This window comes from Lachnoanaerobaculum sanguinis (genome assembly GCF_033242365.1).
GTDB lineage: Bacteria > Bacillota > Clostridia > Lachnospirales > Lachnospiraceae > Lachnoanaerobaculum > Lachnoanaerobaculum sanguinis.
Window position 1 is genome coordinate 115,343 of the sequence record NZ_BTHK01000007.1, and the last position, 46,755, is coordinate 162,097.

The 46,755-nt window shown below is 35.7% G+C and carries 41 protein-coding genes and 1 rRNA gene (1 of these 42 running past the window's edge); 39 read left to right on the forward strand and 3 right to left on the reverse strand.

Features of this window, described 5'->3' with window-relative positions; all coding sequences use genetic code 11:
- A protein-coding gene (locus SBH76_RS06345) for a hypothetical protein (RefSeq protein WP_317977205.1) crosses the window boundary here: on the reverse strand, positions 1-584 show its 5' portion. The gene continues 442 nt to the left of window position 1, outside the view; the window shows 584 of its 1,026 coding nt (coding positions 1-584); the start codon lies at positions 582-584; its stop codon lies off the left edge, out of view.
- A 93-nt stretch (positions 585-677) separates the two neighbouring features.
- Between SBH76_RS06345 and SBH76_RS06350 the strand changes: the two genes are divergently transcribed.
- The 6 genes from SBH76_RS06350 to SBH76_RS06375 all read left to right on the forward strand — a co-directional run bounded on the left by SBH76_RS06350 (position 678) and on the right by SBH76_RS06375 (position 6,286).
- Positions 678-1,061 carry a hypothetical protein gene (locus SBH76_RS06350; protein ID WP_317977206.1) on the forward strand — a complete coding sequence of 128 codons (384 nt, stop codon included), beginning with the start codon at positions 678-680 and terminating at the stop codon, positions 1,059-1,061.
- A 140-nt stretch (positions 1,062-1,201) separates the two neighbouring features.
- Complete coding sequence (locus SBH76_RS06355) at positions 1,202-3,490, forward strand: DEAD/DEAH box helicase family protein (protein ID WP_331678105.1); 2,289 nt, start codon at positions 1,202-1,204, stop codon at positions 3,488-3,490.
- On the forward strand, positions 3,490-4,023 hold the full coding sequence (locus SBH76_RS06360; RefSeq protein WP_317977207.1) for a hypothetical protein: 534 nt from the start codon (positions 3,490-3,492) through the stop codon (positions 4,021-4,023). Before SBH76_RS06355 ends, SBH76_RS06360 begins: the two co-directional genes overlap by 1 nt.
- Before the next feature lie 50 nt (positions 4,024-4,073).
- A complete protein-coding gene (locus tag SBH76_RS06365; protein WP_317977208.1) occupies positions 4,074-4,415 on the forward strand; it encodes a hypothetical protein in 342 nt (113 codons plus the stop codon).
- Between the two features lie 24 nt (positions 4,416-4,439).
- Positions 4,440-5,837 (forward strand): aldehyde dehydrogenase family protein, encoded by a 1,398-nt coding sequence (locus SBH76_RS06370; RefSeq protein ID WP_317977209.1) that lies wholly within the window; start codon positions 4,440-4,442, stop codon positions 5,835-5,837.
- A gap of 17 nt (positions 5,838-5,854) precedes the next feature.
- Complete coding sequence (locus SBH76_RS06375) at positions 5,855-6,286, forward strand: hypothetical protein (RefSeq protein ID WP_317977210.1); 432 nt, start codon at positions 5,855-5,857, stop codon at positions 6,284-6,286.
- Between the two features lie 85 nt (positions 6,287-6,371).
- Here the strand turns inward: SBH76_RS06375 and SBH76_RS06380 are convergent, their stop codons facing one another.
- A complete protein-coding gene (locus SBH76_RS06380) occupies positions 6,372-7,976 on the reverse strand; it encodes a hypothetical protein (RefSeq protein ID WP_317977211.1) in 1,605 nt (534 codons plus the stop codon).
- Positions 7,977-8,220: 244 nt separating this feature from the next.
- On the opposite strand from SBH76_RS06380, the gene SBH76_RS06385 reads away from it, so the two are divergent.
- Positions 8,221-8,655, forward strand: a complete 435-nt coding sequence (locus tag SBH76_RS06385) for a hypothetical protein (RefSeq protein ID WP_317977212.1) — start codon at positions 8,221-8,223, stop codon at positions 8,653-8,655.
- Between the two features lie 41 nt (positions 8,656-8,696).
- On the opposite strand, the gene SBH76_RS06390 is transcribed toward SBH76_RS06385, so the two are convergent.
- Positions 8,697-9,722: a hypothetical protein gene (locus SBH76_RS06390; RefSeq protein WP_317977213.1), complete on the reverse strand. Its 1,026-nt coding sequence runs from the start codon at positions 9,720-9,722 to the stop codon at positions 8,697-8,699.
- A gap of 142 nt (positions 9,723-9,864) precedes the next feature.
- Here SBH76_RS06390 and SBH76_RS06395 point away from each other — a divergent pair, with 142 nt between their 5' ends.
- From SBH76_RS06395 to SBH76_RS06550, 32 genes are all read left to right on the forward strand, one after another.
- On the forward strand, positions 9,865-10,698 hold the full coding sequence (locus tag SBH76_RS06395; protein ID WP_317977214.1) for a DUF364 domain-containing protein: 834 nt from the start codon (positions 9,865-9,867) through the stop codon (positions 10,696-10,698).
- Positions 10,699-10,885: 187 nt separating this feature from the next.
- The gene (locus SBH76_RS06400) at positions 10,886-12,193 is read left to right on the forward strand and encodes an ATP-binding protein (RefSeq protein ID WP_317977216.1); all 1,308 of its coding nucleotides are present in this window, start codon (positions 10,886-10,888) and stop codon (positions 12,191-12,193) included.
- A 19-nt stretch (positions 12,194-12,212) separates the two neighbouring features.
- Positions 12,213-12,635, forward strand: coding sequence for a hypothetical protein (locus tag SBH76_RS06405; protein ID WP_007594152.1), 423 nt, complete (start codon positions 12,213-12,215; stop codon positions 12,633-12,635).
- A 168-nt stretch (positions 12,636-12,803) separates the two neighbouring features.
- Positions 12,804-14,450, forward strand: a complete 1,647-nt coding sequence (locus SBH76_RS06410) for a SulP family inorganic anion transporter (RefSeq protein ID WP_317977217.1) — start codon at positions 12,804-12,806, stop codon at positions 14,448-14,450.
- A 51-nt stretch (positions 14,451-14,501) separates the two neighbouring features.
- Complete coding sequence (locus SBH76_RS06415) at positions 14,502-15,128, forward strand: lactate utilization protein (protein WP_290649925.1); 627 nt, start codon at positions 14,502-14,504, stop codon at positions 15,126-15,128.
- Positions 15,129-15,445: 317 nt separating this feature from the next.
- The gene (locus tag SBH76_RS06420) at positions 15,446-16,780 is read left to right on the forward strand and encodes an ABC transporter substrate-binding protein (protein ID WP_290649927.1); all 1,335 of its coding nucleotides are present in this window, start codon (positions 15,446-15,448) and stop codon (positions 16,778-16,780) included.
- A 66-nt stretch (positions 16,781-16,846) separates the two neighbouring features.
- Entirely contained in the window at positions 16,847-17,752 is a 906-nt protein-coding gene (locus SBH76_RS06425; protein WP_007594146.1) for a carbohydrate ABC transporter permease, read from the forward strand.
- Positions 17,753-17,760: 8 nt separating this feature from the next.
- Positions 17,761-18,606, forward strand: a complete 846-nt coding sequence (locus SBH76_RS06430) for a carbohydrate ABC transporter permease (RefSeq protein ID WP_290649931.1) — start codon at positions 17,761-17,763, stop codon at positions 18,604-18,606.
- 31 nt (positions 18,607-18,637) lie between these two features.
- Positions 18,638-19,621 (forward strand): LacI family DNA-binding transcriptional regulator, encoded by a 984-nt coding sequence (locus SBH76_RS06435; RefSeq protein ID WP_317977218.1) that lies wholly within the window; start codon positions 18,638-18,640, stop codon positions 19,619-19,621.
- A 19-nt stretch (positions 19,622-19,640) separates the two neighbouring features.
- A complete protein-coding gene (locus SBH76_RS06440) occupies positions 19,641-21,074 on the forward strand; it encodes a glycoside hydrolase family 32 protein (RefSeq protein ID WP_290649935.1) in 1,434 nt (477 codons plus the stop codon).
- A gap of 85 nt (positions 21,075-21,159) precedes the next feature.
- Entirely contained in the window at positions 21,160-22,476 is a 1,317-nt protein-coding gene (locus SBH76_RS06445; RefSeq protein ID WP_290649937.1) for a CAP domain-containing protein, read from the forward strand.
- 115 nt (positions 22,477-22,591) lie between these two features.
- Positions 22,592-23,413, forward strand: coding sequence for a pyridoxamine kinase (locus SBH76_RS06450; RefSeq protein WP_290649939.1), 822 nt, complete (start codon positions 22,592-22,594; stop codon positions 23,411-23,413).
- A gap of 1 nt (position 23,414) precedes the next feature.
- Positions 23,415-24,821, forward strand: coding sequence for a Wadjet anti-phage system protein JetA family protein (locus SBH76_RS06455; RefSeq protein ID WP_317977220.1), 1,407 nt, complete (start codon positions 23,415-23,417; stop codon positions 24,819-24,821).
- Positions 24,821-25,396 (forward strand): DUF4194 domain-containing protein, encoded by a 576-nt coding sequence (locus SBH76_RS06460; protein ID WP_317977221.1) that lies wholly within the window; start codon positions 24,821-24,823, stop codon positions 25,394-25,396. Before SBH76_RS06455 ends, SBH76_RS06460 begins: the two co-directional genes overlap by 1 nt.
- Complete coding sequence (locus SBH76_RS06465) at positions 25,393-28,722, forward strand: ATP-binding protein (RefSeq protein ID WP_317977222.1); 3,330 nt, start codon at positions 25,393-25,395, stop codon at positions 28,720-28,722. Before SBH76_RS06460 ends, SBH76_RS06465 begins: the two co-directional genes overlap by 4 nt.
- Before the next feature lie 268 nt (positions 28,723-28,990).
- Positions 28,991-30,202, forward strand: coding sequence for a Wadjet anti-phage system protein JetD domain-containing protein (locus SBH76_RS06470; protein WP_317977223.1), 1,212 nt, complete (start codon positions 28,991-28,993; stop codon positions 30,200-30,202).
- Positions 30,203-30,650: 448 nt separating this feature from the next.
- Positions 30,651-31,187, forward strand: coding sequence for a ribosome hibernation-promoting factor, HPF/YfiA family (gene hpf / locus SBH76_RS06475; protein WP_009662136.1), 537 nt, complete (start codon positions 30,651-30,653; stop codon positions 31,185-31,187).
- Between the two features lie 213 nt (positions 31,188-31,400).
- Positions 31,401-33,995: a beta-glucosidase gene (locus tag SBH76_RS06480; protein WP_317977224.1), complete on the forward strand. Its 2,595-nt coding sequence runs from the start codon at positions 31,401-31,403 to the stop codon at positions 33,993-33,995.
- Positions 33,996-33,997: 2 nt separating this feature from the next.
- Positions 33,998-34,507 carry a GtrA family protein gene (locus SBH76_RS06485; protein ID WP_317977226.1) on the forward strand — a complete coding sequence of 170 codons (510 nt, stop codon included), beginning with the start codon at positions 33,998-34,000 and terminating at the stop codon, positions 34,505-34,507.
- Positions 34,508-34,521: 14 nt separating this feature from the next.
- Positions 34,522-37,422, forward strand: coding sequence for a glycoside hydrolase family 3 N-terminal domain-containing protein (locus tag SBH76_RS06490; RefSeq protein ID WP_317977227.1), 2,901 nt, complete (start codon positions 34,522-34,524; stop codon positions 37,420-37,422).
- The gene (locus SBH76_RS06495) at positions 37,415-38,791 is read left to right on the forward strand and encodes an aminotransferase class I/II-fold pyridoxal phosphate-dependent enzyme (RefSeq protein WP_317977228.1); all 1,377 of its coding nucleotides are present in this window, start codon (positions 37,415-37,417) and stop codon (positions 38,789-38,791) included. The genes SBH76_RS06490 and SBH76_RS06495 overlap by 8 nt, the downstream gene beginning before the upstream one ends.
- A 5-nt stretch (positions 38,792-38,796) precedes the next feature.
- On the forward strand, positions 38,797-39,390 hold the full coding sequence (locus SBH76_RS06500; protein ID WP_007594131.1) for a nucleoside/nucleotide kinase family protein: 594 nt from the start codon (positions 38,797-38,799) through the stop codon (positions 39,388-39,390).
- Positions 39,383-40,354, forward strand: coding sequence for a DNA polymerase III subunit delta' (holB, locus tag SBH76_RS06505; protein WP_317977229.1), 972 nt, complete (start codon positions 39,383-39,385; stop codon positions 40,352-40,354). Before SBH76_RS06500 ends, holB begins: the two co-directional genes overlap by 8 nt.
- Positions 40,355-40,363: 9 nt before the next feature.
- On the forward strand, positions 40,364-41,173 hold the full coding sequence (locus tag SBH76_RS06510; RefSeq protein WP_034212135.1) for a PSP1 domain-containing protein: 810 nt from the start codon (positions 40,364-40,366) through the stop codon (positions 41,171-41,173).
- A 4-nt stretch (positions 41,174-41,177) separates the two neighbouring features.
- The gene (locus SBH76_RS06515; protein ID WP_317977230.1) at positions 41,178-41,924 is read left to right on the forward strand and encodes a tRNA1(Val) (adenine(37)-N6)-methyltransferase; all 747 of its coding nucleotides are present in this window, start codon (positions 41,178-41,180) and stop codon (positions 41,922-41,924) included.
- Complete coding sequence (gene rsmI, locus SBH76_RS06520; RefSeq protein ID WP_314099692.1) at positions 41,914-42,756, forward strand: 16S rRNA (cytidine(1402)-2'-O)-methyltransferase; 843 nt, start codon at positions 41,914-41,916, stop codon at positions 42,754-42,756. The genes SBH76_RS06515 and rsmI overlap by 11 nt, the downstream gene beginning before the upstream one ends.
- A 15-nt stretch (positions 42,757-42,771) precedes the next feature.
- Positions 42,772-43,221, forward strand: coding sequence for a ribose 5-phosphate isomerase B (gene rpiB / locus SBH76_RS06525; RefSeq protein ID WP_315086598.1), 450 nt, complete (start codon positions 42,772-42,774; stop codon positions 43,219-43,221).
- 4 nt (positions 43,222-43,225) lie between these two features.
- Positions 43,226-43,588, forward strand: coding sequence for a hypothetical protein (locus SBH76_RS06530; RefSeq protein WP_315086596.1), 363 nt, complete (start codon positions 43,226-43,228; stop codon positions 43,586-43,588).
- Positions 43,589-43,612: 24 nt separating this feature from the next.
- Positions 43,613-44,452 carry a pyridoxamine kinase gene (locus SBH76_RS06535; protein WP_315086595.1) on the forward strand — a complete coding sequence of 280 codons (840 nt, stop codon included), beginning with the start codon at positions 43,613-43,615 and terminating at the stop codon, positions 44,450-44,452.
- Positions 44,449-44,637, forward strand: coding sequence for a DUF951 domain-containing protein (locus tag SBH76_RS06540; RefSeq protein ID WP_009662120.1), 189 nt, complete (start codon positions 44,449-44,451; stop codon positions 44,635-44,637). Before SBH76_RS06535 ends, SBH76_RS06540 begins: the two co-directional genes overlap by 4 nt.
- Positions 44,634-46,187: an ABC-F family ATP-binding cassette domain-containing protein gene (locus tag SBH76_RS06545; protein ID WP_315086594.1), complete on the forward strand. Its 1,554-nt coding sequence runs from the start codon at positions 44,634-44,636 to the stop codon at positions 46,185-46,187. The genes SBH76_RS06540 and SBH76_RS06545 overlap by 4 nt, the downstream gene beginning before the upstream one ends.
- A gap of 491 nt (positions 46,188-46,678) precedes the next feature.
- Positions 46,679-46,755: ribosomal RNA gene (locus tag SBH76_RS06550) — 16S ribosomal RNA — on the forward strand; the annotation flags it as partial.

The following is a 46,755-nucleotide window of genomic DNA, read 5'->3' on the forward strand; positions in this document are numbered from 1 at the left end:
TAAAAGGTAAAGCCGTCTGCTAAAAGAGAGGAGGCTTTTGTTTCGCCTATTACCACAGTGCTGTTATCTATTTGTATATTTATAGGTTTTTCAGGAAATCCTACCCTGAGCATCCATAGAGTATAGACAAGCGCAGTTACAAATATTCCTGCCATTACAGCATTTGTTGGTGAGTAGAGTGGCCTGTAATTTCCCAATATATGAGATACAAAAAATAAAATCAGTTTTACTATAAAGTAGAATAACATTGCTATCAAAACAACTACGACCTGCAAGCCTATGCATATATAAAATGCTTTCTTGGAATTTTGTGTTTGATAATACATTACAAAATAGAAAAAAATATTGGCTAAAATAAAACAAAGGATAAAAAAATTGGTATCCCATAATGCCGCAGGTTCTGTAAAATCCTCGTAATTGATATTGATTTTACTTTTAAATGCCTGTCCAATCTTGTACATCCAATTTGGAACCTCAGTATAAGTACTTACAGCTATTACCAGTTTTATGTACATATAAACTGTGAATATAAGGAGTATCAATATAAGTATAGCAAGTGCTATGGAAATTATAAAAAAAGCCATTGTAGCTCCCCTTTTTAAATTAAAAGTTGTATACTCGTATTATATCATTTTGTTGTAAAATTTACGATATTTAATACTTTTATGGGGAGGAATATGGCTGTTTCATATTTTATTTATGTGACTGATAAAGAAAATACCGGTTTTAATTTAGAGAAGTTTAATAATGATATTAAACAAAGATTTCCTAAAGTCGGTATTTCGGTAAAGGATGATGAGAAATGTCGGTACAATATTTGTTGGGAAGACTACGAAGATGAGTATGAGTTTGAACTTTGGATGCTAAGGGATAGAAGTGTATTAATGATAAATTATTTCAACTCAAAGAACAGGATCTATGATTATGCGGAGTTTATAAAATGGCTCAGAAGCTACTTCCCTTATGAAAAGGAAGTTTTATTATGTGATGAGGGATATAGTAAAACTATTGTATTAAGTGAGGTAGTAGAGATAGAGGATATTTTGGAGATACTGGAGTAGGAGCATTATTGTTAAAACATACCGGATATATATCATATTACGTATAGGTTTACAGTTGAGAAATTCAGATATATGAAGTATGATAGGAATGCCAATTAATATATAAATAAGATTAAATTAATAAATTTATAATGGAGGAAATGGGAATGGAAACAGGCTCTGTAAACGATTTGAAAACTTATGTGGAAATGAAATCTTGTGGTAATATTTTACCAAAAAAGGGAACAAACATCAGAAGCCCTTATGAGCATCAGAAAAAGGCTATGGAAGCACTTGATAAGATAAATAAAGAAGAATCTTATAGCACTTTGGTAGTTCTGCCGACAGGAGGCGGAAAGACTTATACAGCTTCTATGTGGTTATTAAAAAATGCTATTGATAAGAAAAAGAAAATTCTTTGGATAGCACATCGTCAGATGCTGCTTGACCAGGCTGCAGAGTCCTTTCAAAATTTTGCTTATGCAGAAGTTGTACCGCATGTTTCTTCTTTCAGATTCAGGATTGTGTCAGGTGCATCAAGTCATGACAGAACAATAGATATCAAGGCGGATGATAATTTATTGATTATAAGTAAGGACAGCATAGGCAGAAATATTGAAAGACTTGATAAGTGGTTGGAAGGAGAAAAAGAGCTGTATCTGGTTGTAGATGAAGCACATCATTCAACTGCAAAAACCTATAGAAAAGTTATCAACTATGTAAAAGATAAGGTGCCAAATTTAAAGCTAATAGGTCTTACAGCAACACCATTCCGTACAGCAGAAGAAGAGCAGGGACTTTTGGGTAAAATCTACTCTGACGGTGTTAGTGACGGTCAGGTTGTACGTGGAGACATAGGAATAACATATCAAATAGGACTAAAAGAACTTATAAACAGGCAGATACTTTCAAAGCCTATTTTTGAAAGTTATTTTACAGAAGAAGATTATGGAGATTGTCTAGGTCTTGATTCATGGGAAAGGATTCAATATCTTGATAATTTGCCGGATGATATTGCTAATCAGATGGCGGAGAGTGCTGCACGTAATAAACTGATTGTTGAAACATATAAAGAAAAACAGGATGAATATGGTCAGACAATTGTATTTGCGGTCAATGTAATACATGCTATTCAGCTTAGTGCACTTTTTAATAAAGCGGGAATTAAGTCTGATTTTGTTGTATCTGATATAAGAGACGGTGTTACAGGAGTGACAGTAAGTAGAGAGGACAATGAGAGAAAACTTGAAGCCTACAGAAAAGGAGAATTACAGGTACTTGTTAATGTAAATATCTTGACTGAGGGTGTGGATTTACCAAAGACAAAAACAGTGTTTTTGGCAAGGCCTACAGTATCATCTATTTTGATGACACAGATGGTAGGTAGAGCATTGCGAGGAACTGCAGCGGGAGGTACATCAAGTGCATATATTGTTTCATTTATAGACCATTGGAATGAGCATATTGCATGGGTAAATCCGGAAAGCTTGTTTGCAGGGGAGAATGATTTTAAAGATAGTGATGATTCTGAGCGTGCTAAAAGAGATATCCAAATGATTGCGATTTCAAAGATTGAGGAGTTTGCAAGAATACTTGATAATTCGGTTGACACAACAAATTTGGAAAGAGTTCCTTTTGAAAAAAGAATTCCTATCGGAATGTACGCATTTAAATATCTGGAAGAAAACGGAATGGATCATTCATATCAGGTAATGGTTTATGACAGCACACAGGAAGCTTATAAGAATCTTATGGAGTCACTTCCTTCATTGTTCAAGTCATTTGATGTAACAGAGGAGTATCTGACAAAAGAACAGCTTGATGAAATGGAGGCACAGTGCAGGGATTCATTCTTCTGTGGTGAAATGATACCGCCATATGAGAGCAGAGATGTTATAAATATCATAAAATACTATGCACAATATGAGGAAGCACCAAGATTCTATACATTTGAAGAGGTGGATAGAAATAAGCTTGATATATCAAAGATTGCACAGCATATTTGGGATGAAGATATGGGGGTACGCAAAAAAGCTGAATACATTGATGAGCTCTGGAATTCAGGAGACGACAATATGCTTAGATTGTTCTTTGGCAGAAAGATATATTTTTCAAAGCAGCTTGATATTGAATTGATAAAATTATCAGGTTCTGACATATATGATAATGGACCGGAAGTAGACTATGGCCCTAAGAAGCTGGAAGATTTACCGCTCCATATAATTCGTAAGATTAACCCTGATTATGAAAAATATTTAAGAGATGAAACCTTTAAAAAGTATACTGATGAAGCCGGTAATTACCGCTGTGCATGCTGTGGATTTACAGACAAATCCAGAGTGCCTTTCCATGTAGACCATATTATTGCTATGAATAATGGCGGTAAATCTGTTGTGGAGAATTTACAGATTCTTTGCCGCAGTTGTAATGCAAGGAAGAGTGATAAATAATGTATGGATTGTTTTATTCGGCAATCGATATTGCATTTATCTTACAGGATTTAAAACTTGGTTGTAGAGAGGAAAGTAAAGTTCTTGATTCAATATGGGAAAATGAAAAGAACTTACTTTCCGAACAGTACAGAGATAATAAGAGAAAATTTTTGCTGGATATATATCAATGGAGTCATTATATATTGGATAAGGATGCAATTGATGAAGAACTTGTTGCTATACAGAGAGATTTGAAGCATTCGGATAGAACATTGCAATTAGATCAGTTAAGCGGTTACTTCTCTGATTTTGATATCTTCTTTAAAAGTTGTCGTATAAAAATATTATATGGCAGTAGAAATTATGTAAAAATAAAGCTTAGAACTTTATTAGAAAGATATGGCTATAAACGTAGATCATCATTGATCGTTCAGTATATAAAACATTGTTTAACATTTTATAATTTGCAAGTGGCTGTACGTGGTGGTGACATTTGCGATATAGAAACAGTAGGCCTTGATGAAATGTTGATGTTTAGAGTAATAAGTTAGTGTATTAAGATAATAAAACAGTCACAAGTTTAGAATAAGCAGGTGAAAAAATGATTACAGGTATTGACTACATCTTATATACTGATAAAGATAAGGATACTTTTATAGAAAAAATAGAAGAAAGTATTACATTTTGGGAAGATCCATATATTGTTATTGATGATGAAGATGAAACAACGGATATTTTTGTTTCTCGAGATGAGAAGATGTTTCAGTTGATGGACGAAAAGGGTTTTTATATAGATGAACTGTCCGGGGAAGGACCGTTTTTATTGATTTTTAACAGCGGATATTCACCAAAGGAAAATAGAGTTACACTGGTGCTTTCTGAAGAGATTTTCGAGTCAAAATTCTCCAAGCTGGTATTCAATTCGATTAAATCTATTTTATAATGTGGAAGGACGGTGAGTTACATTATGGAGAAAAAAGCAGAATTAAAAGAAATTATAAATAACCAAAGAGATTTCTTTAACACAAATGCAACTAAGTCGGTTAAATACAGGATAAAGATGTTGGAAAGGTTAAAGGAGGCAATCAGAAACAATGAGGTAGCAATCATTACCGCTCTATATAAGGATCTTTTAAAGTCTAAGGCTGAGGCATATATGAGTGAACTTGCAATAGTTTATGCGGAGATAAATGAGGCTTTAAAAAATGTAAGAAAGTGGAGCAGGCCGGAGAAGGTAAAAGGAACTATAGCTACATTTCCGGCAAAGAATTATGTATACTCTGAGCCTTATGGAGTAGTGCTTATTATATCACCTTGGAATTACCCCTTCAATTTGGCTATAGCACCGCTTGTAGCGGCAATAGCGGCAGGAAATACAGCCGTTATCAAATGCTCAAAAGAGAGTGTTTATACCTCAAAAGTTATTAAAAACATTATAAATAAAGCTTTCGGTTCAAATTATATTTTCTGTGTGGATGAAGATATAGATTATGATGAGCTTCTACAACAAAGATATGATTATATATTCTTTACAGGAAGTCAAAGAGTAGGAAAGATTGTAATGAATATAGCGAGCAATAACCTTATACCGGTTTCCTTGGAACTTGGTGGAAAGAGCCCTTGTATTATAGATGAGACAGCCGATATTAAACTTGCTGCAAGGCGAGTACTGTGGGGGAAACTGCTTAATGCCGGACAGACCTGTGTGTCTGTTGATTATGTGTTAATACATAGCAGTGTTAAGGACAGATTTATAAAGTATCTGCAAAAAGAAATAAAGAGAAGATATCCTAATGCATTAAATAATGACACTTATCCGAGAATAATAAATGAGCATCATTATAAAAGATTGATGAATTTAATAAAATCAGAGGACAGTATAATAGGTGGCAGAGGTGATGATGTAGTTCATAGATTAGAGCCTACTATTTTACCGGATGTGGATTTTGACCATGAAATCATGAAAGAAGAGATATTCGGACCGGTGCTTCCAATCATAGAATATGACGATATCAATAATATAATAAGGATAATAAAAGAACATGAGAAGCCTTTGGCATGCTATGTATTTACAAGGGATAAATATATTGCAAAGCATATTATAAAGAGTATTTCATACGGTGGCGGATGCATAAATGATGTTATACTGCAAGTATCAAATCATTATATGCCGTTTGGAGGAGTAGGAAGTAGCGGAACGGGTTCGTATCATGGGAAGTTCGGATTCGATACATTCAGCCATAAAAAGAGTATTGTTTGGAGTGAAACAATGATTGATTTACCCATTAGGTATGCACCGTTTAACCAACTAAAATTTAGAATATTGAAAAAAATATTGGAATCATTTAATGATTCAAAAAATTAGAAAGCCGGAGACAAAATATGGCGTATACCAAGGAAAACTTTGAAGAATGGATAATTCTTATAGACCCTAAAATGGAGTATTTTACAGATGTATTTGCAAAAGAAAACAATTTAAAACTTGACTACAGTATAGAGTCATTGGACGAGATTGAAAATTGGATCCTAAATAATTACAGAGAGATAAAGGATTTGATAAATGACACTAAGACTTTAGACTATTTGACGGTATATATTGGTGAGACTTTCAGGAAACATATAGGTGGAGAGTGGTTTATAGATTTAAAAAATAAAAAGAATGCATACTATTCCATGCCTGTTTTGACAAGTCCTGATTACATAGGAGAGAGTTATATAGCACCGATGACATTTGCAACTGCATGTATCAACAGAAAAAAGGGCAATTATATAAGTACGATACTGAAAAACTGTTTGGAAGATATGGGAAAGTAGGGTCTAATACTTTAAAAGATATATTACTGCCGGAGCCTTACGTGATCCACATGGGCCTAGTGCGGCGCCGGCAGTATTTATATCTTTAACGGTATTTATATAATATAGAGCCAAGTGAACCTGAGTTATTCCATATAAAGCCCTTTACATCACTATCTATATCTTTAAGTTTTCCGTTTAAATATTGTTTTAAAGTACCTGTTCCTTTGCTTTCGTCATAATCTGTTAAAAAATAAGTTTTTTCAAATTTTTCATACTTTGGAAGGAATCCGTCATAATCCTTTACATTTTCAGCAACTATAGTATCTTTGCCGTTTTCCCAAATATGATAGGTATCAGAACCGGTGGAAGTTCCCGGAAGAGAGACATTATATACGATATAGGTTTCGGTATCGTCAACTACTAAATTTGCATGTGGATAATATTCACCTAAGTTTTGAATGACAATATTTCCATCTATGAACAAGGAATAATAGTCGTTTCCTAATTTTTTTGCTGTGTACAACAAGCCGTCATTTTCTTTCTTGCCTTTTTTATCAGTATACATTTCATGAAAATTAGAGATATTATCATTCATAAGCTCAATTTCGCCTTTGGAATCTCCCTTTATAGTAACTCTCCAAAGCTTACTATTTTCCTTAGAGAAAAAATACCAATACTTTGAATTATAAGGAAGTACATCCTCTATTTTATCATCATCCGACCCTTTTATATCTTTATATTCACCTAATAGTTCACCATTTTGTCGTATTTTTAGAACGATCTCACCTTCGGAATTCTTTTCTATACATGCCAGTAAATCTTCTTTGTTCTTATATTCTACAAAGTCTACAAATGTATCACTGACTAATTCCTCATTGCCGTCAAGGTCAAACTTATAAAGGAATCCGGGTTCATCAACCTTTGATGTATAAATGGCCTTATCATAGGAAACAGAATGGTAATTATACGGTTGTTTAATACCTGTTACTATTTTTTTTGAGCTTCCATCTTTCAACTGATATAATGTATTGTCATTGAAGTAACATACTGTATCAAGGTCAAAAGAATGTGATATGATATTAGGATTAATATCTGAATATATAGTTTTTTTACCTGAGTAAATATCAATAAAATATGCATCTACTATAAATTCTTTTTCGGAATTGCGGTTATATGGAACAATAAAAAGTGTGTCCTCGTCATCGGAAATAGTGTATTTCATTTCTTCTTCACCTTCTTTAAAGAGGCTAACCGCTTTACCACCTTTATTTAAAAACAGCTCTTTATTTGAAATATAGAGTATGTCACCGTTTTTTAAGATATGATGTACTGTGACTTTTTCAGCCACCTTGGTTCGCTTGGTAGGTGATTTTGATGTAGATGTATAAAGTGTGTAGGTTTCTCCATCATAATCTGAAAATGAACAGAATAAATCGGTATCTTTACTGTGTGGTGCTATAGAAAACTTTTCCATAACACTTCCGTTTGTTGTACAAGGTCCCAAGTCTATAATTTCAGAGTTATTATAGCGAGCCATATAAAGATTATCTCCCTTTAAATAAAGAGAAAACTTATTGGAACTTGTACTTTTTTGAGATTCCGCCTTGGATTTTTTACCTGATGAGCAGGCTGATGCGAATACAACAAAAAGACATGTTACTAAAAAACAGAAAATAACGGGAAGTTTCGATGTGAGTTTTTTGAACATAAATTTCACCTCCATAAATTTTAATTTAATTTTACTATATATTTATACAAAAATCTATTTATAATTCTGCTAAATATACTTAAAAATTTTAGAATTATAAACTATATTTACTCTGATTTAATATATAAAAATATATTGTATTTAAATCTATGTACGATTATACTAAACAGAAATAAATATTTAATTGTAGAGCATTGATCAATCAGAGAGTATTTATATGAATTAGGAAAGTTGGATATAAAAAATGGCTTATACGAAAGAAAACTTTGAAGAGTGGATAATTCTCATAGACTCTAAAATGGAGTATTTTACAGATACATTTGCAAAAGAAAATAGTTTAAAACTGGACTACAGTATAGAGTCACTTGATGATGTTGAAAATTGGATTCTCACTAATTACAGTGAGATAAAGGACTTGATAGGTGATGCCAAAACCCTTGACTATTTGACTGTATATATCGGCGAGACTTTCAGGAAGTATATAGGTGGAGAATGGTTTATAGATTTGAAAAATAAAAAGAATGCATACTATTCCATGCCTGTTTTAACAAGTCCTGATTATATAGGAGAAGTATACAAAGCTCCAATGACATATGCGACTGCATGTATCAACAGGAAAAAGGGAGATTATATCAGCACTATACTGAAAAACTGTATGGAAAATATGAATATTAGATAATCTTATATAAAAATAGGAAAGCTGTTTAAGCTTTCCGTTTTTTATTCCCATACAGTATGTTGTACCATAACATTGTAGTATGAAAGCATGTTATCGGAGCTAAAATCGGCTTCTATACGATAACGCTTCCACATAGAATAGTCATGAGTTTGCAATGTGAGTACAAAATAATAAGGACCTTTCATCTCATCATAATCTGTCGGATGCAGTGAAAAAATATCTGTCAAATCTTTATTTTCAAAGTCGTTAAGATCTAAATTCGACAGCACTACATTGCCAATCTTTACAGCAGATAAATCCGTATCATCAGGTGTAGCCTTAAATAATGTTACAGTACAGTTTTTAAGTTCATCCGAATCCTTCCATGTAGGTGTGACACAGACATGACCGAAAGACTTGTCACCAAGATATAATTCCAAATATTCTCCATAGGAAAAGTGGTCGCTTCGAGTATTTATGATCTCACTGTCTGCATTTTTGTCTTTAAAGGTAAAGCCGTTTTCAAGAAGAACGGATGCCTTTGTTGTGCCGATAATCACATTAGTTCCTGCTATCTGCACATTTACCGGTTTAGCCGGAACACCTGCTATGGATATAAAAAAAGTAAATGCAAATGAGTAGAAAAACATAAGTACATCCAACGCATTGGTAGTTGAGTAAGAATATTTCGTACGGTATGAGGGTATCAAAAAACGTATAAGCGGTCTGATAATTCCGGAAAGTATTATTGCAGCTATAATTACAGCAAACTGCATTTTTAAACAGGAAAAAATTGCTTTTCCTATATTATGTAATTTGAAATAATTCACACCGGTAACTATTATATTAACTAAAATAATACACAGCATAAAAACGCTCGCTTCTATAAGTGCGGGCTTATCGGTGATATTATCATATTGAACAGCCCTCCTTGTAATCTGTATATATTGTCCTAAAGCATATATCCAATTAGGTAGCTTCTTAAAAGTACAAACAGCTATCAGCAGTCTAAAGTATATAAAAACAGCTAAAATAAAGCATAGCAGTGAAAATATACCAAAGGCTAATGTAGATATAAAAAATCCCATTACATTAATCTCCTGTGATTGTTTAAAAGTATTATAAACCTGTGTATCATTATATCACTTTATGTATTGATATTGTAGATGTAAAGGAATAGTATATAAAATTAGGTGTGCTGACATGTTTTAGACGGAAAGGAATTAAAGTATGAATATATTATTACAGGAAAGTGCCGATATTTTAAAAGAGTATTTTGGAGAGAGACTTGATAAAATGGTAGTTGAAAGAGCGGTGTTCGGACTGTTCTTTTCAGGAGTAAAATTAAGTACAGGTCATGGAGGGCTTTGTTTTACACCTGTTAAGGAGATTCCGGAGGCTGTATGCTGTCCAAGCTCTGCAAAGGCTATGCCTTTATCAGGTAAACTTGGCGGAAGAAGTGTAAAAAGTTATTTGGACGATCTTTCACATACAAATATTCTCAGAAAGACACTGGCTATTGCAACAATTAATGCACTTTCGGCTTGTTACTGGGAAGAAAATAAGAATTTGGAGTATAAAATAGAGATAGATGTAGACTCTTTTGATGTGATGGAGGTTCACCAAGGCAAAAAAAGTGTTGTAATAGGTGCTTTGGTACCGATGCTTAAAAAGTTACTTGCAGCAGATGCCGATTTTAAAGTTCTGGAGATGGACTCATGTACTCTAAAGGGAAAGGAGCTGGAACATTTTGCACCTGCAAAGGATGCTGATTTGTATCTGCCGGATTCCGACCTTGATGTTATTACAGGTGTTACTATACTTAATGATACATTACCGAATTTACTGGCTATGTGTAAACCAGGTGCCGATGTTTTGGTTACAGGTCCTACAGCAGGTATGATACCTGATGCATTCTTTAAAAGAGGAGTGACTGTAATGGGCGGTATCTTGGTGACAAAACCTGATGAGCTGCTTGATGTTATAAGTGAGGGAGGCTCAGGTTATCATTTCTTCGGCAAGAGCGCCGAAAGAATAGTAATTTACAATAAGCAGGGTATGTAAAAAATTTAGAATTATAAGTAGAACACGATTTTACGGCCTTAAAAATGTGCAGAATTGCATTTTTATGGCATTAAAAGTGTAGTAAATTACATTTTTATGGACTTAAAAATGTTGACGAAATGCTTTTAAACCTCTAATATATAAAAAAGAGTATTTTTTTATAGAAGTATTTTGGGAGGTAGACCTTATGAAGCGTTTTGCACTTGAAAAACTTATAGAATGGAAGGATAAACAAAATAGAAAGCCTTTGATTATCAGAGGGGCAAGACAGGTTGGAAAAACCTGGCTGATGAAGGAGTTCGGAAGAACATGCTTTGAAAAAGTTGCTTATGTAAATTTTGATAATAATAAAAGGTTGGAGCAGGTATTTGAGGGCGATATCAATATAGACAGGATTTTATTGGCAATCAGTATAGAAACAGGAGTTTCTATTGATGCAAAAAATACTTTATTGATATTTGATGAAGTACAAGAGGTACCAAAGGCTCTATCTTCATTGAAATACTTTTGTGAGAATGCACCGGAGTATGCAATAGTAGCAGCAGGTTCATTATTAGGTGTAGCTCTTCATAAAGGAACATCATTTCCTGTAGGCAAGGTTGACTTTATGGATCTTTACCCATTGACCTTTCTTGAGTTTTTATATGCTTTAGGTGAGGAACGTTTTGCAAATGTGCTTCAAAGTGATGATACAGATATGATAACAATGTTTAAGACTAAATATATAGAAAGACTTCGTGAATACTACTATGTAGGTGGAATGCCTGAGGTTGTAAAAACTTATGTTGACAGTAAAGATTTTAAACAAGTGAGAGAAATACAGAGAAACCTTTTGAATTATTATCAACAAGACTTTTCAAAGCATGCTGAAGTTTCACTTGTTCCAAGACTAAATCTTGTTTGGGATTCTATTCCAATGCAGTTGGCAAAAGAAAATAAAAAATACATCTACGGACAAGTTAGAAAGGGTTCAAGAGCAAAGGACTTTGAACTTGCATTACAGTGGCTTTTAGATTGTGGGTTGATCCATAAGGTACAAAGAGTAGGAAAAGTAGCGCTTCCATTGAAAGTTTATCTTGACCTTGATGCATTTAAAGTGTATCTGCTTGATATCGGTTTGTTGATAGCTATGACAGATTTGAATGCTCAAGTGATTATTGACGGCAACAGAATTTTTACCGAATTTAAGGGAGCATTGACAGAGCAGTATGTTTTGCAGCAACTTATTGCATCGGAAGGTATAGATCCTTATTATTATTCCACATCTAATTCAAGTGGAGAGATAGATTTTATGATTCAAGGCAAAACATCGATAATTCCACTGGAGGTGAAAGCGGAAGAGAATTTGAGAGCTAAGAGTCTTAAAGCCTTTTGTGAAAAGTATCATCCAAAGTATGCTGTTCGTACATCTATGTCAGATTATCGTGAGCAGGACCGGATGACAAATATTCCTTTGTATAATATTTATAAAATTAGAGAATACGCAGATAAATAGAAATGAGGAGAGTAAAAATATGGGCTATACTAGGGAAAACTTTGAAGAGTGGATAATTCTTATACCTTTTAAAATGGAATATTTTACAGACACATTTGCTAAAGAAAATAACTTGAAACTTGACTACAGTATGGGGTCATTGGATGAACTGGAAAAATGGATCTTAGCTAATTATAAAGATGCCGAAGGGCTGATAAAAGATAAGAAAACACTTGATTACTTGACAGTATATATTGGAGAGACTTTCAGAAAATATATAGGTGGTAAGTGGTTTATAGATTTGGAGAATAAAAAGAATGTATTCTATAGTATGCCTGTTTTAAAAAGTCCTGAATATAAGGGAGTTACATCCAAATCACCCTTGACATATGCGACAGCATGCATAAGCAGGAATAAGGGGGATTATATAAGTACAATCCTAAGGAATAATATGGAACATTAGATATATAATTTAAAACATATATGTATTTTTGACATAAGAATTTCAAGCTTATAATATATTTAATTTTTGTATACATAAGTATTGTACACCATATTTTGTCTGTGCTATCATAAAATCACATAGTTCTAAGAGTAAATACTCAATTTTTTAGGACTTAAGGGAGGAAATGTGGACTTAAGTTATATAAGACCCAAGATTTTTGAAGCATTAAAAGGATACAGCGGTGAGCAGTTTGTAAAGGACTTGATTTCAGGTATCATAGTTGCAATTATTGCAATGCCGCTGTCGATAGCACTGGCGATTGCATCAGGTGTAAATCCCGAGCAGGGACTTTATACGGCAGTGGTTGCAGGATTTTTTATCTCATTTTTAGGTGGAAGTATAGTACAAATAGGTGGACCGACTGCGGCATTCGTTATAATAATCTACAGTATAGTGGCGCAGTACGGAATGGCCGGACTTACAGTTGCCACCATAATGGCAGGATTTATGCTGATACTTATGGGAATCTTTAGACTTGGAGATTTGATAAAGTTTATACCGAAGACTATTACGGTAGGATTCACCTTCGGAATCGCTGTAAGCATAGTGGCAGGACAGATAAAAGACTTTTTCGGACTTGATATGGGAGCGGTGCCGGCAGAATTTGTGGAGAAGATGATTGCTCTTTTTAAGAACTTTCACACATTAAATATCGCAACCTTTTTAATAGGTCTTTTGGCACTTCTTATTCAGGTATTCTGGCCAAAGGTATCAAAAAAGATTCCCGGCTCTTTGATTGCAATTATAGTTTCAACTCTAATTGTAAAGTTCGGAAACCTTCCTGTAAAAACTATAGGGGATTTATATACTATAAAAGCCGGACTTCCAAAGTTCAGTGTGCCTCATATATCACCTGAGCTTATATCTTTGATGGTTTCACCGGCATTTACCATAGCAATATTGGCTGCCATAGAATCGCTTTTATCCTGTGTGGTTTCAGATACAATGACGGAGAGCCATCACAGTCCTAATGCAGAGCTTATAGGACAGGGAGTAGGCAATATAATGTCGGCGCTCTTTGGAGGTATACCTGCTACAGGAGCTATTGCAAGAACCGCCGCCAATGTTAAAAACGGCGGAAGAACACCGATTGCAGGTATGATTCATGCAATTACACTTATGCTGATATTGTTATTCTTGATGCCATATGCGTCGCTCATTCCTATGAGCTGTCTGGCTGCCATTCTTATTATAGTCGGCTACAATATGAGCGGATGGAGAAATGTGGTACATATAATAAAAACAGCACCTAAAAGTGATATTGCGGTTTTATTGATTACTTTATTTTTAACGGTACTTTTTGACCTTGTAATGGCTATAAAGTTCGGTATGATTCTTGCGGCATTTCTTTTCCTAAAGCGTATGTCCGATATTGCAAATGTACGCCAATGGGTGGATAAATCAGACTCGGATGAGTATGCACTGAATTCCGACCTTAAGGCTGTACCTGAAAATACAATAGTCTATGAGATTTTTGGAGCATTATTTTTTGGTGCTACAAAAGATTTACTTAATATATCAAATGAAGCCGAAAAAAATGTACTGGTTCTTCGTATGAGAAATGTACCGGCAATGGATATTTCAGGACTTGAAGCTTTGGAAGAATTACTTGGGATTTGCAAAAAAAGAAATATGACTTTGATATTATCCCATGTAAATGAGCAACCGATGAAAGTAATGGAAAAGGCAGGATTTATAGAAAAAGCGGGAAGAGAAAACTTCTGTGAGAATATAGATAAGGCACTTGAGAGAGCAAGGACCTTGGATAAGTAGAAAAAATCAATGCTCAAATATATTGATTGAAATTAAGTAAGAGGAGAATATATGAACGAGAACTTAAAAAAGAGAAATGAAGTGTTGGCAGATACTGTAATCAAAGGTTTGAAATCCAGAAATATGACAGGGTATTATGCAAAGGATAAGGAAGAAGCGCTTAAGATTGCTCTTGAGCTTATCCCTGAAAAAAGTAAGATTGCAATGGGAGGTTGCATGAGTGCGCATGAAATCGGTTTGATTTGTGCACTTGAGCAGGGCAACTATAATTATATGGACAGAGCCAAAATGGAACCTAGAGAAGCTCTTTTGGCGGCTTATGATGCGGATATATTTATTTCAAGTGCCAATGCTATGACAGATGACGGAGTGCTTGTAAATATTGACGGGAACTCAAACCGTGTATCATGTATTGCACAGGGACCGAAAAAGGTTGTGTTTATAGTCGGAATCAATAAGATATGTTCAGACATCGACAGTGCTATGAAGCGTGCCAGAAATGTTGCGGCTACAGCAAATACACAGAGATTTGATATAAAGACTCCTTGCAAGATTACGGGAAAATGCTCAGACTGTAAATCACCTGATACTATCTGCTGCCAGTTTTTGGTAACAAGATACTCTCGTCACGAGGGAAGAATACATGTTATTTTGGTAAATGATAATCTGGGATTCTAAAAAAGAAAATCGGTATTAAAAAATCAATGCCGTAATTACAATAGATATATACGACTGATGACTTATGGCGACAGGTTATCAGTCTTTTTATTTTAGTGCAAAATAGACAAAGATAACTGTGAAATATTATATTGACATTTTTAATGTATATGATAAAATACATTTAAATATATGGAACGCGTTCCACAAATGAGTTTCAGGAAAATAATACAGTTTAAAATGTAAGAACAGTATATTTTATGAGACTTCGTGGAAAAACTTATAAACCAAACTACTTGTAAGTAGTATTTTATGTAAATATTTCAGGAGGTATATTCATGAAAAAAGTTTTGAGAACTTTAGGTGTTTTGGCACTTGGAGGTATGTTGGCGGCTTGCGGAAACAGTGCCGGTACAACAAAGCAGGCAGACTCAAGCAGTGCAGGTGATGGAAGCTCACAGGCTGCAGAAAGTAAGAGTGCAGACGGCGTTACCAATGTAACAATTTGGAGCCCTACAGATACGGCGGCTATCGAGGCATGGTGGGTAGAGAAGATCGATCAGTGGAACAAAGAAAATCCTGATATTCAGGTTAAGAGAGAAGCTATCGACAGAGCCGATTCATATGCATATGAGAACAAGATTACTACAGCTACCACATCCGGAAATCTTCCTGATATTTTGTATGTAGACGGACCTATGGTTTCATATTATGCAGCAAACGGAATCACAGTTCCTCTTGACAGTTATTTCCCGGCAGATGATTTAAAGGACTTTATGCCAAGTACTGTTCAGGCTGATACATATGACGGAAAGCTTTATGCAATAGCTCCTACAGAGTCTTCAGTTGCACTGTTCTACAATAAGGATTATCTTGATAAGGCCGGAATAGAATACCCTTCAGACACAGATATAAAGAAAGCATGGACATGGAGTCAGTTCCTTGACAATGCAAAGAAGCTTACAACAGATGATTATGTAGGAACAAATATAATCATGGATAAGGGCGAGGGAATTATCTATGCTCTCGGACAGTTCTTTACAGAGGGCGGAGCCGAGTTTGTAAATGAAGACGGTTCAAAAGCTGACGGATATGTAAACTCTGATGCAAGTATAAAGACAGCAGAGTATTTAAATGAGTTTATTAAGAACGGTTATGCAAATCTTGATCCTGTAAAGGATGAGTTCCTTAACGGAAAAGCTGCTACATTACTTGGCGGTTCATGGAATATTGCAGACCTTGAGAAGTCAAACCTTAACTGGGGCGTATCATATTTCCCTGTAGCAGATGACGGCAAGGCCGCATCACCGACAGGTGACTGGGCTGCAGCTATTACAAGAGATTCAAAGAATCCTGATGCTGCAGGAAAGTTCTTACAGTGGGCAATGAACAGTGACAATATTGCATCTTATGCAAGTGCGGTTGCCAAGCCTGCATCAAGAACATCATCTTATGAGAAGATGGAAGGCTGGGACAGCGGTGCAAGAGCTCTTATGAAGTGGCAGTTACAAAACACAGGTGTTTCAAGACCTAGAACACCTTCATACTCAGTACTTTCAACTGATTTCTCAACAGCTATGTTAAATATCTTTGCCGGAGCGGATGCAAAGGAAGAGCTTGATAATGTAGCTAAGAACTTTGATGAAAATTACGAGATGTATTATAAGAAATAGTTTTTAATAGCGGTATGGTTTGAAAGGCTTGGCAAATTGCCAGGCCTTTTGTAGAAAGGATGTAATATGGCTACATTACAAAGAGTAAATAAGAAAGGCAAAAAAGAATACAGTGACAATCTTGCGGGATTTATAATGTCGTCACCGGCTATTATTCTTTTGGTTGCCTTTTTGATAATCCCTATAATATATACTATATACTACTCATTTTTCACATATCAGGTTGTACGTCCGGACAATATAAAATTCAATGCAATAGGCAACTATGTAAAACTGTTTCATGATGAGAATTTCTATGTGGCATTGAAAAACACAGTGTATTTTACGGTGATAGTTGTGCCGGTACAGTGTACATTGGCATTGGTACTTGCACTGATGGTATCAAGTAAGAAAAAAGGTGTAGCTATATTTAGAACACTTTATTACAGTCCTCAGATAACTTCAATGGTAATTATCGCTGTACTCTGGACAATTCTTTATAATTCCAATGCCAATACAGGACTTATAAATGCCTTTTTAAAGAGTATAGGTATGCAGCCTATTGATTTTTTAAATAATCCGAAGACTGCCATGAATTCAATAATATTTATGTCGGCATGGCAGGGTGCAGGTTATCAGATGATGATTTTTATTGCAGGATTAAATGCAATACCTACAGAGCAGTATGAAGCCGCAAGTGTGGACGGAGCAGACTGGTTTGCAAAACTTATATATGTGACTATACCGGGACTTATAAATACAATTAAGTATGTACTTATGATAACACTGATACAGGCTATGAAGCTCTTTACCCAGCCGTATATTATGACAAAGGGTGGACCGAGAAATGCAACAAAAACACTGGTTTTCTATATCTATGAACAGGGCTTTCAGAAAGGAAACTTCGGTTATGCCTGCAGTATAGCCACAGTATTCTTCATTATAGTTGTTGCATTGTCAATTATAGTTAAAAAGATAAGCAAGACAAATTAGGAGGGATTATGAATAATAAGAAGATAAATAAAGTGCTTGGTAATGTTATTTTTTATCTTGGAAATATTATAGTAGGTCTTATATTTGTATCTCCACTTCTGTGGATGCTTGCTTCATCGTTTAAGCCTGAACTTGAGATATTTTCAAATTTGAACTCATTGTCTACATTTATTCCGAAGAACTTTACTTTGGCGAATTATGCAGAAGTATTTCAAAGAATAAAAGTATTTACCATATTAAAAAATACATTGATCTATATAGGCATTGTACTTATAGGTGATTTGCTTTTAGGATCCATGTTCGGTTACGCACTTGCTAAGATGAAATACAGATTCAGAGGAATAAGTCTTACCATTGTAATAGCACTCATGTCAATGCCTGTAGAGGCAATAATTTTACCATTATACATAGAAATGGCTCAGTTAAACTGGGTGAACACAATGCTCGGACTTACAATTCCTTTTATGATGAATTGTTTTTCAATTTACATGTTCTATTCATACTTTATAGGAATTCCCGATGAGCTTATAGAAGCCGCCAAGGTAGACGGTTGCGGGCCTATAAGAACATATTTTAAAATAATTATGCCGATTTCAAAGACTGTTTTTGCCACGGTACTTATACTTGATTTCGTATCAAGATGGAATGACTTTATGTGGCCTTTCCTTATAACTACAGGAGAAGAAAAGAGAACGGTACAGCTTGCGGTACAGATATTTGTAGGAGTAAGCCCTATACATTACGGTGTTATTATGGCGGTTCTTACTTTGGCATCCATACCTATGATTCTTATGTATATATTTATGCAAAAATTCTACGTAGAAGGTATTGCATCTACAGGAATAAAAGGTTAGATTAACTGTAGTAATTTAGGCGGAGGGGTATATGTCGAGTATACAAGAGGTTGCTAAAAAAGCCGGAGTAGGAGTGGGTACTGTTTCCAGAGTAATAAACGACAGTGGATATGTTTCCGAAAAAACCAGAAAAAAAGTTGAAGAAGTAATTGAAGAGTTAAATTATAAGCCGAATGAGCTTGCCAGAAATTTGTTCAGAAACAGGACAAATATAGTTGCGGTAATCACACCGGCTATAGGTAACCCATATTATGCGACACTTTACAGTGAAGTGGAAAAAAGGCTTCGAAAATACGGCTATAAAACAATGCTTTGCAATACTATAGGTGAAGCGACAAATGAAGAGGCTTATCTTGAGATGCTTGAGAGAAATATGGTGGACGGAATAATAACCGGTACACATACTTTGGATTACAGCAGTTATAAAAAGATAAAAGGACCGATTGTAGGATTTGATACTCCGAAACTCAATGATGATATTTTGATTGTAACTGTAGATCATGAGAAGGGTGGAATTCTTGCGGCAAAAGCGTTGATAGAGAGCGGATGCAAGGAAGTTTTGCAATTTACCGACGCAACTACAAAAAATTATCCTTTTATAAAGAGGCATAAGGCATTTGCAAAAGAAATAAAAAAAGCGGGACTTATATGCCGTGAGTATAAACCTAAGATGGATAATTTTGAAGAAAAATTCATTCAGGAAAATATAGAGGAAGCTTTCAGCATGTATCCTAATGTGGACGGTGTTTTTGCAACGGATACCCATGCCTTATTATATATGAAAAAGGCTTTGAGTATGGGAATGAGAGTGCCGCAGGATTTAAAAGTGGTTGCATACGACGGAACCTTCATATTAAATACGGCATATCCGAGCCCAAGTGCTATAGTGCAGCCTATCGATAAATTGGCAAAGGTTGCTGTTGACAGTCTGCATGCCATTATAAACGGTGAGAAGGTGGACAGAAAGACAAAGGTACTCGATATAGAATTCAGACAGGGCATGACTACAAATTAGAAAGACAAGTGGTAATAATATGAACAACAAAGAAAAAGCAAATGAATATTTCAGAGAGAACAAATCAACAATAAAAGATAGTGAAAGACCGGTCTATCATTTTACTCCGGATATGGGATGGATGAACGATCCGAACGGTTTTTCGTTCTTTGACGGTGAATATCATTTGTTTTATCAATATAACCCATATGATATAAAATGGGGTCCGATGCACTGGGGACATGCAAAGAGCAAAGATTTTGTAAACTGGGACAGATTACCTGTAGCATTGGCACCGGATGATGAAATAAACGGACAGTGCTTCTCCGGTACGGCACTTTGTGAAGGAGATAAACATATACTTATTTATACCGTACATAATGACGGAAAAGAGGAGCAGGCCGTAGAAATCGGTGACGGTGTGGATTACAAGAGTATATCTAAAGAGTCTGTTATTAAAGTGGAACATTTGCCGAAGGGATTTAGCGGTATAGACTTTAGGGATCCTAAAATTTGGAAGGAAGACGGAATATATTATTGTATAGTAAGTGCAAAGAATGAAAGAGGATTTGGCAGTATATTGCTCTTTGCTTCAAATAATCTGATTGACTGGGAGTATAAGAATATTCTTTTTGAAAACAACGGAGATTACGGCAAGATGTGGGAATGTCCGGATTTCTTTAAACTTAATGATAAGTATATATTGGTAGTCTCGGTAATGGAAATGCAGGCAAAGGGCAGAGAATACTTTAACGGACATCAGGTATTGTATTTTACAGGTGATTATGACAAGAAAAATTATAGATTTGAACCGACTGATAATGCAAGAACTTTGGATTTCGGGTTTGACTATTACGCACCTCAAAGTCTGAGTATTAATGAGAGAACACTTTCGATTGCATGGCTGCATGATTGGGGAAATGATTTAACTCGTGACGGAGCAAAATGGTGTGGGCAGATGACCTACCCAAGGGAGATTGAACTAAAGAAAAATATTATTTATCAAATACCTGCAAAAGAGCTTGAAAAACATTATACAAACGAGTATAAAACAAGCTTTTGTTTGGAGAAGGATTATAAATTTCAAGATACAGAGTTAAATTCAAGAGTTGCAAGACTTGATTTGGATATTGAAAAGATTGATGCAAAGGAATGTATTATATATTTGGCGTCAAATCATAGATACAATTCTTTTATAAAGATAAATTTTAAAAAGAAAACATTGAAGTTCTCAAGAAGATTTTCAGGGCTGATTAAGGATGCCGTTGATGAGAGAAAGATAGATGTGGATATCAAGTCCGGAAAGTTAAGTCTAAGTATATTACTTGACAGATTCAGCGTAGAGATATTTGTAAACGGTGGAAAAGAGGTATTAAGTTCAAGAATCTATACTCCTGCCGAGGCAAATGAAATCAGTTTTATTGCCGACGGTGAGGTAAGGGTAGATGCCTGCAAAAGAGATATAGTGGAATAATTTATTATACTTGAATATATAGAAACAAAAATGTTAATATATAACATAATAGTATTAAAGCCACTTTATAATGTTGGAGGTGTTTATGAATTTATTCAAAAGGTTAATGTGTTCCGTATCGGCAGTGGCGGTTTCAGCTTTTTTAGTGATACCTGTTATGGCTGCAAATGAAGCACAGTGGAAGAGGAATGATAAGGGATGGTGGTATGAAGAGGCGGACGGTTCATACCCTACAAATGCATGGAAGCTTATTAAGGATAAATGGTATTATTTTGACGGAGTAGGCTATATGGTTGAAAACCGTTGGATAGGAAATTATTATCTCGGTGCTGACGGAGCTATGCTTGTAAATACTTCTACACCGGACGGCTATTATGTGGATGCCACAGGCAAATGGGTGGAAGGAGTAAGAAATACAGTTAATATAAGTAAAACAAGTGGATCAGGCACAAAGAGAAGCTCTTTGGGTGGCGGAAGCTCAAGGAGCGGCGGCTCAGGCGGTTCGGGTGGAAGCAGAAGAAGCAGCGGCGGTTCAGGTGGAAGCGGAAGAAGCGGCGGAGGCTCAGGCGGCTCCGGTAGAAGCGGAAGAACCGGCGGAGGCGGAAGTGGAAGCGGTTCAGGTTCTTCATCGGGTAGCGGTGTAGGAACTGCAGGTACAACGGGAAATACAACAGCTTCAAATAATACAGCTTCAAACAATACTGCGGTAAACAACAATAATACAACACCTTCAGTAAATAATAATGTTACCGTTCCTTCAGGAAACAACACTGTGGTGATACCTTCAGGAAATACCGGAAATAATACGGTAACGACTCCAAATACAACAACTCCTGCAGTTTCTACTCAGGAGACTCAGGTAATAGAAGCATTAAAGGCAATGGGACTGACTGAGAAAGAGGCAAAGCTTTACTATATGATCAATGCATATAGAGAAAGCCTTGGATTACCGAAGCTGTCATTCTCAAAATCTCTTACAGAAGTTGCAAGAGCACATGTACGTGATTCAAATACATATACACCTGAGAATCAGGTAGATTCCAGAGGTATTAAGGGAAATCTTCACAGCTGGTCAGGAAACGGCATCTGGACTCCGGTAGTGTATACATCCGATCATGAATATCAGGATAAAATGTGGAGTAAGCCGAGAGAAATTACAAATTATACAGGAAACGGATATGAGATTTCAGCATCAGGAAGAAGGATAAGTCCCGAAACAGCACTTGATCTTTGGAAGGATTCTCCGGGACATAATCAGGTAATGTCTACGCAGGGAATGTGGTCTGATTTAAAAACCATGGGTGTTTCAATAGACGGACATTATGCACATGTGTGGTTCGGCAGTGATGCGGATCCTGACGGATACTATGATGTAGCTAACTATGATGTAATTCATCCATAATTAAAATTTAAATACCTTTATGATTGTAGACAGGCCTTTCGCTGATGTGGAAGGTCTGTTTTTAAATATTAAAAGTATGATATAATCAGCATAGTTATAAAAAGGAGAGACAGATATGAACAAAAATAAACAGATACTTCTTATTAATGATTTGGCGGGATATGGTAAAGTGGCACTTTCAGCTATGATGCCTATATTTTCAAATATGGGATTTGAGATATTTACGCTTCCTACAGCATTGGTATCTAATACTCTTGATTACGGTAAGTTTGAAATTCTTGATACCAAAGATTATATTCTAAATACTGTAAATGTATGGGAGCAGCTTGGATTTACATTTGAATCAATAGCACTTGGATTTATAGCTTCTGATGAAGAGGCAGGTATTTTGGCGGATTTTTGTGCCAAGCAAAAAGAAAAAGGAAGTTTTATATTTGTGGATCCTATAATGGGAGATGACGGAAGCCTTTATAACGGTATATCAAAAGATGCTATAGAAAGTCGTAGAAAATTACTGAAATTTGCAGATCTTATAAAGCCCAATTATACAGAAGCCTGCCTTCTTACGGAAATGGAGTATAAAGACAGAGGGATTACAAATGAAGAAGAAGAACAATTACTTAGGAAATTGAGCGAAGAAAATAATGCTTCTGTGATTATTACCTCCGTACCTTTTAATGATAAGAAATGCTGTGTCGGATTTGACAGTAAAAATGGGACGAGCTTCAGAATTGAATATGATGAGATAGTTGTGCGCTTTCCTGGAACCGGAGATATATTCTCGGCTATTTTGGTAGGAGATATATTGAACGGAAAATCACTTCCGGATGCAACATCACATTCAATGGAAGTTGTAAAGAAAATGATTGAATTAAATATAGATAAGGCAGATAAGTATCGTGGTATACCGGTGGAACAGTATTTGGAATTAATATAGTATGAATATATTTGATGAAGTAGATGAAAATCTGTTCAGACCTCTGACAGGTACAAATAAAAGAAAATATGTAGATATTCTTGCTCTTATTTGGGAAAAGTGCAAGCGAATGCCTATGTATGCTATAGAAAAAAGTACAATATTTGATATGGCGGAGGAATATCTCCTGGGACTTGATGAGAAGGTTGAACCGGATATGGAAGAGCAGGAATATACAAGCGGAAATATAGCAGATATGAGGACTATTTCCGGAAGCTTCATAAGAAGACTTAGAGATACAGGCTGGCTTTTGGAAAAGCCGGGTGAATATGAGGATGAGGATAATCTGGCAATTCATTATAAGGTAGTGCCTATATTGAAATCCTTTCAGGAAATTATCAGTCCCACTATCATCACTTATAAGGGAAAGCTTTTTAAAATATATTCCATGTTTGAACATATATCGGAACAAGGCAGCCCTTATGAAGGAGTCTTAAAAGAAGCTTCTGAGGATTTTGACAATCTGAATCAAGCCCTCAGGACATTGGCGGCATCTATTGAAGACCATATAAATGATCTGACATTGGGAAAAAGTCCTGAAGAAATATTGGATTTTTTTGAAAAATATGAGGAAAAGATAGTTGTGGGATCATATCACAGATTTAAGACAAATGATAATTTGTTTTATTATAGAAGCAGTTTGTATGAGAGTCTTGACAGATGTGAAGATAATCTTTTTGATGCTTTGGTACTTGATTATATGGATACCGAGCGTGTTGAAAGAGATGAGGCAGGTGTAAAAATAAAAGAGCTTATACAAAAGCTTCGTATGGATATCGAGGAAATGGAAGCGATAATGCGAACCATTGATGACAGGCATATTTTATATAGAACCAGGGCAGTGCAAAGAGCACAGTTTTTGCTTCTGTCTGACGGAAGCAGTAAGAGTAAAATCAATAATATACTTAAGTTTTACGCAAGTCAGATAAACACTAAAGAGGATGTGTATGATGAAGATGACAGCATTGCATCCTATATTTTTCAGATATTCGTACAAAACTTCTTTGACTGTAACTCTCTTTCCACGCCTGTTAAAAAGCGAAAGCCTACTGCTATTGAATTTATGGATATTATTGAGGAACTGGACCAAGAGCTTATAGATGAGAAAAATCGAAAGATGATGGAATACATAAAAAATGCATTGACATCTGAAAATGTTAACAGATTTGCAAGAGATATACTAAACGGAAATCATGCGGTGCAAATAAGCTCGATATTTGAAAATGACCTGGATACTTTAATAAAAATTATAGGTCTGTATACATATTCCAAGACTTCAGAAAGAGAGTATGATATAAGGCTTAGAGATAATGTGGTGGAGTCAAACGGTGTGAGGTTCAAAGATTTTATTGTTGAGGAAAGAAGGTAATGGCAACAGATATAAAAGAAGAGATAGCTAATTATTTATTGAATAATTGTTTTCTGATGGGAACAGTGGATACTACAAGAGAGAAGTATTACTATGTTATAAATCATGAAGAAAGTTTCAGACAGATTTTCTTGCCTATCGGATATACTTTGGTCATTCATAGAAATTTGAGAGTTGTTCAGCTTATAAATAATCATGGCAGCGGAAGAATTGCATTAAGAAAATATGAGAGTATTATCTTGCTTATTTTCAGGCTCTTATATGTGGAAAAGAGAGAAAGTTTATCCACAAATGAAGACAGAATTTATGCTACAGTTGAGGAAATTAAAAATGAATATGAGAAGCTGAATTTGCCAAGAAAATTTGACAGAGTTTTTTTAGAGGATTCCATCAGAAATATAAAAAGATATAATCTGGTACAGGTAGCAGATAAATTAGTTGATATGGATGCCAAAATACAGATCTATCCTTCTGTTATGCTTGCAATGCCTGATACCGATATTTCAAAAGCATATGATGAAACTGTTAAGTTGCTTTCTCAATACGAAAACTCTGAAGAGGAGGATGAAGAATGATAAGAATGACAAGACTTCATCTGATAAATTGGCATAATTTTCAAGATGATATTATAGATTTTAAAAATATCACATATCTTTTGGGCGTAAATGCAGTAGGAAAGACAACTATAATGGATGCAGTCAGGTACTGCCTCACCACTAATAAGGACTTTAATACTGCCGGAAATAAAAAGAGCGGCAGAACTCTTTTAGGCTCGGTTCACCAAAAACAGAGAGCGGAGGACAGCTATCTTCGTCCGGGGCATACAGTTTCCTATATAGGCATTGAATTTTTGGACGAGGCTATTAAAAAGACATTTGTAATAATTGCACGTGTGGAATCGGAAACTCCAAAGCAGGATTTGAGGGGAGTGTATCAGGATTGGTATATTACAAAACCGGGATACAGCCTTTTGGATATTCCTTTTTTTGTAAAGAGCAAAGAAGGAAAAAGTCCTGCTTCAAGAGAAGCTTTTAAGCTTGATAATAAGGGGATTGACAGGGCTTCAAATCAGGCTGATGCCAGAAGAAGGATCTGTCGTATGCTCGGTATCGGTGAGGCGGATTCTCCTATCGGAAAGAAATTTAATGAAGTATTTCATATGGGTACAAGCCTGGAGGATATAAAGGATATAAGAGAGTTCATTTATACTTATATTCTGCCGGAGCCTGAGGTAAATATTGATTTTTTGCAAAAGGATATGATTGAGCTGGAAAGGTTGCAGGAGATACTCCAGGAGGCATCTGACAGAGAGGCTTTATTAAAAGAGATAAATGAAAAAATAAAGAGTGCAAGAGAACTCTTGGTTAAGGTGAAAATAAATGAAATATTGGTTGCCTACGCAAATCTTCAAGGAAATATAGAAGAAACAAATGAAAGAAAATATCTTATTGATGAGTGGGAAGTAAGTTTATCTTTGCTGGAGGAAAAACTTACAGAGCTTTCAGGCAGAGAATCAAAAGCCTCAGAACTTTTATATGAAGCACAAAGGGCAGCTGAAAACAATGCTGAAAATAAGGAGATGCTCTCTCTTGAGAGTGAAAATAAAAATAATAAAATTGAAGAGAAAAGGCTTACAGAAGAAGCGGAAAAGTTTGATAATGTGGTTAAAGACTTATTTGAATTAAAGGATAAATTAAATAAGCTTGGATTTATTTTTGATATAGATAATTGTATAAGAGATGAAAATTGCTTTGAAGAAACAAAGATTGCAGAGATAAAAAGAATTGCCAAGATTTTTGCAGATATGGAAGAACAGATAAAAAATTATGATGCAAAAATAAGGACTGATATAGCGAAGTTAAATGAGGAAGGCAAAGGACTTTCAAGTAAAATAAAATCACTTGAGTCAGGAGTGATGTGTTATCCCAAAGAAGCAATATTTGTCAGAGACAAGATAAATGAGGCCTTGAGTGAACAGAGTAAGAAGTCGGATGCCAGACTTTTGTGTGAGCTTTTATATATGACAGACAGGAGTTGGCAGGATGCAGTGGAGAGCTACTTAAATACACAGAGATTTAATATCATTGTAGAACCTGATAATTATATTTTAGCAAAGAAAGTTTTTATCTCTTTGGGAGATAAGGTCAACGGTATAGGACTTATAGATACGAGAAAAATAAAAAATGTAGAATATAAGACTGAGAAAGACTCTTATCTGGGCGATAAGATTGAATCTGAAAATATATATGCCAAGGCATATGCAAGATTTGTGATGAAAGATGTTATATGCTGCGAATCTTCAGATGATTTGGAGAAATTTTCAAAGAGTGTTACCAAAGACAGACTTAGATTTCAAAGCTTCTGCTTACAGAGAATGGCAAAAAGAGAACATTTTATCGGTGTGGATGCCATTGAAAAGCAGTTAAAAGCTGCAAAAAAAGAACTTTTGGATATACAAAACAGCTTGAAAGAGTTTGAAGATGCAAAGAAAAACTTTGACTTGGTATATAACGGATATACAAAGTTTAGAGCCGGAGAGGGCTTTAGTAAGCTTGAAAAGTATTGTGAATCGGGGAAAAAAGCTAAGGAGCTTGGAATAAAGATAGCGGATATAGCTAAGAAGATAGAAGAATTTAAGCAAAATCCAATATTGCTCGCAATGTATGACAGAGTCAAGGAATGCAAAAAGAGTGTGAATTATATCAGAGATGAGATAACGGATGCCAAGGCAAAAAAGCAAAATATAATTGATAATATAAGAAAATCAAATTTGCTTATAGAAGAGCTTAAAAAGAATCTGGAAGAGCTTAAAATTGTATATGAAAACAGTATAAAAGGATATTCGGAATTTGCACTTGATGTGGAAAAGAAATATTTAAACGAAAGAAAGTCTAAAAAAGCTTCTGCTATTGCATACAATTTTTCAAATCGTATGGCACATGATAATATAGCATTAAACAGCTATTTAAATCAGGAATTGATACCTTTACAACAAAAATATACCGCCAAATATACTTGCGACTATGCTACAGGCTTGGAAGGGGCGAATCGGTACATGCAAGAATACCTTACTCTGCAAAATATTGAGCTGGAAAGACATAAGAATGAACTTGCAAAGGCTCAGATTCGCTGTAAGGACAGATTTCGCAAGGAAGTGCTATTTAGGATGAAGGACGATATCTTAAGGGCAAGGCAGCAGTTTAAGCAAATAAATCGTGTTATGGAAAATCTGGAATATGGTGAGGAAAGCTATAGATTCGGAATTGACAAGAGCAAAGATAAGGAACTGGGACTTTTCTACGATATTATTATGGATAAGGACAATCAGCAAATTGACAGAGAAAATGATATGCTTACATATATGGCTGAGGTAAATAAGTCCGAGGTATTTGAAAGTCAGATTGATGACTTTATGAGTAGAATAATGATAGATGTGGAAGAGCATGCGAAACAAAATCTAACAGGTCAAAAGTCAAAGGCCAAAAGTATGGGAATGTATGTGGACTATAGGACTTATCTGGACTATGATATTATTATAAAAAATTCAGTGACAGAGAAGGAAGTAGCATTGTCAAAAGTAAGCGGTGAGGGCAGCGGTGGAGAGAATCAAGCTCCGTTTTATGTAGCAATATGTTCTTCACTTTTGCAAATTTATGAGCAAAGTAAGGAAGAGTCTATGAGGCTCATATTGTTGGATGAGGCATTCAACAATATGACCAGCGACAGAATCGAGCCTATGATGAACATGTTTAAGAAGTTGAATTTGCAACTGGTGCTTATAGCTACAGCCGAGAAGGCTACATCAATTTTACCATATTGTGATATTACCTACTCAATAGTTAAATCAGGAAACAGAAATGCAATACGAGCTTTTGAGAGGTTGGAGGATGGATTACGGTAAGGATATAAGTTGTTATTGACTTTATGTTTATAAATAGATTATAATTTATTACAGCTAAGAAAAGATATGGTATCTCATGTAGATACAAAACGAACCCCTAGTAGTTGCAGCTGTTAGGGGTTCTTCTCATATTATACGGTTTGAGTATCCGTTCAGGCTAGTTGTCGCTATGATCTCTGTCTAACCATTTACAAATGTAGTAGCTGGCTACATTTGCCGCTACAGAGATAAGATAAGTCATATAATTGATAATGTGAGAGGTTGGAGGATGGATTACGGTAAGGATATTTTAAATAGTTTAGTGGATATGTATGAAAGAAGAGAGGGCTATATAAAAGAGCCTTCTTCTTTGCGTGCAATACAAATAGATATAAAAAAGAATTATCCGGCATATGTAGACAGATATGATCATAATGCGTATAAGGATATAAATGCAGCTATAGAAAAGTTGATAAGTGAAGATGTGATAATATCAAAACTTGAATCTACCGGAGGGTATAGTAAGGTCAGATTAAATATTGACAGAATAGAGGATTGCTATAAGAGATTAAACAGAAAAAGTATTCCGGAGCAATGTGAATATATAAAACAAATTCTGTCCTCATTTGCGGACAGTAAGTATAGGCTGCTGAATAATATAATATCCGATTGGATGCATCTGGCCATAAACTATAGGAAGCTGCCATATGATTTAAAGTATGACGGTAAAAGATTAAAATATGTCCTTACAATATTGGAAGCTGTATTTAAGATAGAGAAGGAAAGCTACATCAGAAATTTCTCAACTGCCGTATTTAAAGATTCAAAGAGATTTCAAAAGGAATTTAAGTCCTGCATAGAGAGTATATTATTTGATTATACGGATGATCCTATAGAGAAGGATAAGATACTTGAATATTATAATTTGTATGAGAATCCTACATATGTATATATAAAGGGAGATGTGATAATAAGTTTTGAAAATTCTACAATATATGCTGATGAGTTACCGGATGGAATAGCTCTCTCCAATGCTTCGCTTAAAAGAATAAGAAATATAAAGGTACTTACAAAAGCTGTTATTACAGTGGAAAATCTGACTACATACCACGATGAAAATAAGAAAGAAGCGGTATATATCTATCTTGGAGGATATCACAATAAATCAAAGAAAGAATTACTTGAAAAAATATATAAAGATAATAAATCTTGTGAATATCTACATGAGGGAGATATAGATATCTACGGATTTTTGATACTTGAAAACTTAAAAGAGAAAACAGGTATACCGTTTAAGCCCCTTCTTATGGATGTAAATACATTGAAAAGATTTTATGAGTCGGGAATATACAAGGAACTTAATGTATCAGATATCAGAATGATTGAGAAAAACAGAGAAAATCTTAAAGAGTATTCAGAGGTATTGGATTTTATGCTTTTAAATAATTGTAAGGTGGAGCAGGAGTCATTAAGGGCTGTACGATTACTTGAAAACAGTTAAAATATTACTTTAAATAAAAGTAGTATATAATTTTGCTGTCAAGTCTGAATTCTTAGATTTAAGAAGAAACAGCAAAGTGCATAAATTTTATGGTTTAAAAGACTTGTCAACATTATCCACATTTTTATCCACAAAAATAGTGGGTTTTACAGGTCTTAGAAAGCTGTTAAATAGGCTGTTTTCAAGTTATAAACTAAGTTATCCACAATTTAAGTGTTTTATCCCCATAGAGTAAAGACTGCATTTGAGATAAATTTGTAGATTTTATGAGCTAAAATATATAAAAGTGCAATTTTACTCGGAAAATACAATTGGATAAAAATTTAATAAAAATCATATTAGTTGAAAAATTTAATCAAATTGACAATACAATTATAAATTTAAATTGAATTTTTGTTGACAAAGTGGTATACTATAGACAAATAAAAAAGAAAAGGAGCTTATACATATGCGTTATACAATTACTGGAAGAAATATTGAAATTACTGATGGTTTGAAGAAGGCGGTAGAGGAGAAGCTTCAGAAATTAGAAAAGTATTTTACAGCTGAGACAGAGGCAAGAATTACATTAAGTGTGCAAAAGGAAGCACATAAGATCGAGGTTACCATTCCTACAAAGCAGGGGCTTATAAGAGCCGAGGAAGTCAGCCAAGATATGTATGTCAGCATAGATAAAGTTCAAGACATAATAGAAAAGCAGATTAAAAAGTTTAAAAATAAGCTTATAGATAAAAAACAGGCTGCAATGTCATTCACAGATTTCTTTATAAACGATGAAGCTGCCTATGGAGATGATGAAGACGAGATAAAAATCGTAAAGACAAAGCGATTCAGTATCAAGCCTATGGATCCTGAAGAGGCATGTTTGCAGATGGAACTTTTGGGACATGATTTCTATGTTTTCAGAAATGCAATCAGCGATGAGGTGTGCGTAGTTTATAAGAGAAAAGACGGAAAATACGGTATCATAGAGCCGGAAGTTTAAATTGGTTGCTAAGCTATTTTCCTTTTTAGCTTTTCAAACATACAATAGTTACAGGGAGTCTTAAGACTCCCTGTTTTTGTATAAAAAATATTTTGAAAATATACACAACTTTTTTAATATATACTATAATATAGACGGGTGTTGAGGTAAATTTCTTTGTTGAATTTACCATGATGTGGAAAGAACGTAAATTAGTTTTCTATAAGGAGGAGAATGAAGCATAGAGATATTATTGAAAAAATGACATTAGAGGAAAAGTGCGCCTATCTTTCAGGTAAAAATGCTTGGGATACGAGGTCGTTTTCTTCTATAGGGGTTGATGTTCTTCACCATGCTGACGGACCTACAGGTGTAAGAAAACAGGCGGGAAAAGGTGACCACCTCGGATTGAACGCTTCCGTACCTGCAACATGTTTTCCGACTGCGGCTACTTTGGCAAACAGCTGGGACGTAAGGCTTCTTGAAAAAGTGGGAGAAGGACTGGGAATTGAAGCTGCGGCAGAGGATGTAAATGTACTTTTAGGACCCGGAATAAATATCAAGAGAAATCCGTTATGCGGGAGAAATTTTGAGTACTATTCGGAAGATCCGTATCTTAGCGGAAAACTTGCTGCTGCTATGATAAAGGGGATACAAAGTAACGGAATAGCCGCCTGTGTAAAGCATTTTGCTGTAAATTCACAGGAACTTCGCAGAATGACTATGGATTCGGTACTGGATGAGAGAACGCTTAGAGAAATCTATATCACCGCCTTTGAAATAGCTATAAAAGAGGGCAAACCGAAATCTTTAATGACGAGCTACAATATGGTCAACGGTGTATATGCAAATGAGAATGAGCACCTTCTGATGGATATTTTAAGAAAAGATATCGGATTTGACGGTATGGTGGTTACTGACTGGGGAGCTTCAAACGATCATGCTTTAGGGGTAAAAAACGGTTCAAGCCTTGAAATGCCGGCTCCGGGACTTGACAGCGCAAGAGAACTTTTAGAGGCATTAAAGACCGGAAAAATAAGTGAAAGTGATATTGATGTCAGAGTGGATGAGCTGATAGATATCACATTGTCTACAAAGAATAAGAAAAAGCCGCAAGACAAGGCAAAGATGTTTGAAGATAATAATGCGCTTTCAAGAGAAGCTGCAAGAAAAAGTATTGTGCTTTTAAAGAATGAAGAAAACATTTTGCCGCTTGGCAAAAGTAAAAAGGTAGCGATTATAGGTGACTTTGCTTTTAGTCCAAGATATCAGGGAGCTGGATCTTCCATGGTGAATGCAACAATAGTGGAGGATGCACAAAAGATTATAAAGAAGCTTGATCTTGACTCTGAAAAAGAGAAAAAGATTGAGACCGCCATAGGAAATATTGAGGAAAAGCTTGAAAAATTGGATATTAATCCGATATATGAGGGAGCAGGGATTACAAATGTAAATGCGACCAATGTTGATACTGTGGAAAAAGTTATATCACATTTTGATCTAAATATAATCGGTATGGCACATGGGTATTCAAGAGCGGATAAAGAGGATGAACTCCTTGTAAATGAAGCTATAGAGCTGGCAAAGCAGGCGGATATTGTACTGTATTTCTTCGGACTCAATGAGGCGAGTGAATCGGAAGGCCTTGACAGAACTCATCTTAGAATTCCAAACAACCAAGTGGAATTATTGGAAAAGCTTTCAAAGGTTAATGAAAATATAGTCGGTATAATCAGTGCAGGTTCATGTATTGAAATGCCTTGGGAAAAGAATTTAAAGGGAATACTTCATGGATATCTCTTCGGTCAGGCAGGCATGGGTGCGGTATTTGAACTGCTAAACGGTGAGTACAGCCCAAGCGGCAAGCTCTCTGAAAGTATTGTAAAAAAGTATGAGGATGTTCCGAATATAAAGTATTATCCTTCAAAAGAGAGGACTTCGGAATATAGAGAGAGTATATTTGTAGGATATAGATATTTTACTACGGCAAATGTACCTGTAATGTATCCTTTCGGATATGGACTTTCCTATACAAAGTTTAAGTACAGTGATATAGAAGCAGATAGAGATAAGGTAAGCTTTTATATTGAAAATACAGGTGAATTTGCGGGTGAGGAAATAGCCCAGCTTTATATAGGCTTGAAGGAATCAAAGATATTTAGGGCAAAACTTGAATTAAAGGGATTTGAAAAAGTTTTTTTGAACTCGGGTGAAAAGAAAAAAGTCACTATTTTATTTGATGATAAAGCATTCAGGTTTTATAATGTAGCTACAAATGCTTTTGAGATAGAGAGCGGAGAATATGATATATATATCGGCAGCAGCTGTGTAGATATAAGATTGCAGTCTAAAGTAAGTGTTGAAGGTAATGAAACAGTTTTCCTATATAATAAGAGTGATTTGCCTTCATACTTTGACGGAAATGTAACAAATGTAAGTGATGAAGAGTACAGGATTTTGCTTGGAAGGGAAATACCTGACGGAAGCTGGAGCGGGGAACTTGGAATCAATGATGCATTATGTCAGATGTATTATGCAAAAAGCTTTATTGCAAGACATGCCTATAAAGTACTTGATAAAAGGCTGAAAAAGTCGCTTGAAGCCGGAGTGCCGGATCTTAATACTCTTTTCCAATTTAATATGCCTTTTAGAGCTATCGGAAAAATGAGTAACGGTCAGGTAAGTATGGAGATGGTAGATGCCATATTACTGTTGGTAAACGGACATTTCTTTAAGGGTCTTACAGGTATTATAAAGGGGTATTTCAAAAACAGAAAGGCCAATAAGATATATAATGAAAAGTTTCTTCAAAGAGAAGATAGAGAGTAGTTATGAATGTAGTAAAAGAATGGATAGAAGCGCATCCGAATCTATGGGAGTTTATTAAATTTAATATTCTCTCAAATGTAGCAACAATTGTAAATTTTATAGTTATGTGGATAGGAACGGCTACATTTACAGGATTTGGATGGCATCAGATACCGTTTCAATTTCTGATTTTTAATTATGCGGAAAATATTGAGCAAAATCTTGGGATAGCAGGATTTTTAAGCTTCCTTGTGGCTACCGCACTTGCTCAGACTGTAAATTTTTTTGTTCAAAAACAGTTTGTATTTAAATCAAATGCGGCATTTAAGGATGCTATACCGAAGTATATTATGCTTGCTGTTGCATTGATCATTATTTCTGCGGCACTGCCTGCATACTCACAGAAATTTTTCAGGGATATAGGGGTTGGTGCAAGTCTTGTACCTACACTGGCTAATGCGGTAAATATCATTGTTCAGGTGGTTATCAGCTATCCGACAATGAAATACATTGTAATGCCGGAGAAAAAATAAATAGGAGGAGTATTATGTTAGCTGTTAATATGGCGGATGTAATAAGTGTTATCAAATCTATAGCGCCACACCTTGTGGCTATAGTGACACTTTTTGTGGCGGCCCTTGTGGTCATGTTTATCACAAGAAAGGAGAAGCCTGCACGTAAGAATCTTACAAGATCGGCTTCATGGCTTGTTTTCGGACTGGGAACACTTTTAAGTATCAATCTTATGATAAACGGTCCTTTAAAGACTATGATAACACTTGCTACAGGAAGGGGAGTTATAACCGAACAGTCTTTAAATGAGGCAAAGTCTTTAGGTGAGGAAATTTCAAGTGAGGGTATTGTACTTTTAAAGAATGACTCAACACTTCCGCTTCAAAAGGGTTCAAAACTCAATCTCTTCGGGTGGTCGTCAACCAATCCTCTATACGGAGGTACAGGTTCGGGAGGACTTAACGATTCATTCCCTACGGTATCACTTATTGAAGGATTACAGAATGCGGGATTTGAGGTAAATGAGGAACTTGTAAAGTTTTATACGGATTTCAGGCAGACAAGGCCTACAGTAGGAATGTGGGGCCAGGATTGGACCATACCTGAGCCTTCAATTGAACAATATAACGAGGCAAATATTTTTGATAATGCAAGAAATTATTCCGATAAAGCGGTAGTCGTTATTGCAAGATCAGGCGGTGAGGGCGCAGATTTGCCGAGAAGCCTTGATCCAAGTGTTGAAGATACATTTGTGGACGGAGGTACTTTCGGGTCAAAGGGTATCAGATACAGTGATCAAAAGGATGATCTGGATGCCGATAAGAGCTATTTGGAACTTTCAAACAGAGAAACGGCAATGCTTGATGCAGTAAATAAGAAGTTTAAAAACATTGTTGTAATCATAAACGCTTCAAATCCTATGGAACTTGGTTTTGTAAATGAATATGAGAATATAACAAGTGTGGTTTGGTGCCCGGGAGCAGGACAGACAGGATTTAATGCCCTTGGCAAGATTCTTGACGGAGAGGTAAATCCTTCAGGTAAGACAAGTGATATTTTTGTATATGACTTAAAAACAACACCAAGCTATAATAACTTCGGTAATTTCAATTATACAAATATGGATGAGTTTGCTGTAGAGGACAGAGGGGTGTCATATAACCCGAGTTTTGTAAACTATGCTGAAGGTATTTATGTAGGATACAGATTCTATGAGACTGCAGCTAAAGAAGGTGCTATAAATTATGCCGGATATGTACAGTATCCGTTCGGTTACGGACTTTCTTATACCAACTTCACAAAGGAAATGGGAGAGATAGTTGCAAATAACGGTAAGATAAGTATCGATGTCTTGGTGACAAATACGGGAAATGTTGCAGGAAAAGATGTTGTACAGTTATACTTTAATCCGTCTTATACAAACGGAGGTATTGAAAAGGCAAGTACAAATCTTGTAGGCTTTGCCAAAACAAAGCTTTTACAACCGGGTGAGAGTGAGACTGTAAAGATTACTTTTGCGGTTGAAGATATGGCATCATTTGATGAAAAAATCAAAAAGGCTTATGTACTTGAAAAGGGTGTGTATGAAATCAGCTTACAGGAAGATTCTCATAATATACTTGATACAAGAACATTCCCTCTTGAAGATGATATAGTTTATGGTGATACAAATAAGAGAAGCAGTGATGATACTGTTGCTACAAGCAAGCTTGACGATATGAGAGGCGATTTTACAGTTCTTTCAAGAAAGGATAAATTTGCAAATCTTGAGGAAGCAACAAAGGCACCTACAAATTTTGTGCTTCCGGCAGATAAAAAGGCTGAATTCTTAAATAACAGTAATTATGACGGCAAAAAATTTGATATTGAATCAGATGAGATGCCGAAGACAAATGCAAATAATAAAATAAAACTTGCGGACCTTCGAGGACTTGACTATGATGATGAGGCATGGGATAGTCTTCTGGACAATCTGAGTTTTGATGATATGTCAAAACTTGTAGCTTTGGGAGGATATCAGACCACAACAATAGGAAAAATAGGTAAAGTACAGACAGTTGACTGTGACGGACCTTCTTCAATAAACAATAACTTTACAAAGAAGGGTTCAATAGGACTTCCTGCAACTATAATGCTTGCAAACACCTTCAATACAGACCTTGCACATTCATTCGGAGACAGTATCGGTAAGATGGCTGATGAGATGGAAGTTTCAGGCTGGTACGCACCGGCTATGAATACACATAGAAGTGCATTTGCAGGAAGAAACTTTGAGTATTTCTCGGAAGATCCTTTGCTTGCAGGAAAGATTGCTTCAGAGGCTGTAAAGGGAGCCGAAGAACATGGAGTATATGCATATATTAAGCATTTTGCTCTAAACGATCAGGAGACCAACAGAAACTATCAGCTCATGACTTGGGCGGATGAGCAAACTGTAAGAGAGATATATCTTCGTCCTTTTGAAATATGTGTAAAAGACGGAAAAGCCAAAGCTGTTATGAGCTCATTCAACCACTACGGAATAACACCTGCAGCTGCTTCAAATGAAGTTCTCAATAAGATTCTAAGAGATGAGTGGGGCTTTAGAGGTATGGTACTTACCGATTATTTCGGCGCAGGCGGATATGGTTATATGAATGCCGACAGATATATAAGAAACGGTAATGATTTCTGCCTAACAGCAATTGATACAGGTTATAATTATGTAAAGGATAAGAGCGCTACAGCAGTGATTGCACTCAGAAAAGCATCACATAATATATTGTATACAACTGTCAACAGTAGGGCATATGCACCTGAAAACCTGAACTTAGGTATGATGGGATGGCAGATTGCGGCTATAGTGATAGACATTATATGTATAGTAGCGGCTGTACTTTTAGCTTTGAAGGCTTGGAAAAACTACGTAGCAAGAAAAGATACAGATAATGAATAAAAATTTTTTAGCATATAAATTAAAAGAATATGTCAGCTCCGGTATATTGCCTATGCATATGCCGGGGCATAAAAGAAGAGTGCCCAAAGAAATAGAAGAGATGATGACAGATATCTACGGTATGGACTTGACGGAGGTAGAGGGCACCGATAATTTACATGATGCCACAGGAATTATAAAAGACTCTATGGAGTTTACAAAAAATATATATAAAACTAATAAAACATACTACTTAATAAATGGTTCAAGCTGTGGTATACTTGCGAGTATAAGAGCCTGTGCATGTACAGGTGATTATAAAAATAAAAAATCATATATAATAGTAGCGGATAATGCACACTTTAGTGTATATAATGCCATTGAATTGTTAGATTTGATACCAATATATGTGAATATAGGGTATAATGATTTAGGCATTGCAAAAGAATGTGATGCAAAGAGTGTGAAAGCGCTTTTAGAAGCAAATAAGGAAAAAAATATAGTGGCAGCGCTGTTTACTTCACCTACATATGAGGGAGTTGTATCCGATATACAAGTGATTGCAAAAACTTTGCATGAGTATAATATCCCGGTTATAGTGGATGAAGCACATGGTGCCCACCTTACTTATATAGAAAAAACAACAGAAAAATACGCCGATTTGATAAATGCATATGATATGGAGTTTCCTTCATCGGCAGTAAGTTTGGGAGCGGATATTGTGGTACAAAGTCTGCATAAAACTTTGCCTTCACTTACTCAAACGGCACTTTGTCATTTAAAGTCAAAGCTTATTGATGAAAAATGCTTGGAAGAGTCACTCCATATATTTGAAACCAGCTCGCCTTCATACATTTTTATGTCAGGTATTGATGCCTGTATAAGGTATATGAGTGAAAGTTATGCATATGTATCTCAGTATTTAAAGAGTCTGAAAGGCTTCAGAGAAAAAGTTTCAAGCTGTAAAAGTATTCATTTATGGGAGGAAAATACAGGACTCGGATATGACTTTACAAAACTTGTAATTTACTCCGATAATATTGACGGGGTTACATTGGCAAATATACTCAGAGAGTTCTACAATATTGAAACTGAGATGAGTAGACCGGGATTTGTACTTGCTTACAGTACGGTTTGTGACGGTGAAGGTGATTTTGACAGGCTTTATAAGGCCTTAATTGATATTGATAAAAATTTCGTTTATATAGAACATGAGTCTACATCAAATCTTGATGAAAAGTATCTAAATAAGATTGCGAAAAAAAACATATATATATATCCGCCCGGTGTACCGGTTATAAAGAAGGGGGATATAATAGATCGAGCCGGTTTTGAGTTGTTGCAAGAATATATTAAAAAAGGAAAAAGGGTCTATGGACTGGACCCATAAGTAAAATGGGAAAAATTTATTATGTAATGGGCAAGAGTGCTTCCGGAAAAGATACTATCTTTAAAAGATTGTATAAGGAGTGCCCGAGAACAAAAAGACTTATAACATATACCACAAGACCTATAAGGGACGGGGAAGAAAATGGTGTTGATTACCATTTTGTAGAGGAATCCGTTATAGAAGAATATAGAAAACAGGGTAAGCTTATAGAGATGAGGACCTATAATACAGTTAAAGGTCCGTGGATATATGCAACTATTGATGACGGATCGTTGCATCTTGAAAGTAAAAATTATCTTATAATAGGAACTCTGGATTCTTATAAAAAAATAAAAGAGTACTATGGTGCGGAAAATGTCGTACCTATATTTATAGAGCTCAGTGACGGCATCAGACTGCAGAGAGCTATAAACAGAGAGATGGTGCAATCAGAGCCACAGTATGCCGAACTTTGCAGAAGATTTTTGGCGGATGAGGAGGATTTCTCACCTATGAGACTTGAAGCTGCCGGAATCACAAAAAAGTATGTCAATGAAGATTTAAATAAGTGCATACTTGAAATAAAAAAAGATATGGGAATAAAGATACAGGATGAGTGATTTTATTCTTGGAAATGAAAAGATAAGGCATCATTTAAGGGAGTCAATAATAAAACAGTCGATATCACATGCATATATCCTTGCAGGGGACAACGGGATAGGAAAGTCTAAAATTGCAAGAGAGTTTGCTATGGAACTTATATGTGAGAAGCATACAGGATGTGGAGAGTGTCCTGCGTGCAGGCAGTTTTTGGCGGATGCATACCCCGACTTTTTTTATATGGATGCCGATGGCAAAGAAAGTATCGGAATCGACAGGATTCGAGAAAATATAGTTAATGATGTTTCAATCAGACCGTATCATGGAAAAGTAAAGATATATATAATAGACGAGGCGGATAAGATGACTGTGGGAGCGCAGAATGCACTGTTAAAGACTATAGAAGAACCGCCCGAGTATGTAGTTATCTTACTTTTGGTAAGAAATATGAGCTTACTACTTGAAACAATAAGGAGTAGATGTATAAAGCTTTTGTTGAGTGCAGTAAGTAATGACAGAATAAAGAGATGGCTTGTTGAAAAAGGTACAAGTGAAGATTTGGCTACGGTGGTAGCCTCGTATTCAAACGGTGCACCGGGGATTGCCAAAGCAATGGCTGAATCTGAGGATTTTGCCGGTATGTATAATCAAAATGTAGAATTTTTGAAAAAGATTTCAGAAGCATCTATAAATGATATACTTTTATTTATAGAAGAATTGAAAAAAAGAACCGGAGGATTTAGGGATTTTATAAATTTTCTAAGACTCTGGTATAGAGATATATGTATCTTAAAGCTTACAAAAAAGATAGATAACCTTGTATTTATAAGGGAGGAAAGCATTATACTAAGGCTTTCCAGAGAATATACACTTAAAAAGATTAACAGTATAATAGATTTAATAGATGAAACGGAGACTAGGCTAAACTCCAATGTAAGCGGAGATACGGTGATGGAATTGCTTTTTATTGGCCTTAGAAAATAGGAGAAAAAGATGAGAGTAATAGGCGTTAGGTTTAGAGATGTGGGCAACATCTGCTACTATGATCCTGATGATATTGATATAGATGTAAATGACAGAGTAATAGTGGAGACTGATAGGGGCATTGAATGCGGCAGAGTCATATTGGGAGCAAGAGAATTAAGTGAAGCTTATGATAATCCGCTAAAGAAGATAATAAGAAAAGCCTCTCCGGAGGATATTTGTACCTGTGAGGAAAATTACAAGAAGGAAAAAGAGGCTTACGATATTTGTAAGTCAAAAATAATAGAGCTCGGCTTGCCCATGAAGCTTATTTCTGCAGAGTATACATTTGATAAAGCAAAGGTTTTGTTTTATTTTACCGCAGAATGCAGAGTTGACTTCAGAGAGCTGGTAAAGATACTTGCATCTATTTTCAGAGTAAGAATAGAACTCAGACAGGTAGGAGTAAGAGATGAAACCAAGATGGTAGGCGGCATGGGTTCATGTGGAAGAGCGCTTTGCTGTCACAGTTATCTGTCCGACTTTGTACCTGTGTCCATAAAGATGGCAAAGGAACAAAGCCTGTCTTTGAATCCTGCAAAAATCAGCGGTGTATGTGGAAGATTGATGTGTTGTTTGAAAAATGAATCCGATACATATGAGTATTTAAATAAAAAGATGCCGAGAGAAGGTGTCACGGTTTCCACACCTGCAGGTGAGACCGGTGTAATAGTTTCAACCAGTGTACTAAGGCAGACTGTAAAGGTGCTTGTTACAAAATCAGAGGATGCAAAGGAAATTGAAGAGTATTCTTTAAAAGAGATAAGGATACAAGCTTAAAATCATGAAAGATGAATTGATAAGGGAAGAATCGGGAGAGAGACTTGACGATTTGCAATGTGAGGATCTCTTCCTTATACAAAATCCGGACAAATTTTGCTTCGGTATAGATGCGGTGCTTTTGGCAAATTTTGTTAAAGTAAAAAGAGGCGGTTATGCTGTGGACCTCTGTACAGGAAGCGGCATTGTACCGGTGCTTCTGAGTGCGAAAACTCAGGCAAAAAAAATAACAGGTATTGAAATACAGGAAGATATTGCCGATATGGCAAATAGGAGTGTAAAGTACAATTCTCTGGAAGAAAAAATTGATATAATAAATGATGATATTGCTAATGCGCTAAAATATATAAAACAAGGAAGTGTAGATACCGTCAGTGTGAATCCGCCATATATGAAGGATACAACAGCTATAAAAAATCCCGATTTACCGCTTGCTATTGCAAGGCATGAGCTTCTTACAGATCTTGATAAAGTGGTGGAGATTGCAGGTAAGTTATTAAAAGAAAACGGTAAGTTTTTTATGATACACAGGCCAAGCAGGCTTTCCGAAATATTTGCCGCACTAAAGAAAAACAGAATAGAACCCAAGAGAATAAGATTTGTACATCCATATATGGAAAGTAAGGCAAATCTTGTTTTAATAGAGGGGGTAAAGGGCTCGGGTGTATGGCTGGATGTGGAGCCGCCCCTGGCAGTTTATAAGGATAAAAATATATATACGGATGAGGTGTTGAAAATATATGGCAGGTAAAATATATCTGGTGGCCACACCTATAGGAAATCTTTCCGATATAAGTATGAGGGCGATAGAAACATTGAAAAATGTAGATATAATTGCCTGTGAAGATACAAGAAACACTATAAGGCTTTTGAATCATTTTGAAATAAAAGGACATTTGACCTCATACCATGAATATAATAAAATAGACAAGGCATATGAGCTTTGTGAAAAAGTAAAAGAAGGTAATAATATTGCTTTTGTTTCAGATGCAGGAATGCCTGCAATATCAGACCCGGGTTATGAGCTGGTGGATATCGCATATAAAGAGGGACTGGAGGTTACCGTTGTTCCGGGAGCCAGTGCGGTAGTATCTGCACTTGCAATAAGCGGTATAAGTTCAAGAAGGTTTGCCTTTGAAGGATTTTTGCCTGCGGATAAGAATGAGAAAAAGGAAATATTGACTGAACTTTCACAGGAAAGCCGTACCATTATTTTATATGAAGCGCCACATAGATTGTTAAAGACCTTAAAGGAACTTTTTGAGTATATGGGGGATAGAAATATTGCCATAGTAAGAGAAATTACAAAATTGCATGAAGAGGTTTTAAGAGGAAAACTGGCGGATATAATAGCTGATTATGAGTCTGAAAAGATTGCAATCAGAGGCGAATATGTACTGGTGATAGAGGGAAAGAGCCTTTTGGAGAAGAGGGAAGAGAGACAGAAGTCCTTTGAAGAAATCAGTATCAGGGAACATTATGAAAAATATATAGCCGAGGGCATGGACAAAAAAGAGGCGATGAAGGCAGTGGCAAAAGATAGGGGAATACAAAAGAGAGATGTTTATAAGGAACTCTTGTAAATAAAAGGAGGAAATATGAGAATTGGAATAGGAAATGATCATACGGCAGTTGAGCTGAAGGACATTATTACAGAGCATTTGACAGCGGCAGGTTTTGAAGTTGTGGATTTTGGAGCGAAGGTGGGGGAGAGATGTGACTATCCTGTACCCGGAAGAGATGTCGCAGAGGCTATAGTTTCCGGAGAAGTGGATAAGGGAGTACTTATTTGCGGTACAGGTATCGGAATATCATTGGCTGCAAACAAGGTACCGGGAATCAGAGCGGCAGTTTGTTCAGAGCCTTATTCCGCAAAGATGGCGGCGCTTCACAATAATGCTCAGATTATTGCATTCGGTGCAAGAGTGGTCGGCTCTGAAATGGCTAAGATGATTGTAGACAGTTTCTTCGAGACTGAGTTTGAAGGCGGCAGACATCAAAACAGACTTGATATTATCAGTGAAATAGAAGAAAAGTACTCAAGGTAAAAACATGGGAATAGCAGATTGGTTCAGTTTTGAAACGGCAAAGCAGAAAAAGAAGAAGATGGATAGATATTATAAAAAACTCTATCCTTTCGGAGAAGAGCAAAAGAACTGGGAACAGGACAGGCTCAATGAAACCTTTCCTGATAATAAAAAGACAAAAAGTTATCATTTTGAACTTTTGATTTTGCGTGAAGGTATTGCAAATCTTTCAGACCCTGATGTATATGATGAGGATGAGGAGCGTCCAAGCATTGAGGAAGTAATAAAAAACTGGAGAGATAAAGAGACGGTTTACAGATTAAAGCCTGAAGAAAAGCAACAGTTAGTTGAAATTGCGCTTGAAGAAATAGAAAAATTCAGTAAATAAAAATATATTTGTTGAGGTGGGTTTATGAATAAAAAAGTGTTAACGGTACAGGATATTTCATGTTTCGGACAGTGCTCCACAACAGTGGCATTACCGATACTTTCAGCTTGCGGAGTTGAGACGGCTATAATGCCGTCTGCTATACTTTCCACCCATACAGGCGGTTTTAGCGGATTTACTTTTAGAGATTTGACAGAGGATTTGCCCAAGATTATGGAGCATTGGAAAAAAGAAGGCATAAACTTTGACGCAATATATACGGGTTATCTCGGAAGTAAGAGACAGATTGAGATTGTAATTGATTTGTTTAACAATCTTTTAAAAGAAGACGGAATTAGGATAGTTGATCCCGCTATGGCTGACAACGGGAAATTGTATACAGGATTTGATGAAGATTTTGTAAAAGAAATGAGAAATCTTGTAGGTACAAGTGATATTGTACTTCCGAATATGACTGAAGCCGCTTTACTTACAGACAGTGAGATATTACTTGATAATCAAAGCGGTGAATATATTATGAGTATTATATATAAACTTAGGGATCTGGGTGCAAAGAATATAATACTGAAAGGTATCCGAAATATTGAAGGTAAGTTGGGAATAGCGGTATTTGAAGGAGATACTGAAAGTATTGAAATTTTCTACACTGAAAGAATAAAAAAAGATGCACATGGTACAGGCGATTGCTATGCGGCGGCATTTACAGGCGGATTGATGCATGGAAAGAGCTTTAGAGAGGCTGCAAAGATTGCTGCCGAATTTGTTTCGGAAGCTATAACAAAGACAATTGACGATGATAATCATTGGTACGGAGTGAAATTTGAAAAAGCCTTACCGGTTTTAGTGAGAGAGTTGAATAAATGATACAAATAGATGTAGGAGATATACTTACATTGAAAAAGCCGCATCCATGCGGTTCTTATGAGTGGGAAGTGCTTAGGATTGGACAAGATTTGAGGCTAAAATGTGTAGGATGCGGACATCAGATGATGATTGCAAGAAAGAGTATAGAAAAAAATATTAAAGCAAAAGGAAAAGATGTAGAATGAGTATTTTGAATGTGGAAAATTTGAGCCACGGTTTTGGTGATAGAGCTATTTTTGACAATGTTTCCTTCAGAATGCTAAAAGGTGAGCATATAGGACTTGTTGGTGCCAACGGAGAGGGTAAGTCTACATTCATGAGTGTAGTTACAGGGAAGCTGATGCCTGATGAGGGCAAGATAGAATGGGCGAAAAATGTGCAGATAGGATACTTGGATCAGCATTCTGTATTGGAAGAGGGAACCAGTATAAGAGATGCATTAAAGGGAGCCTATGATTATCTTTTTGATATGGAAAAAAGGATGAATGAGATCTGTGACTTGCTTACTACAGCTGATGAAAGCGTAATGGATGAGCTTATGGAAGAGCTCGGTACTATTCAGGAACTTTTGATGGCACATGATTTCTATACTATTGATGCCAAGGTCGAAGATGTGGCAAATGCGCTGGGACTTACAGATATCGGACTTGAAAGAGATGTAACGGAGCTTAGTGGAGGACAAAGAACAAAAATTCTTTTGGCAAAGCTTCTTTTACAAAAACCGGATATTTTACTTTTAGATGAGCCTACAAACTATCTGGATGTCGAGCATATTGAGTGGCTGAAAAGATATTTGCAGGATTATGAGAACGCATTTGTACTTATTTCTCATGATATACCGTTCCTTAATTCTGTTGTAAATATTATATATCATATGGAAAATCAGGAACTCAACAGATATGTAGGAGATTATAATAAATTCCTTGAGGTTTACGAGGTAAAGAAAAAACAGCTTGAAGCGGCATATAATCGTCAGCAAAAGGAAAGAGAAGAACTTGCGGATTTTGTTGCCAGAAATAAGGCCAGAGTTGCCACAAGAAATATGGCAATGAGCAGACAAAAGAAGCTTGACAAGATGGATATCATAGAACTTGCGGCGGAAAAACCGAAACCGGAGTTTAATTTTAAAGAGGCCAGAACACCGGGTAAGACTATTTTTGAGACAACAGATCTTGTAATAGGTTATGACACACCACTTTCAAAACCTATAAATGTAAGGATGGAAAGAGGAGAAAAGATAGCAATGTTCGGTGCAAACGGTATAGGAAAGTCCACTCTTTTAAAGAGTATACTTGGTCTTACACCGGCGCTGTCAGGAAAAACCGTTCTGGGAGACTACCTTGAGATAGGTTATTTTGAGCAGGAAAGCGACAATAAGTCAAAAAACACCTGTATTGAAGAGCTTTGGAGTGAATTTCCGGGATACAGTCAGTATGAGGTAAGATCCGCACTTGCAAAATGCGGTCTTACTACAAAACATATAGAGAGTCTTTTTAGAGTACTTTCAGGTGGAGAGCAGGCAAAGGTAAGACTTTGTAAGCTTATTAACAGGCCTACAAATATTCTTTTTTTGGATGAGCCGACAAATCATTTGGATGTGGATGCAAAGGATGAGTTAAAAAGAGCTCTGAAGGCATATAAGGGAAGTATACTGCTGATTTGCCATGAGCCTGATTTTTACGAAGACTTTATAACAAGAACCATTGACTGCAGAGAGTGGTCACTGAGGGTATAAGATTTTTATAAATAGGATATATTTGTTTTGCTTATAAAATTTTGGAAAAAATAGAAAACAGAGGTTGACAGGACAGTGTGTAAGGTGTAGAATGATACCACTGTCCTAAAAAGACGGAAAAACAAAAATAAATATTTCTAAAAACAATAGAAAATACTATTGACATGATTTAGAAAGTTTGATATTATGTCAAAGTTGCTCAAAAAGAGCAAAGAAAGTTCGGAAAAACTTTTCAAAATGACTTAAAAAGTTGTTGACAAGATGAAACGAACTTGATATAATAGCTAAGCTGTTTCAAACAGCGAAGCAAACGAACCTTGATAATTTAAGATTAAACAGTACACACAACCCTGAAAATAACTTAATTATTTTAAAAATAATTGATGAGATTTCAGAAAAACAACGTTTAGATTCGAACAGAATTTAAAACCTTTAAAAACAGTAGATCTGTGAAAACAGATGCAAGCTAGCGAGAAGGCTAGATTAAACTTTTATATGAGAGTTTGATCCTGGCTCAGGATGAACGCTGGCGGCGTGCTTAACACATGCAAGTCGAACGAAGCTGCCT

Excerpts from the sequence above, each read along its gene's own strand:
- SBH76_RS06350 (WP_317977206.1), top strand. The coding sequence starts at position 678 with ATGGCTGTTTCATATTTTATTTATGTGACTGATAAAGAAAATACCGGT.
- SBH76_RS06355 (WP_331678105.1), top strand. The coding sequence starts at position 1,202 with ATGGGAATGGAAACAGGCTCTGTAAACGATTTGAAAACTTATGTGGAA.
- SBH76_RS06360 (WP_317977207.1), top strand. The coding sequence starts at position 3,490 with ATGTATGGATTGTTTTATTCGGCAATCGATATTGCATTTATCTTACAG.
- SBH76_RS06365 (WP_317977208.1), top strand. The coding sequence starts at position 4,074 with ATGATTACAGGTATTGACTACATCTTATATACTGATAAAGATAAGGAT.
- SBH76_RS06370 (WP_317977209.1), top strand. The coding sequence starts at position 4,440 with ATGGAGAAAAAAGCAGAATTAAAAGAAATTATAAATAACCAAAGAGAT.
- SBH76_RS06375 (WP_317977210.1), top strand. The coding sequence starts at position 5,855 with ATGGCGTATACCAAGGAAAACTTTGAAGAATGGATAATTCTTATAGAC.
- SBH76_RS06380 (WP_317977211.1), bottom strand. The coding sequence starts at position 7,976 with ATGTTCAAAAAACTCACATCGAAACTTCCCGTTATTTTCTGTTTTTTA.
- SBH76_RS06385 (WP_317977212.1), top strand. The coding sequence starts at position 8,221 with ATGGCTTATACGAAAGAAAACTTTGAAGAGTGGATAATTCTCATAGAC.
- SBH76_RS06390 (WP_317977213.1), bottom strand. The coding sequence starts at position 9,722 with ATGGGATTTTTTATATCTACATTAGCCTTTGGTATATTTTCACTGCTA.
- SBH76_RS06395 (WP_317977214.1), top strand. The coding sequence starts at position 9,865 with ATGAATATATTATTACAGGAAAGTGCCGATATTTTAAAAGAGTATTTT.
- SBH76_RS06400 (WP_317977216.1), top strand. The coding sequence starts at position 10,886 with ATGAAGCGTTTTGCACTTGAAAAACTTATAGAATGGAAGGATAAACAA.
- SBH76_RS06405 (WP_007594152.1), top strand. The coding sequence starts at position 12,213 with ATGGGCTATACTAGGGAAAACTTTGAAGAGTGGATAATTCTTATACCT.
- SBH76_RS06415 (WP_290649925.1), top strand. The coding sequence starts at position 14,502 with ATGAACGAGAACTTAAAAAAGAGAAATGAAGTGTTGGCAGATACTGTA.
- SBH76_RS06420 (WP_290649927.1), top strand. The coding sequence starts at position 15,446 with ATGAAAAAAGTTTTGAGAACTTTAGGTGTTTTGGCACTTGGAGGTATG.
- SBH76_RS06425 (WP_007594146.1), top strand. The coding sequence starts at position 16,847 with ATGGCTACATTACAAAGAGTAAATAAGAAAGGCAAAAAAGAATACAGT.
- SBH76_RS06430 (WP_290649931.1), top strand. The coding sequence starts at position 17,761 with ATGAATAATAAGAAGATAAATAAAGTGCTTGGTAATGTTATTTTTTAT.
- SBH76_RS06435 (WP_317977218.1), top strand. The coding sequence starts at position 18,638 with ATGTCGAGTATACAAGAGGTTGCTAAAAAAGCCGGAGTAGGAGTGGGT.
- SBH76_RS06440 (WP_290649935.1), top strand. The coding sequence starts at position 19,641 with ATGAACAACAAAGAAAAAGCAAATGAATATTTCAGAGAGAACAAATCA.
- SBH76_RS06445 (WP_290649937.1), top strand. The coding sequence starts at position 21,160 with ATGAATTTATTCAAAAGGTTAATGTGTTCCGTATCGGCAGTGGCGGTT.
- SBH76_RS06450 (WP_290649939.1), top strand. The coding sequence starts at position 22,592 with ATGAACAAAAATAAACAGATACTTCTTATTAATGATTTGGCGGGATAT.
- SBH76_RS06455 (WP_317977220.1), top strand. The coding sequence starts at position 23,415 with ATGAATATATTTGATGAAGTAGATGAAAATCTGTTCAGACCTCTGACA.
- SBH76_RS06460 (WP_317977221.1), top strand. The coding sequence starts at position 24,821 with ATGGCAACAGATATAAAAGAAGAGATAGCTAATTATTTATTGAATAAT.
- SBH76_RS06465 (WP_317977222.1), top strand. The coding sequence starts at position 25,393 with ATGATAAGAATGACAAGACTTCATCTGATAAATTGGCATAATTTTCAA.
- SBH76_RS06470 (WP_317977223.1), top strand. The coding sequence starts at position 28,991 with ATGGATTACGGTAAGGATATTTTAAATAGTTTAGTGGATATGTATGAA.
- hpf (WP_009662136.1), top strand. The coding sequence starts at position 30,651 with ATGCGTTATACAATTACTGGAAGAAATATTGAAATTACTGATGGTTTG.
- SBH76_RS06480 (WP_317977224.1), top strand. The coding sequence starts at position 31,401 with ATGAAGCATAGAGATATTATTGAAAAAATGACATTAGAGGAAAAGTGC.
- SBH76_RS06485 (WP_317977226.1), top strand. The coding sequence starts at position 33,998 with ATGAATGTAGTAAAAGAATGGATAGAAGCGCATCCGAATCTATGGGAG.
- SBH76_RS06490 (WP_317977227.1), top strand. The coding sequence starts at position 34,522 with ATGTTAGCTGTTAATATGGCGGATGTAATAAGTGTTATCAAATCTATA.
- SBH76_RS06495 (WP_317977228.1), top strand. The coding sequence starts at position 37,415 with ATGAATAAAAATTTTTTAGCATATAAATTAAAAGAATATGTCAGCTCC.
- SBH76_RS06500 (WP_007594131.1), top strand. The coding sequence starts at position 38,797 with ATGGGAAAAATTTATTATGTAATGGGCAAGAGTGCTTCCGGAAAAGAT.
- holB (WP_317977229.1), top strand. The coding sequence starts at position 39,383 with ATGAGTGATTTTATTCTTGGAAATGAAAAGATAAGGCATCATTTAAGG.
- SBH76_RS06510 (WP_034212135.1), top strand. The coding sequence starts at position 40,364 with ATGAGAGTAATAGGCGTTAGGTTTAGAGATGTGGGCAACATCTGCTAC.
- SBH76_RS06515 (WP_317977230.1), top strand. The coding sequence starts at position 41,178 with ATGAAAGATGAATTGATAAGGGAAGAATCGGGAGAGAGACTTGACGAT.
- rsmI (WP_314099692.1), top strand. The coding sequence starts at position 41,914 with ATGGCAGGTAAAATATATCTGGTGGCCACACCTATAGGAAATCTTTCC.
- rpiB (WP_315086598.1), top strand. The coding sequence starts at position 42,772 with ATGAGAATTGGAATAGGAAATGATCATACGGCAGTTGAGCTGAAGGAC.
- SBH76_RS06530 (WP_315086596.1), top strand. The coding sequence starts at position 43,226 with ATGGGAATAGCAGATTGGTTCAGTTTTGAAACGGCAAAGCAGAAAAAG.
- SBH76_RS06535 (WP_315086595.1), top strand. The coding sequence starts at position 43,613 with ATGAATAAAAAAGTGTTAACGGTACAGGATATTTCATGTTTCGGACAG.
- SBH76_RS06540 (WP_009662120.1), top strand. The coding sequence starts at position 44,449 with ATGATACAAATAGATGTAGGAGATATACTTACATTGAAAAAGCCGCAT.
- SBH76_RS06545 (WP_315086594.1), top strand. The coding sequence starts at position 44,634 with ATGAGTATTTTGAATGTGGAAAATTTGAGCCACGGTTTTGGTGATAGA.